General features: G+C 70.7%; 47 protein-coding genes and 2 tRNA genes (1 of these 49 cut by a window edge). 17 read left to right on the top strand and 32 right to left on the bottom strand.

The genetic code is table 11. The features are described from left to right. The 12 genes from M5362_RS06050 to M5362_RS05995 all read right to left on the bottom strand — a co-directional run. Positions 1–1,731 carry the 5' portion of a TIGR03960 family B12-binding radical SAM protein gene (locus tag M5362_RS06050; protein ID WP_260226288.1) on the bottom strand. It extends 198 nt beyond the left edge of the window, so only the first 1,731 of its 1,929 coding nucleotides appear in the window; the start codon lies at positions 1,729–1,731; the stop codon falls past the left edge of the window. Positions 1,732–1,781: 50 nt separating this feature from the next. Next, positions 1,782–3,302, bottom strand: coding sequence for a CYTH and CHAD domain-containing protein (locus M5362_RS06045; protein WP_260226287.1), 1,521 nt, complete (start codon positions 3,300–3,302; stop codon positions 1,782–1,784). Between the two features lie 96 nt (positions 3,303–3,398). Beyond that, positions 3,399–4,598, bottom strand: a complete 1,200-nt coding sequence (rodA, locus tag M5362_RS06040) for a rod shape-determining protein RodA (protein ID WP_260226286.1) — start codon at positions 4,596–4,598, stop codon at positions 3,399–3,401. 3 nt (positions 4,599–4,601) lie between these two features. Then, a complete protein-coding gene (gene mrdA / locus M5362_RS06035) occupies positions 4,602–6,791 on the bottom strand; it encodes a penicillin-binding protein 2 (RefSeq protein ID WP_260226285.1) in 2,190 nt (729 codons plus the stop codon). Positions 6,792–6,810: 19 nt separating this feature from the next. Then, positions 6,811–7,473: a rod shape-determining protein MreD gene (mreD, locus tag M5362_RS06030; RefSeq protein WP_260226284.1), complete on the bottom strand. Its 663-nt coding sequence runs from the start codon at positions 7,471–7,473 to the stop codon at positions 6,811–6,813. Beyond that, complete coding sequence (gene mreC, locus M5362_RS06025; RefSeq protein ID WP_260226283.1) at positions 7,470–8,483, bottom strand: rod shape-determining protein MreC; 1,014 nt, start codon at positions 8,481–8,483, stop codon at positions 7,470–7,472. The genes mreD and mreC overlap by 4 nt, the downstream gene beginning before the upstream one ends. 153 nt (positions 8,484–8,636) lie before the next feature. Continuing rightward, complete coding sequence (locus M5362_RS06020) at positions 8,637–9,656, bottom strand: rod shape-determining protein (RefSeq protein ID WP_260226282.1); 1,020 nt, start codon at positions 9,654–9,656, stop codon at positions 8,637–8,639. A gap of 303 nt (positions 9,657–9,959) precedes the next feature. Continuing rightward, the gene (ndk, locus tag M5362_RS06015) at positions 9,960–10,373 is read right to left on the bottom strand and encodes a nucleoside-diphosphate kinase (protein ID WP_215065772.1); all 414 of its coding nucleotides are present in this window, start codon (positions 10,371–10,373) and stop codon (positions 9,960–9,962) included. Positions 10,374–10,593: 220 nt separating this feature from the next. Beyond that, positions 10,594–10,953 carry a DUF4233 domain-containing protein gene (locus M5362_RS06010; RefSeq protein ID WP_260226281.1) on the bottom strand — a complete coding sequence of 120 codons (360 nt, stop codon included), beginning with the start codon at positions 10,951–10,953 and terminating at the stop codon, positions 10,594–10,596. Between the two features lie 6 nt (positions 10,954–10,959). Beyond that, positions 10,960–12,468 (bottom strand): folylpolyglutamate synthase/dihydrofolate synthase family protein, encoded by a 1,509-nt coding sequence (locus tag M5362_RS06005; RefSeq protein WP_260226280.1) that lies wholly within the window; start codon positions 12,466–12,468, stop codon positions 10,960–10,962. 125 nt (positions 12,469–12,593) lie between these two features. After that, positions 12,594–13,736 carry a sensor histidine kinase gene (locus M5362_RS06000; RefSeq protein ID WP_260226279.1) on the bottom strand — a complete coding sequence of 381 codons (1,143 nt, stop codon included), beginning with the start codon at positions 13,734–13,736 and terminating at the stop codon, positions 12,594–12,596. A gap of 166 nt (positions 13,737–13,902) precedes the next feature. Then, positions 13,903–16,524: a valine--tRNA ligase gene (locus M5362_RS05995; protein WP_260226278.1), complete on the bottom strand. Its 2,622-nt coding sequence runs from the start codon at positions 16,522–16,524 to the stop codon at positions 13,903–13,905. Positions 16,525–16,662: 138 nt separating this feature from the next. On the opposite strand from M5362_RS05995, the gene M5362_RS05990 reads away from it, so the two are divergent. Then, entirely contained in the window at positions 16,663–17,619 is a 957-nt protein-coding gene (locus M5362_RS05990; protein ID WP_260226277.1) for a hypothetical protein, read from the top strand. A gap of 72 nt (positions 17,620–17,691) precedes the next feature. Here M5362_RS05990 and clpX read toward each other — a convergent pair whose 3' ends face one another. The 5 genes from clpX to M5362_RS05965 form a co-directional block, all read right to left on the bottom strand. Further along, positions 17,692–18,975 (bottom strand): ATP-dependent Clp protease ATP-binding subunit ClpX, encoded by a 1,284-nt coding sequence (gene clpX, locus M5362_RS05985; protein WP_260226276.1) that lies wholly within the window; start codon positions 18,973–18,975, stop codon positions 17,692–17,694. Between the two features lie 156 nt (positions 18,976–19,131). Then, a complete protein-coding gene (locus tag M5362_RS05980) occupies positions 19,132–19,794 on the bottom strand; it encodes an ATP-dependent Clp protease proteolytic subunit (RefSeq protein WP_137994695.1) in 663 nt (220 codons plus the stop codon). A 63-nt stretch (positions 19,795–19,857) separates the two neighbouring features. Next, on the bottom strand, positions 19,858–20,475 hold the full coding sequence (locus tag M5362_RS05975; protein WP_260226275.1) for an ATP-dependent Clp protease proteolytic subunit: 618 nt from the start codon (positions 20,473–20,475) through the stop codon (positions 19,858–19,860). A 243-nt stretch (positions 20,476–20,718) separates the two neighbouring features. After that, positions 20,719–22,107, bottom strand: a complete 1,389-nt coding sequence (tig, locus tag M5362_RS05970; protein WP_260226274.1) for a trigger factor — start codon at positions 22,105–22,107, stop codon at positions 20,719–20,721. Positions 22,108–22,268: 161 nt separating this feature from the next. Further along, positions 22,269–22,345: transfer RNA gene (locus M5362_RS05965), tRNA-Pro, on the bottom strand. A 131-nt stretch (positions 22,346–22,476) separates the two neighbouring features. Between M5362_RS05965 and M5362_RS05960 the strand changes: the two genes are divergently transcribed. Both M5362_RS05960 and M5362_RS05955 read left to right on the top strand, forming a co-directional pair. Continuing rightward, positions 22,477–22,547: transfer RNA gene (locus M5362_RS05960), tRNA-Gly, on the top strand. A 137-nt stretch (positions 22,548–22,684) separates the two neighbouring features. Beyond that, positions 22,685–23,062: an amphi-Trp domain-containing protein gene (locus M5362_RS05955; protein ID WP_260226273.1), complete on the top strand. Its 378-nt coding sequence runs from the start codon at positions 22,685–22,687 to the stop codon at positions 23,060–23,062. A 49-nt stretch (positions 23,063–23,111) separates the two neighbouring features. Here M5362_RS05955 and M5362_RS05950 read toward each other — a convergent pair whose 3' ends face one another. The 3 genes from M5362_RS05950 to M5362_RS05940 form a co-directional block, all read right to left on the bottom strand. Further along, positions 23,112–23,306, bottom strand: a complete 195-nt coding sequence (locus M5362_RS05950; RefSeq protein ID WP_046905580.1) for a hypothetical protein — start codon at positions 23,304–23,306, stop codon at positions 23,112–23,114. Positions 23,307–23,482: 176 nt separating this feature from the next. Further along, the gene (locus M5362_RS05945) at positions 23,483–23,932 is read right to left on the bottom strand and encodes an HD domain-containing protein (protein ID WP_260226272.1); all 450 of its coding nucleotides are present in this window, start codon (positions 23,930–23,932) and stop codon (positions 23,483–23,485) included. A gap of 39 nt (positions 23,933–23,971) precedes the next feature. Then, entirely contained in the window at positions 23,972–25,117 is a 1,146-nt protein-coding gene (locus M5362_RS05940) for a PP2C family protein-serine/threonine phosphatase (RefSeq protein ID WP_260226271.1), read from the bottom strand. Between the two features lie 107 nt (positions 25,118–25,224). Between M5362_RS05940 and M5362_RS05935 the strand changes: the two genes are divergently transcribed. Then, positions 25,225–26,454 (top strand): GNAT family N-acetyltransferase, encoded by a 1,230-nt coding sequence (locus tag M5362_RS05935; protein ID WP_260226270.1) that lies wholly within the window; start codon positions 25,225–25,227, stop codon positions 26,452–26,454. A 15-nt stretch (positions 26,455–26,469) separates the two neighbouring features. Here M5362_RS05935 and M5362_RS05930 read toward each other — a convergent pair whose 3' ends face one another. Both M5362_RS05930 and M5362_RS05925 read right to left on the bottom strand, forming a co-directional pair. Continuing rightward, complete coding sequence (locus tag M5362_RS05930; RefSeq protein WP_260226269.1) at positions 26,470–27,288, bottom strand: Fpg/Nei family DNA glycosylase; 819 nt, start codon at positions 27,286–27,288, stop codon at positions 26,470–26,472. Further along, a complete protein-coding gene (locus M5362_RS05925) occupies positions 27,288–27,782 on the bottom strand; it encodes a ribose-5-phosphate isomerase (RefSeq protein ID WP_260226268.1) in 495 nt (164 codons plus the stop codon). The genes M5362_RS05930 and M5362_RS05925 overlap by 1 nt, the downstream gene beginning before the upstream one ends. Before the next feature lie 184 nt (positions 27,783–27,966). Here M5362_RS05925 and M5362_RS05920 point away from each other — a divergent pair, with 184 nt between their 5' ends. Next, a complete protein-coding gene (locus M5362_RS05920; protein WP_260226267.1) occupies positions 27,967–29,424 on the top strand; it encodes an amino acid permease in 1,458 nt (485 codons plus the stop codon). A gap of 83 nt (positions 29,425–29,507) precedes the next feature. Continuing rightward, positions 29,508–30,821, top strand: a complete 1,314-nt coding sequence (locus tag M5362_RS05915; protein WP_260226266.1) for an FAD-binding oxidoreductase — start codon at positions 29,508–29,510, stop codon at positions 30,819–30,821. A 20-nt stretch (positions 30,822–30,841) separates the two neighbouring features. Here the strand turns inward: M5362_RS05915 and M5362_RS05910 are convergent, their stop codons facing one another. Further along, the gene (locus M5362_RS05910; protein WP_260226265.1) at positions 30,842–31,435 is read right to left on the bottom strand and encodes a biotin transporter BioY; all 594 of its coding nucleotides are present in this window, start codon (positions 31,433–31,435) and stop codon (positions 30,842–30,844) included. Between the two features lie 255 nt (positions 31,436–31,690). Between M5362_RS05910 and M5362_RS05905 the strand changes: the two genes are divergently transcribed. The 3 genes from M5362_RS05905 (at position 31,691) to M5362_RS05895 (ending at position 35,448) form a co-directional block, all read left to right on the top strand. Next, positions 31,691–33,094, top strand: a complete 1,404-nt coding sequence (locus M5362_RS05905) for an amino acid permease (protein WP_260226264.1) — start codon at positions 31,691–31,693, stop codon at positions 33,092–33,094. A gap of 115 nt (positions 33,095–33,209) precedes the next feature. Beyond that, on the top strand, positions 33,210–34,628 hold the full coding sequence (locus M5362_RS05900; RefSeq protein WP_260226263.1) for an amino acid permease: 1,419 nt from the start codon (positions 33,210–33,212) through the stop codon (positions 34,626–34,628). Between the two features lie 175 nt (positions 34,629–34,803). After that, on the top strand, positions 34,804–35,448 hold the full coding sequence (locus M5362_RS05895; protein ID WP_260226262.1) for a superoxide dismutase: 645 nt from the start codon (positions 34,804–34,806) through the stop codon (positions 35,446–35,448). A 124-nt stretch (positions 35,449–35,572) separates the two neighbouring features. Here M5362_RS05895 and M5362_RS05890 read toward each other — a convergent pair whose 3' ends face one another. Then, positions 35,573–36,208 carry a DsbA family protein gene (locus tag M5362_RS05890; RefSeq protein WP_260226261.1) on the bottom strand — a complete coding sequence of 212 codons (636 nt, stop codon included), beginning with the start codon at positions 36,206–36,208 and terminating at the stop codon, positions 35,573–35,575. 135 nt (positions 36,209–36,343) lie between these two features. On the opposite strand from M5362_RS05890, the gene pepN (M5362_RS05885) reads away from it, so the two are divergent. Both pepN (M5362_RS05885) and M5362_RS05880 read left to right on the top strand, forming a co-directional pair. Further along, on the top strand, positions 36,344–38,929 hold the full coding sequence (gene pepN, locus M5362_RS05885) for an aminopeptidase N (RefSeq protein WP_260226260.1): 2,586 nt from the start codon (positions 36,344–36,346) through the stop codon (positions 38,927–38,929). 181 nt (positions 38,930–39,110) lie between these two features. Next, positions 39,111–40,118, top strand: a complete 1,008-nt coding sequence (locus tag M5362_RS05880) for a hypothetical protein (protein WP_260226259.1) — start codon at positions 39,111–39,113, stop codon at positions 40,116–40,118. A 4-nt stretch (positions 40,119–40,122) separates the two neighbouring features. Here the strand turns inward: M5362_RS05880 and M5362_RS05875 are convergent, their stop codons facing one another. The 4 genes from M5362_RS05875 to M5362_RS05860 form a co-directional block, all read right to left on the bottom strand. Further along, positions 40,123–41,256, bottom strand: a complete 1,134-nt coding sequence (locus M5362_RS05875) for a serine hydrolase (protein WP_260226258.1) — start codon at positions 41,254–41,256, stop codon at positions 40,123–40,125. A 95-nt stretch (positions 41,257–41,351) separates the two neighbouring features. After that, on the bottom strand, positions 41,352–41,819 hold the full coding sequence (locus M5362_RS05870; RefSeq protein WP_260226257.1) for an NUDIX hydrolase: 468 nt from the start codon (positions 41,817–41,819) through the stop codon (positions 41,352–41,354). Beyond that, on the bottom strand, positions 41,816–42,715 hold the full coding sequence (locus M5362_RS05865) for a pyridoxamine 5'-phosphate oxidase family protein (RefSeq protein WP_260226256.1): 900 nt from the start codon (positions 42,713–42,715) through the stop codon (positions 41,816–41,818). The genes M5362_RS05870 and M5362_RS05865 overlap by 4 nt, the downstream gene beginning before the upstream one ends. Positions 42,716–42,846: 131 nt before the next feature. Next, a complete protein-coding gene (locus tag M5362_RS05860) occupies positions 42,847–43,302 on the bottom strand; it encodes a VOC family protein (protein WP_260226255.1) in 456 nt (151 codons plus the stop codon). Positions 43,303–43,423: 121 nt separating this feature from the next. On the opposite strand from M5362_RS05860, the gene M5362_RS05855 reads away from it, so the two are divergent. From M5362_RS05855 to pepN (M5362_RS05835), 5 genes are all read left to right on the top strand, one after another. Continuing rightward, a complete protein-coding gene (locus tag M5362_RS05855) occupies positions 43,424–43,966 on the top strand; it encodes a CGNR zinc finger domain-containing protein (protein ID WP_260226254.1) in 543 nt (180 codons plus the stop codon). 198 nt (positions 43,967–44,164) lie between these two features. Next, positions 44,165–47,482: a S8 family serine peptidase gene (locus tag M5362_RS05850; protein ID WP_260226253.1), complete on the top strand. Its 3,318-nt coding sequence runs from the start codon at positions 44,165–44,167 to the stop codon at positions 47,480–47,482. Positions 47,483–47,640: 158 nt separating this feature from the next. Then, positions 47,641–48,657 carry an aspartate-semialdehyde dehydrogenase gene (locus tag M5362_RS05845; RefSeq protein ID WP_260226252.1) on the top strand — a complete coding sequence of 339 codons (1,017 nt, stop codon included), beginning with the start codon at positions 47,641–47,643 and terminating at the stop codon, positions 48,655–48,657. A 203-nt stretch (positions 48,658–48,860) separates the two neighbouring features. Further along, complete coding sequence (locus M5362_RS05840) at positions 48,861–50,135, top strand: TerD family protein (RefSeq protein WP_260226251.1); 1,275 nt, start codon at positions 48,861–48,863, stop codon at positions 50,133–50,135. A gap of 52 nt (positions 50,136–50,187) precedes the next feature. Beyond that, a complete protein-coding gene (gene pepN / locus M5362_RS05835) occupies positions 50,188–52,761 on the top strand; it encodes an aminopeptidase N (RefSeq protein ID WP_260226250.1) in 2,574 nt (857 codons plus the stop codon). Positions 52,762–52,879: 118 nt separating this feature from the next. On the opposite strand, the gene alc is transcribed toward pepN (M5362_RS05835), so the two are convergent. The 4 genes from alc to M5362_RS05815 form a co-directional block, all read right to left on the bottom strand. Continuing rightward, on the bottom strand, positions 52,880–54,007 hold the full coding sequence (gene alc / locus M5362_RS05830) for an allantoicase (RefSeq protein WP_260226249.1): 1,128 nt from the start codon (positions 54,005–54,007) through the stop codon (positions 52,880–52,882). 90 nt (positions 54,008–54,097) lie between these two features. Beyond that, entirely contained in the window at positions 54,098–55,018 is a 921-nt protein-coding gene (locus M5362_RS05825) for a LysR family transcriptional regulator (RefSeq protein ID WP_260226248.1), read from the bottom strand. 41 nt (positions 55,019–55,059) lie between these two features. Next, the gene (locus M5362_RS05820; protein ID WP_260226247.1) at positions 55,060–55,992 is read right to left on the bottom strand and encodes a DMT family transporter; all 933 of its coding nucleotides are present in this window, start codon (positions 55,990–55,992) and stop codon (positions 55,060–55,062) included. Positions 55,993–56,015: 23 nt separating this feature from the next. Further along, positions 56,016–56,963 carry an EamA family transporter gene (locus M5362_RS05815; protein WP_260226246.1) on the bottom strand — a complete coding sequence of 316 codons (948 nt, stop codon included), beginning with the start codon at positions 56,961–56,963 and terminating at the stop codon, positions 56,016–56,018. Positions 56,964–57,116: 153 nt separating this feature from the next. Between M5362_RS05815 and M5362_RS05810 the strand changes: the two genes are divergently transcribed. After that, positions 57,117–57,632 (top strand): MarR family winged helix-turn-helix transcriptional regulator, encoded by a 516-nt coding sequence (locus M5362_RS05810; protein ID WP_260226245.1) that lies wholly within the window; start codon positions 57,117–57,119, stop codon positions 57,630–57,632. Positions 57,633–57,671: the final 39 nt, after the last annotated feature.

The following is a 57,671-nucleotide window of genomic DNA, read 5'->3' as shown; positions in this document are numbered from 1 at the left end:
GACCTCCTCGTAGGTGCGCTCGCGGGTGGTGTACCAGTCGACGTCGACACCCATCTCGGGGAGCGTCTTCTCCGCGCACTGCATCCAGCGGTCGTACGAGAAGTGCTCGCGCCAGCCGTCGAAGCGGCCGCCGTCCTCGTAGACGGCGCGGATGACGGCGCCGATCCTCCGGTCGCCGCGCGAGAGGAGGCCCTCGACGATGCCGGGCTTGCCGTCGTGGTAGCGGAAGCCGATCGAGCGGCCGTACTTCTTGTCGCCGCGGATCTTGTCCCTGAGCTTCGTCAGGCGCGCGTCCGTCTCCTCCGCCGACAGCTGCGGGGCCCACTGGAAGGGGGTGTGGGGCTTCGGGACGAAGCCGCCGATGGAGACCGTGCAGCGGATGTCGTTCTGGCCGGAGACCTTGCGGCCCTCGGCGATGACGTTGACCGCCATGTCACCGATCTGGAGGACGTCCTCGTCCGTCTCGGTCGGCAGGCCGCACATGAAGTACAGCTTCACCTGGCGCCAGCCGTTGCCGTACGCCGTCGAGACGGTCCGGATCAGGTCCTCCTCCGAGACCATCTTGTTGATGACCTTGCGCATGCGCTCGGAGCCGCCCTCGGGGGCGAAGGTGAGACCCGAGCGACGGCCGTTGCGGGTCAGCTCGTTGGCGAGGTCCACGTTGAAGGCGTCGACGCGGGTCGAGGGGAGGGACAGACCGACCTTGTCCTCCGTGTACCGGTCGGCCAGGCCCTTCGCGATCTCACCGATCTCGGTGTGATCGGCGGAGGAGAGGGAGAGGAGGCCGACCTCCTCGAAGCCCGTCGCCTTGAGACCCTTCTCCACCATCTCGCCGATGCCGGTGATGCTTCGCTCCCGCACGGGGCGCGTGATCATGCCGGCCTGGCAGAAACGGCAGCCGCGGGTGCAGCCGCGGAAGATCTCGACGGACATCCGCTCGTGGACCGTCTCGGCGAGCGGGACCAGCGGCTGCTTGGGGTACGGCCACTCGTCGAGGTCCATGACGGTGTGCTTGGACACGCGCCACGGCACGCCGGAGCGGTTCGGGACGACGCGGGCGATCCGGCCGTCGGGCAGGTACTCGACGTCGTAGAAGCCCGGGATGTAGACCGAGCCGGTCTTGGCGAGTCGGAGGAGGACCTCCTCGCGGCCGCCGGGGCGGCCCTCGGCCTTCCAGCCGCGGATGATCTCGGTCATGTCGAGGACGGCCTGCTCGCCGTCGCCGATGATCGCCGCGTCGATGAACTCCGCGATCGGCTCGGGGTTGAAGGCGGCGTGGCCGCCGGCGAGCACGATCGGGTGGTCGACGGTGCGGTCCTTCGACTCCAGCGGGATGCCCGCCAGGTCGAGGGCGGTGAGCATGTTGGTGTAGCCGAGCTCGGTGGAGAAGCTCAGGCCGAAGACGTCGAACGCGCCGACGGGCCGGTGGCTGTCGACGGTGAACTGCGGCACGTGGTGCTCGCGCATCAGCTCTTCGAGGTCCGGCCAGACGCTGTACGTGCGCTCGGCCAGGACGCCCTCGCGCTCGTTCAGGACCTCGTAGAGGATCATGACGCCCTGGTTGGGCAGACCCACCTCGTACGCGTCCGGGTACATGAGCGCCCAGCGGACGTCGGCGGACTCCCACGGCTTGACCGTGGAGTTCAGCTCTCCACCGACGTACTGAATCGGCTTCTGCACGTGCGGGAGCAGAGCTTCGAGCTGCGGGAAGACAGACTCGGCAGCAGACATCTCGAACCTTCGTGAGCTGGCATGGGGCGACTCTCAAGCGTACCCGGTGCTCAGTGGCTCAGTGCCGCCCTCGTTTTCGGGGCCGAGGCCTTCTCCCAGACCTGCGGGAACTCGCGTTCACGGGCCGCTCCGGCCGCCTCCTCCTGGCCGTGGAGGAGTCCCCAGGTGAAGGCGGTCTCACCGGCCGCGTGGGCCTGGATCGCGAGGTCGCGCAGGGCTTCGCGGGCGACGACGCTGTCCTGGTGGTCGCCGAGGAGGCTCTGGACGGCCTTGATCCGCTTGGCGAAGCGCTTGGCCGGCTTGCCGAGGGTGGGGCGGGCGGCGTCGGCGGCGTAGCGGGTGCGTTTGGCGGCCTTGCGGGCCTCGTGCATCGCGAGGTCGCGTTCCCGGCCGGGGGGCAGGGCGAGGGCACGGTCGACGCGGCCGGCGAGGCGGTCGTAGTCCTTGAGGACGGCGCGGGTGAGGACGGGCGCCGCGTCCTTGGTGGCGGCCTTCCGTAGGGGCGGGTCGGCGAGGAGCGCGTCGAGGGTGTCGAGGAGGGCGAGGTGGCGGGCGGAGTCGAGCGCGGCGAGGGCCTTGCGGCGGGCGTCGCCGCTCTGGGCGGCGTCCCAGATCCGCAGGCGGCCGCGGACGGGCCCGAGGAGGAGGGTGCGGGGGATCGCGTCGACGCGGGTACGGAGGCGCTCGGCGAGGACCTCGTGGTCGCGGGCGAGTCCGAGCTCCCCGGCGAGCCACTTGAGCTCGTCGCCGACGGGGTCGGTGACGGTGCGGTCGAGGACCTTGCGGTACGTCTTGAAGGCGCTGCGCAGTCGGCGGCAGGCGACCCGCATCTGGTGGACGGCGTCGGGAAGGTCGCGGCGCACGGCGGGGTCGAGTGCGACGATCGCCTCGATCTGCTCCCGTACGTAGGCGAGGACGCGGCCGCCGGCGGTGTCCTCGTCCGGCAGGTCGTCGGCGGGGAGGGCCTCGCTCTGTTCCGTCGTCTCCTCCAAGGCCCTCGCCACCTTCGACGGGGACGACGAGGGGCGGATGCCCGCCTTCTCCAGGCGCTTCTCGACCGCGTCGAGGACCGCGGGGTCCGCGTCGTCCGCGAGTTCGACCTCGATCTCGGTCCAGGAGGTGTCGGGGCCCTCGGGGAGGCGCTCGGCGTGGACCGTGTCCACCGACACCTCCGCGAGCAGGGCGCCCGACGCGTCCAGCAGGTGCTGGACGTTACGGGAGGAGCGCAGGCGGACGACGGGGACGACGTCCTCGTGCCGGAGGCGGGAGCGCAGGAGGACGGCCAGGGACTCCGGGAGGGTGTCGGCGAGCGGGGCCCTGATCTCGTCGCGGATCCCGGAGGAGACGGGGAACTTGAGGTGCCAGCCCTCGTCCTGGCCGCCGGTGCGGCGGCGCAGGGTGAGGGAGTCGGCGGCGAGGCGCAGGTCGGCCGTGTCGTAGTAGACCGCGTCGAGTTCGGCGACGCCCCGGTCGTGGGCGGCCGAGACTCCTCGGGCTCTGGTGAGGTCCGGGAGCCCCGTCCGCTCGGTGGCTTCGTACTTCCGCTCGATCTCGCGCTTCGTGTCCGCCATGAATCGAATCTAGACGCGAAGTGGACGGAAGGGCAGACCGCCTTGGGCCCAAGAGGTGAAGGAGGGGCACCGGAACCGTGGATCCCCGGCGGTCTGCTATGCCGTTATCGGCCGCTGCACCCTGATCGACTGGAGCAGTCCGATCGCCACCCAGACCGCGAACATCGACGAGCCTCCGTACGACACGAACGGCAGTGGCAGGCCGGCGACCGGCATGATGCCGAGCGCCATGCCGATGTTCTCGAAGGACTGGAAGGCGAACCAGGCGATGATGCCGGCGGCGACGATCGTGCCGTAGAGCTCGGTGGTCTCCCGGGCGATCCGGCAGGCCCGCCACAGGATGACGCCGAGCAGCACGATGATCAGTCCGCCGCCGAGGAAGCCGAGCTCCTCGCCCGCGACGCTGAAGATGAAGTCGGTCTGCTGTTCGGGCACGAACTGGCCGCTGGTCTGGTGGCCGTTGAAGAGTCCCGCGCCGTACAGGCCGCCGGAGCCGATCGCGATGCGCGCCTGGTTGGTGTTGTAGCCGACGCCCGCCGGGTCGAGTTCGGGGTTGGCGAAGGCCGCGAAGCGGTTGAGCTGGTACTCGTCGAGCAGGCCGAGCGCGGTGACCAGGACCGCGCCGCCCACTCCGGCGCCGATGAGGCCGAGGACCCAGCGGTTGGAGGCGCCGGAGGCGAGGAGCACACCGAGCACGATCACCGCCATGACCATCACCGAGCCGAGGTCCGGCATCAGCATGACGATCGCCATGGGCAGCGCCGCGAGGGCGAGCGCCTTGGCGACGGTCCGGTGGTCGGGGTGGACCTGGTCGCCCGCGTCGACCTTGGCGGCCAGCAGCACCGCCATGATCAGGATGATTGTGATCTTCACGAACTCGCTGGGCTGGAGCGAGAAGCCGCCGCCGATCACGATCCACGCGTGGGCGCCGTTGATGGTGGCGCCGAGCGGGGTGAGGACGGCGAGGATCAGCAGGATGGAGATGCCGTAGAGGACCGGTACCGCGCCGCGCAGGGTGCGGTGGCCCAGCCAGACGGTGCCGATCATCAGGGCGAGCCCGATGCCGGTGTTCAGGGCGTGCCGGAAGAGGAAGTAGTACGGGTCGCCCTGGTTCAGCTCGGTACGGCCGCGGGTGGCGGACCAGACGAGCAGGGAGCCGAGGAACGACAGCGCGAGGCTGGAGAGGAGGATCGGCCAGTCCAGGCGCCGCACCACCGAGTCGCGCGCGGTGAGCTTGGCGAACGCACCGCGTTCGGGGGCGTAGCGGGAGACGGAGAAGCCGTGGGGTGCGGTCATCGGTCAGTCTCCCGTCCTGCTGGGCAGCGGCCCCGCGAGTGGCTCCTGCCCGCCGTCCTTCGCCGCGTCGACGAGCTGCGACTTCGGGTCGTACGGCTTGATCTCCGGCGCGTCGATCGAGCCGTCGGCCTGGACCTTCGGCAGCGCCGTCTGGGGCTTGGGCAGGAGGGCCCGCTTGAGGTCCTGGTTGCCCGCGTCGTCGAGGCCGTAGAGGGCGTCGTAGATGTTGCGCACGGCGGGGCCGGACGCTCCGGAGCCCGTACCGCCCTGGGAGATCGTCATGACGATGGTGAAGTCGTCGGTGTAGGTGGCGAACCAGGAGGTGGTCTGCTTGCCGTAGACCTGGGCGGTACCGGTCTTGGCCCGCATCGGGATCTTGTCCTGCGGCCAGCCGCCGAACCGCCAGGCGGCGGTGCCGCCGGGCTCGACGACGGAGCGCAGGCCCTTGTCGAGGTCGCTGATCGTCTTCGCGTCGACGGGCAGCTTGCCGTGCGAGGTGGGCTTGATCTCCCTGACCGACTTGCCGTCGGGGCTGATCACGGCCTTGCCGATGGTGGGGTTGAAGAGGGTGCCGCCGTTGCTGATGGCGGCGTAGGCGGTGGCCATCTGGATGGGGGTGACGAGGACGTCGCCCTGCCCGATGGCGTAGTTGATGCTGTCGTAGGCCTTCAGCTGATTGCCTTCGAGGCAGCTCTCGTAGGCGATCTGCTCGACGTACGTGCCGCCCTTCTTGCCCTGCTTGCACCAGGAGTCCTTGTTGGCCTCCCAGAACCTCTGCTTCCACTGGCGGTCGGGGATGCGGCCCGTGACCTCGTTCGGCAGGTCGACGCCGGTCTCGGAGCCGAGTCCGAAGTCGTGCGCCGTCCGGTAGAACCAGTCGTGGGCGTCCTTCTTCGGCTTGATGCCGCCGTCGCGCTGCCACTCCTTGTGGCCGAGGGCGTAGAAGACGGTGTTGCAGGAGAACTTGAGGGCGTCTCCGAGGGTGATGGGGCCGTGTCCCTGGGACTCGAAGTTCGCGAAGCTCCGGTTGCCGAGGCTGTAGGAGCTGCTGCACTGGTACTTGTCGTCGAAGTCGTAGCCGGCCCGCACGGCCGCGCTCGCCGACACCACCTTGAAGATGGAGCCGGCGGGTGCCTGCCCCTGGATGGCCCGGTTGAGCAGCGGGTAGTTGGAGTCCTTGCTGGTGAGCCGGCTGTAGTCCTTGCCGGAGATGCCGCCGACCCAGGCGTTGGGGTCGTAGTCGGGCTGGGAGGCCATCGCGACGACGCGGCCGGTCCTGGACTCCATGACGACGACGGCGCCCGAGTCGGCCTCGTACTTGCGGCCGGTGATCTTGTCGGTCTCGTCGCGGACCTTCTTCATCGCCTGGTGGAGCTCGAACTCGGCGACCGACTGGACCCGGGCGTCGATGCTGGTGACGAGGGTGGCGCCGGGCACGCCCGCCTCGGACTCGGTCTGCCCCATGACGCGGCCGACCTTGTCGACCTCGTAGGAGGTGACGCCGGCCTTGCCGCGCAGCTCCTTGTCGTAGGTGCGTTCGATGCCGGAGCGGCCGACCTGGTCGGAGCGCAGGTGCGGCGAGTCGGTGTCCTTGGCCTTCTGGATCTCCTCGTCGGTGACCGGCGAGAGGTAGCCGAGGACCTGCGCGGTACGGGCGTTGCCGGGTGCGGCGTAGCGGCGTACGGCGGTGAGTTCGGCGGTGATGCCGGGGAAGTCCTCGGTGCTCTCCCTGATCCGCAGCGCCTGCTGCGTGGTCGCCTCGTCGGTGATCGGGATCGGCTGGTAGGGGGAACCGTTCCAGCAGGGCTGCGGGGTCTCGGAGTCGCAGAGCCGGACCTTGTCCATGACGTCCTTGGGCTTCATGCCCAGGACTCCGGCGAGGCGGGTGAGGACGCCTTCGCCGTCGTCCTTCATCTTCATCAGGTCGGTGCGGGAGGCGGAGACCACGAGCCGGGTCTCGTTGTCGGCCAGCGGGACGCCACGGGCGTCGAGGATGGAGCCGCGGACGGCGGGCTGGACGACCCGCTGGACGTGGTTGCTCTTCGCCTGGTCGGTGTACTCCTTGCCGTTGCGGATCTGGAGGTACCAGAGGCGTCCGCCGAGAGTGAGCAGAAGGGAGAAGACGAGGATCTGGATGATGACGAGCCGGACCTGGACCCTGGGAGTCCGTCCGGTCTCCGGGATGTTGCTCATGCTGCCGGTGCCCCCTCGGTCACAGTCGCTTGACTCCCTTGATGCGTCCCGCGCGTGCCGCTCTCGTACGGGCGGCCTTGACGCGCAGTCCGCCGCGCTGGTTGCCGATCTGGAGGCCGGTGCCGGAGCTGAGCCAGCCGGAGGCGACGTCGGTTCCCCCGGAGGTGTCGGCGAGCGGGTCGTTCTCCGCGCGCCGGGCCAGCGCCATGATCAGCGGCACGGTGAAGGGCGCGAGGAGGAGGTCGTAGATCGCCGCGGTCAGGAGCAGGTAGCCGAGGCCGACATGGCGGGCGGCGGTGTCGCCGACGAGGGCGCCGACACCCGCGTACAGCAGGGTGGAGCCGACCGCCGCGGCGACGACCACGGCCATCGGGCCGGTGGCGGACTTGAGCCGGCCGTTGTCGGGGCGGGCCAGTCCGGCGAGGTAGCCGATGACGCAGAGGACCAGGGCGTAGCGGCCGGCGGCGTGGTCGGCGGGCGGGGCGAGGTCGGAGAGGAGCCCGGCCCCGAAGCCGATGAGGGAGCCGCTGACCGGCCCGTACACGAGCGCGAGGCCGAGGACGGTCAGCAGGACGAGGTCGGGTACGGCGCCGGGGAGCTGGAGGCGCGCGAGGACGGAGACCTGGACGACCAGGGCGACGACGACGAGCGTGCTGGAGAGCAGGATCCGGTTGAACTTCATGTCTGGTCCCCCTGCTGCTCGTTCGCGGGCGTCTGGCCCGACTGCTCTTCTCGTCCCGGCTGCTGCTGCCCCGACTGCCGCTGACCGGGCTGCTGCTCGCCCTCCGGTGGCGGCGGGGTGACCGTGACGGTGACGGTCGGTGCCGGCTTGGGCTTGGGCGGCAGGACCGTGTCGCGGGGGTTGGTCCGCGGGGCCTGGACGACGACGCCGACGATGTCGAGCTTGGAGAAGCCGACGTACGGACGGACGTAGATGTTGCGGGTGAGGCCGCCGCCCAGCGGGTCGACGCGGACGACCTCGCCGACCGGCACGCCGGGGACGAAGGGCTTGTTCGCCTGCGAGCCGAAGGTGACGAGCCGGTCGCCGGCCTTCACCTTCGCCTTGCCGTTGAGCAGCTGGACGAGGAGCGGGCCGTCGCCCTGGCCGGTGGCGAAGCCGAGTTCGGCCGAGTTCTCCATCCGGGTGCCGACGGTGAAGTCGGGGTCGTTGGCGAGGAGCACGGTCGCCGTGGAGGGCCCGACGGTGGTCACGCGGCCGACGAGACCGGAGCCGTTCAGCACGGTCATGTCCCGCTCGATGCCGTCGTCGGCGCCGGCGTCGATGGTGACGGTCCAGGAGAAGCCCTGGGCCGCTCCTATGGCGATGACCTCGGCGCCCTTGATGCCGTACTGGCCGGCGCCGGCCGTCTTGAGCAGGGCGTCGAGCTCGCGGACGCGGGTGCGGTTGCGGTCGTCGCTGCCGAGCTTGGCCTTGAGGGCGGCGTTCTCGCGCTCCAGGGTGGCGATGCGGTCGTGCCGTTCGCCCGAGTCGCGTACCGCTCCTATGGCGTTGCCGATCGGATCGACGGCCGCCGCCACACCGTTCTCGACCGGCCCGAAGACCGCTGCGGCTGCATGCCGGGCGCCGTCGACCGGTGACTCCTCGCCGCCGCGGATGTCCACCGTGATCAGTGCGAACGCGATGGCGATCAGCAGCACCAGGAGCAGCCGGCTCTCTCGTGTGTCCCTCACGTGCGGCGGCCGTGCCTTTCCTCTTGGTTCGGTTGTTCCGTGCGGTTGTTCCGTGCGGGTGCCGTGGTGCCGACGGTCCTCCCCCAGGCCCCGGGGCCTGGGGGTGTGCCCGGTACGGGGGACCGTGTCACCCGGCCGGCGGACCGTCGGTCGTCATCGGCGGGGCTGGGAGTCCAGGACCTGCTGGAGGGCCTCGAACTCCTCCACGCACTTGCCCGATCCCAGCGCCACCGAGTCCAGCGGGTCCTCGGCGATGTGGATCGGCATCCCGGTCTCGCGGCGCAGCCGCTCGTCCAGGCCGCGCAGGAGGGCGCCGCCACCCGTGAGAACGATGCCGCGGTCCATCACGTCACCGGAGAGCTCGGGCGGGCACTTGTCGAGCGTCGTCTTCACGGCGTCGACGATCGCGTTGACCGGCTCCTCGATGGCCTTGCGGACCTCGGCGGCCGAGATGACCACGGTCTTGGGCAGACCGGAGACGAGGTCGCGGCCGCGGATCTCGGTGTGCTCGTCCTTGTCGAGGTCGTAGGCCGAGCCGATGGTGATCTTGATCTGTTCGGCGGTGCGCTCACCGAGGAGGAGCGAGTACTCCTTCTTGATGTGCTGGATGATCGCGTTGTCGAGCTCGTCGCCGGCCACCCGGATCGACTGTGCTGTGACGATTCCTCCGAGCGAGATCACGGCGACCTCGGTGGTGCCGCCGCCGATGTCGACGACCATGTTGCCGGTGGCCTCGTGCACCGGCAGGCCCGAGCCGATGGCCGCGGCCATGGGCTCCTCGATGATGTGCACCTGGCGGGCGCCGGCCTGGGTCGAGGCCTCGATGACGGCACGGCGCTCGACTCCGGTGATGCCGGAGGGCACGCAGACGACGACCCGGGGGCGGGCCAGGTAGCGGCGCTTGTGGATCTTGAGGATGAAGTAGCGGAGCATCCGCTCGGTGATCTCGAAGTCGGCGATCACGCCGTCCTTCAGGGGCCGGACGGCGACGATGTTGCCGGGCGTCCGGCCGATCATCTTCTTCGCCTCGGCGCCGACCGCCAGGATTCCGCCGGTGTTGGTGTTGATCGCGACGACGGACGGCTCGTTCAGAACGATGCCGCGACCCCTGACGTACACCAGCGTGTTGGCGGTCCCGAGGTCGACAGCCATGTCACGGCCGATGAACGACATTGAGTTCCCCTTGTTTCCCATGAGGATGCGTCGGGCCTTCCCAATCGGAGCGTTGACGGCTTCTCAGGCAGGCGAGGTGGTGGTGTTCCAGTGCTGCGGCGTGGAGTTTTCCATCGTAGTGCCGCCCACGCGGATACCGCGCGGTGGATCCACCTCTGTACAGGTGACGACAGGACGCTGCGATGCGTTCCCGATTGCTTCGTTCATATGCCCGGGGGCGACCGAAATTCCTTCGGTCGCCCCAGGTCGTTGCGGTGGATGGCTGACACCGGGTCAGAACGGGACGGACCGGTCAGCCCCGGATCACGCCAGGCCGGGGAAGAAAATCTTCAGTTCCCGAATGGCGGACTCCTCGGAGTCCGAGGCGTGGATCAGGTTCTCGCGGACGATGGTGCCGAAGTCTCCACGGATGGAGCCGGGGGCGGCGGCGATCGGGTCGGTCGGGCCGGCCAGGGTCCGCAGACCCTCGATGACGCGCTCGCCCTCGACGACCAGGGCGACGACGGGGCCGGACTGCATGAAGCCCATCAGCGGCTCGTAGAAGGGCTTGCCCTTGTGCTCGCCGTAGTGCTGCTCCAGCGTCTCCTGGCTCAGCTCGCGCAGTTCGAGCGCGGAGATGGTCCAGCCGGCCTTCCGCTCGATACGACCGATGATCTCGCCGATCAGGCCACGGCGGACGGCGTCGGGCTTGAGCAGGACGAGCGTGCGCTGGCTCACGGTGGAGACTCCTTCGAATGCGGTGTGCGGGACTCAGAGGCTACAGGGCCGGGACCGCCGTCGATTACGCAGCGTCAAGCCCTCCCCAACTGGCCTCCGGATCAGGCCGACCGGCCTCCGGTTCGGGCCGGCTCGCCCCGTTTCGGGCGGCCGGCACCGGGCTGGGGCTCGGCTGGCTCGCTTCCGGATCGGGCTGCCCGGCACCGGGCTCGGGCAGACCCTAGCTCGCTTCCGGTTCCGGCTGTGCCTCGGCCTGGGCGGCCCAGCGCGCCTTCACCGCGTCGATCTTGGCGCCGTAGTGGCAGGACGCCCACCACAGGGCGGCGAAGGTCGCCCCCAGGAAGAACATCACCGGCACGACGAAGCCGCTCGCGATCAGGGCGACCTGCAGCGCCCAGCCGAGCTGGACACCCCCGGGGCGGGTGATCATCCCGCACAGCAGGACCGACAGCAGCATGGCGGCGCCGCAGACCCACCAGACCGTGGACGTCGACAGGCTGTCGTCCTTCATGGCGACGAGCCCGGCGAAGCCGATCACGAAGAACTCGCCGATCAGCGTCGAGGCACAGAGCGTACGCATCGGAATTCAGCGCCTTCCCAGCAGCAGCCGGGCGTCGCCGACCGTGAAGATCGAACCGGTCACGAGGACACCCGCGCCCGCGTACTCGCCCTCTTCCTCCGCGAGGGTGATGGCGGTCTCGATGGCGTCGTCCAGGCGCGGCTCGACGACCACCCGGTCCTCGCCGAAGACCTCCACGGCGATCGCCGCGAGCGCGTCCACGTCCGTGGCGCGGGGGCTGGAGTTCGCCGTGACCACGACCTCGGCGAAGATCGGCTCGAAGGCTTCGAGCAGCCCCTTGGCGTCCTTGTCGGAGCTGGTGGAGACCACGCCGATGAGCCGGGAGAAGCCGAACGACTCGCTGATGCCCTCGGCCGAGGCCCGCGCGCCGTGCGGGTTGTGCGCCGCGTCCAGGACGACCGTCGGCGACTTGCGGACGACCTCGAGGCGGCCCGGGGTGGAGACGGAGGCGAAGGCGCGCCGGATGGTGTCGATGTCCAGCGTGCGGGCGTGCTCCGCGCCGATCCCGAAGAACGCCTCGACTGCCGCGAGGGCGACCGCCGCGTTGTGCGCCTGGTGCGCGCCGTGCACCGGCAGGAAGACCTCTTCGTACTCGCCGCCGAGTCCGCGCAGGGTGAGCAGCTGCCCGCCGACCGCGACCTCCCGGGAGACGACGCCGAACTCCATGCCCTCGCGGGCCACCGTGGCGTCGACCTCGACGGCCTTCTTCAGCATCACCTGGGCCGCGTCCACCGGCTGCTGGGCCAGGATGACCGTCGCGCCCTGCTTGACGATCCCGGACTTCTCGACCGCGATCGCACCGGGCGTGTCGCCGAGTCGGTCGGTGTGGTCCAGGTCGATCGGGGTGACGACGGCGACCTGGGCGTCGATCACGTTCGTGGCGTCCCAGGTGCCGCCCATGCCGACCTCGACGACCGCCACGTCCACCGGGGCGTCGGCGAAGGCCGCGTACGCCATACCGGTGACGACCTCGAAGAAGGAGAGCCGGTACTCCTCGCGGGCGTCGACCAGCTCGACGTACGGCTTGATGTCCTCGTACGTCTCGATGAACCGCTCGGCGGAGATCGGGGCGCCGTCCAGGCTGATCCGCTCGGTGATCGTCTGCACGTGCGGCGAGGTGTACCGGCCGGTGCGGAGCTCGAAGGCGGCGAGGAGCGCCTCGATCATCCGCGCCGTCGACGTCTTGCCGTTCGTGCCGGTGATGTGGATGGAGGGGTACGCGCGCTGGGGTTCGCCGAGGACGTCCATCAGCGCCGCGATGCGCGTCACCGAGGGCTCCAGCTTGGTCTCGCCCCAGCGGGACGACAGCTCGGTCTCGACGTCGCGCAGCGCCTTGTCCACCTCCGGGTCGGCCGGCCGGGCGGGCACGGGGTCGCCCTCGGGCGGACCGGCCTGCGCGCGCAGGGTGCGGCTGCCGGCCTCGATCACCGCCAGGTCGGGGTCTCTGTCGGTCTCGGCGGCGACGATGTCGTCGAACTGGTCGGACTCGTCGAACTGGTCGCTGGGCTCACTCACGGACCCAGTCTACGGAGGGGTACCGACAGGAACGTGGACCCACCCCTTTCGGGACTTTCGCCCCACCGCCGCCGTCCGGCGCGCGCGTGGGGCGACGGGGGGCGGGAGGGTGTCCGGCGGAGGGCTTAGGCCGGGGGGAAGCCCGTCGGGAGCAGGGCCGTCACGGCGTAGGTGGTGCCGTGGGCGCCCGCGGTGAGCGTGCCGCCCATGCTCGTGACGCGCTCCTCCATGGAGAACAGGCCCGTGCCGGCGGAGACGGGCGCGCGGTCGGGCGGGGTCTCGGGGAGCGGATTGCGGACGTCGATGCGCAGGTCGCGGCCCGCCACGGCGATCGCCACCGTCACCGGCAGGCCCGGCGCGTGCTTGGCCGCGTTGGTGAGGCATTCCCGGACCACCCGGTGGACGGCCGCCTGCCGCAGCGGGGAGAGCGCCTTGGCCTCCTCCGCGACCGTCAGCTCGACCGGATTGCCCATCCGCTCGCTCTCCTCCGCGAGCTCGGCGAGCCCTTCGAGCCCCGGCGTCGCCGCGTCGTGGTCCGCCCGCCGCACGATCGTCTCGTTCAGCATGTGGTGGGCCCGCCGCGCGGTGTCCGCGAGTTCCTCGAAGTCCCGCACGTACGCCTCGCCCCGGGCCCGTACGGCGAGCACCTCGGCCCGCACGGCGAGCACGGTCAGCTCGCGGCCCACCAGGTCGTGGACGTCCCGGCCGACCGAGATCCGCTCCTCCTGCACCGCCTGCCGGGCCGCGGACTCGGCGCGCTGGGACTCCAGGGCGCGCACCAGGTCCTGCCGGTACGCGGCGATGCCGACACCGGCCGCGAGCACCCCGATCGGGACGACGAGGCTGAGGAAGTCGCTGAGCGTCTCGCCGTGCCGGGCGGGCCAGCCGGGTGTCTGGAAGAGCGCGTACGCCACGGTCACGTAGAGCACCGTGGCGACCACGGCGACCCTGCGGCCCCGGAAGCGGCCCAGCGAGTAGAGGGCGAACTGGATCATCGTCAGCTCGTGCAGCCACCCCATCAGGGCGAGCGCGACGAGGTACGGCACCCAGGGCAGCCGGCGCCGGACGGCGAGGGTCGAGGCGCCGGCGGCGAGGACCAGGGACGCGGTGATGCCCGTCAGCGAGTTGTCCGCGCGCGCGAGGCCCGGCACGTCGAGGGACATCAGCGCGAAGGCGCTCAGCGCGGTGACGACGTCGAGGGCGCGCGGCGATCCCGCCCACCGGTCCACGCGGCGGCGCAGCGCGGGGAAGGCGGGAAGGCGGGACATGCCCTCCATCATCCAAGGTCTTCGGACCCGGGCGGACTGACTTCGGTCATGAAGGGTGTGAGGTCACCCACCTCGGACAAATGGGATGCCCATGCCACCCGGACAGCGGAGGGGCCCGGAACCGTGTACCGGTTCCGGGCCCCTCCCCCGAGCTCCGCGCGTGCGGTTACGCCTGCGGCAGGCGGTCCAGCTGGGCCTGGATGCGGGCGATGTCCTCGTCGGCCTTGGCGAGCCGCGTACGGATCTTCTCGACCACGTTGTCCGGGGCCTTCGCGAGGAACGCCTCGTTGCCGAGCTTGCCGTTGGCCTGCGCCTTCTCCTTCTCGGCCGCCGCGAGGTCCTTGGCGAGGCGCTTGCGCTCCGCCGCGACGTCGATGGTGCCGGACAGGTCGAGCGCCACCGTGGCGCCGACGACCGGCAGGGAGGCGGTGGCGGAGAAGCCCTCGCCCTCCGGCTGGAGGCGCAGCAGCTGACGGATGGCCGCCTCGTGCGGGGCGAGAGCGGTGCCGGCCATCTCCAAACGGGCCGGGACCTTCTGGCCGGGCTGCAGACCCTGGTCCGAGCGGAACCGGCGGACCTCGGTGACGACCCGCTGGACCAGCTCGATCTCCTTCTCGGCGGCGTCGTCGCGGAAGCCGGAGTCCTCCGGCCAGTCGGCGATGACGACCGACTCCTTGCCGGTGAGCGTGGTCCAGAGCGTCTCGGTGACGAACGGGACGATCGGGTGGAGCAGCCGCAGCATCACGTCCAGGACCTCGCCGAGGACCCGGCCGGAGACCTTGGCGCCCTCGCCGCCCGCGAAGAACGTGGTCTTCGACAGCTCGACGTACCAGTCGAAGACCTCGTCCCACGCGAAGTGGTAGAGCGCGTCGGCGAGCTTCGCGAACTGGTAGTCGTCGTAGAACGCGTCGACCTCGGCGACCGTCTTGTTGAGCCGCGAGAGGATCCAGCGGTCCGTCGCGGACATCGCGGACGGGTCCGGCAGCGGGCCCTCGACCGTCGCGCCGTTCATCAGGGCGAAGCGGGTGGCGTTCCAGATCTTGTTGGCGAAGTTCCGGGAGGCCTTGACCCAGTCCTCGCCGATCGGGACGTCGACGCCCGGGTTGGCGCCGTTGGCCAGGGTGAAGCGGACGGCGTCGGAGCCGTACTCGTCCATCCAGTCCAGCGGGTTGACCGCGTTGCCGAAGGACTTCGACATCTTCTTGCCGAACTGGTCGCGGACCATGCCGTGCAGGGCGATGGTGTGGAACGGCGGGGTGCCGTCCATCGCGTACAGGCCGAACATCATCATCCGGGCGACCCAGAAGAAGAGGATGTCGTAGCCGGTGACCAGGACGGAGTTCGGGTAGAACTTCGCGAGGTCGTCGGTCCGCTCCGGCCAGCCGAGCGTGGAGAACGGCCACAGGCCGGAGGAGAACCAGGTGTCCAGGACGTCCGTGTCCTGGTGCCAGCCCTCGCCCGTCGGCGGCTGCTCGTCCGGTCCGACGCAGACGATCTCGCCGTTCGGGCCGTACCAGACCGGGATGCGGTGACCCCACCACAGCTGGCGCGAGATGCACCAGTCGTGCAGGTTGTCGACCCAGTCGAAGTACCGCTTCTCCATCTCCTGCGGGTGGATCTTGACCTTGCCGTCGCGGACCGCGTCACCGGCGGCCTTGGCGAGCGGGCCGACCTTGACCCACCACTGCATCGAGAGGCGCGGCTCGATGGTGGTCTTGCAGCGCGAGCAGTGGCCGACGGAGTGGACGTACGGACGCTTCTCGGCGACGATCCGGCCCTCGGCGCGCAGCGCGGCGACGATGGCGGAGCGGGCCTCCAGCCGGTCCAGGCCCTGGAAGGGGCCGTGGGCGGTGATGACCGCGCGCTCGTCCATGACGGCGAGGTTCGGCAGGCCGTGGCGCTGGCCGATCTCGAAGTCGTTCGGGTCGTGCGCGGGGGTCACCTTGACGGCGCCGGTGCCGAACTCGGGGTCGACGTGCTCGTCGGCGACGACCGGGATCCGGCGGCCGGTCAGCGGCAGCTCGATCTCGGTGCCGACCAGGTGCCTGTACCGCTCGTCGTCCGGGTGGACGGCGACGGCCGTGTCACCGAGCATCGTCTCGGCGCGGGTGGTGGCGACGACGATGGACGCGTCACCCTCGCCGTAACGGATGGAGACGAGCTCGCCGTCGTCGTCCTGGTACTCGACCTCGATGTCCGAGATGGCCGTCAGACAGCGGGGGCACCAGTTGATGATGCGCTCGGCGCGGTAGATCAGCTCGTCGTCGTAGAGCTTCTTGAAGATGGTCTGGACGGACTGGGAGAGGCCCTCGTCCATGGTGAACCGCTCGCGGGACCATGCGACGCCGTCGCCCAGGCGCTTCATCTGGCCCGAGATCTGACCGCCGGACTCGGCCTTCCACTGCCAGACGCGCTCGACGAACGCCTCGCGGCCCAGGTCGTGGCGGGACTTGCCCTCCTTGGCGAGCTCGCGCTCGACGACGTTCTGGGTGGCGATGCCGGCGTGGTCCATGCCCGGCTGCCACAGCGTCTCGTACCCCTGCATCCGCTTGCGGCGGGTGAGGGCGTCGATCAGCGTGTGCTCGAAGGCGTGGCCCAGGTGGAGCGAACCGGTGACGTTCGGCGGCGGGATGACGATGGTGTACGGCGGCTTGTCGCTGTTCGCGTCGGCCTCGAAGTAACCGCGCTCTACCCAGCGCTCGTACAGCTTCCCCTCTACTTCGGCCGGCGCGTACTGGGTCGGCAGTTCGGGGTTGGCTGCTGGCTGCTGCTGAGTGTTCTCGGTCACGGGGTCAGTTTAGGGGTGCCGCGGGGTTGTCCTGAAACTCGTTTGTTCCGTAACGGTGTGCCCCCCGCCGCCCCTGCGGGGCATGGCTTCCGAGAGGATGTTGGCCACGCATAAACATCCTGTGAGGGGAACCTGTCCATGAGCCACAACCAGCCGGGTCCGTACGGCGGTCAGCCTCAGCAGCCCGGACCGTACGGCCAGCCCGGACCGTACGGCCAGCAGCCGGGCCCGTACGGCCAGCAGCCGCAGGCCCCGCAGCCCGGCTACGGCTACCCGCAGCAGGCGCCCCAGGGTGTGCCGCCGCAGCAGCCGTACGGGTACCCGCAGCAGCAGCCGGGACCTTACGGCCAGCCGCCCCAGCAGCCGCCGTACGGCGCCCCGCAGGGCCCCGGCGGCTACATGCCGCCCCCGCCGCCGGCCCCGAAGAAGAAGACGGGCCTGATCGTGGGCGCCTCGGTCCTGGCCCTCGCGCTGGTCGCGGGCGGGGCGTGGTACTTCACGGCGGGCGGCGGCGGTTCCTCGGTCGCGAACGACGGCCCGCACAAGCTGATCACGCCGGAGACGGTCCTCACGGAGTACAAGAAGACGCCGGACAGCAGCGGCGGGAGCGACAAGGACTCGCTCAAGGAGGCCCAGCAGAACGGCGTGAAGAACGCCAAGGACGTCAGCGCCGCGTACCAGGTGAAGGACCCGAACAACCCGCTCGGCACGAAGATGATCTCGTTCAGCGGTCTCTACGGCGAGATCGACGACCCCGAGCAGGTGGTCGACACCGTCTTCGCCAGCATCAAGCAGGAGGCCGAGAAGGACAAGGCCAAGGCGGACGAGCCGCAGCTGGTCGGCAGCCCCCAGAGCTACGAGCCCGCGGAGCTCGACGGAGCGGTCCTCAAGTGCCAGCAGGCCAAGACCGAGGCCAACGCGGCCGAGTCCACGCCGGCGTTCACCATGACGATCTGCGTGTGGGCCGACCACAGCACGGCGGGCTTCGTGGTTCCGATGGACATGGGCTCGATGATGACCGGCAAGGCGGGCTCCGCCGAGGACGCGGCAAGCATCACCGCCAAGCTCCGCAAGGAGGTCCGCGTCAAGGCGTGATGCCTGGCGGCGGAGAGCGAAGGGGCGCCTCCCGGTCGGGAGGCGCCCCTTTCTCGTTCAACTCCGCGGCGGCTACGCGCTCTTCTCGTGCCGGCCGTCGTTCTTCACGATCCGCGGCACCAGCGTCGGGTTCACGTTGTTGTGGACGACGTCCGCCGTGATGACCACGCGGGCCACGTCCTTGCGGGACGGGACCTCGTACATCACCGACATCAGGACCTCTTCCATGATGGCCCGCAGGCCACGCGCGCCCGTGCCGCGCAGGATCGCCTGGTCGGCGATGGCCTCCAGGGCCGGGCGGTCGAAGTCCAGCTCCACGCCGTCGAGTTCGAAGAGGCGCTGGTACTGCTTCACCAGCGCGTTGCGCGGCTCGACGAGGATCTTGAGCAGGGCCTCGCGGTCGAGGTTGTGGACCGAGGTGATGACCGGGAGACGGCCGATGAACTCCGGGATCATCCCGAACTTCACCAGGTCCTCCGGCATGACCTCCTGGAACTGGTCGCTCGCCTCGATCTCGCGCTTGGAGCGGATCGTCGCCCCGAAGCCGATGCCCTTGGCGCCCGCACGCGACTCGATGATCTTCTCCAGGCCGGAGAAGGCTCCGCCCACGATGAAGAGCACGTTCGTCGTGTCGATCTGGATGAACTCCTGGTGCGGGTGCTTCCGCCCGCCCTGCGGCGGCACGGAGGCGGTCGTGCCCTCCAGGATCTTGAGGAGCGCCTGCTGCACGCCCTCGCCCGAGACGTCGCGCGTGATCGACGGGTTTTCGCTCTTGCGGGCGACCTTGTCGATCTCGTCGATGTAGATGATCCCGGTCTCGGCCTTCTTGACGTCGTAGTCCGCCGCCTGGATCAGCTTGAGCAGGATGTTCTCGACGTCCTCGCCGACATAGCCGGCCTCCGTCAGCGCCGTCGCGTCGGCGATGGCGAACGGGACGTTGAGCATCCGGGCCAGGGTCTGCGCGAGCAGCGTCTTGCCGGACCCCGTGGGGCCCAGCAGCAGGATGTTGGACTTCGCCAGCTCGATGGCGTCGTCACGGCCCGCCCCGCCGCCGTTCTCGCCGGCCTGGACGCGCTTGTAGTGGTTGTACACCGCGACCGAGAGGGCCTTCTTCGCGGGCTCCTGCCCGACGACGTACCCCTCGAGGAACTCGTAGATCTCGCGCGGCTTGGGGAGCTCCTCCCACCGCACCTCGCTCGTCTCGGCGAGTTCTTCCTCGATGATCTCGTTGCAGAGGTCGATGCACTCATCGCAGATGTACACACCGGGTCCCGCGATGAGCTTCTTCACCTGCTTCTGGCTCTTTCCGCAGAACGAGCACTTGAGCAGGTCGCCGCCATCACCGATGCGTGCCACGAGGTGCTTCCCCTTCGCCTGGGAGTGCTTGGTTCAGCGACTCCTGGTGCCTCATATTCGACGGTACCTTGCCGGGCCCCCCGTTCGGGCCCCCCTTGGCACGGTTCGCATGGTCGTGATTCGGCCATGCGGACCGTGCCAGGGGAAGGTCGAGCGTCAGGCTGCCGCGGCGGCCGTGCTCTTGCGGGTCGAGACGATCTGGTCGACCAGGCCGTACGCCAGGGCGTCCTCGGCCGTGAGGATCTTGTCGCGCTCGATGTCGTCGCGGATCTTCTCGATCGGCGTGGAGGAGTGCTTGGCCAGCATCTCCTCCAGCTGCGTGCGCATGCGCAGGATCTCGTTGGCCGCGATCTCCAGGTCGGAGAGCTGCTCACGGCCGGTGCCGCCCGAGGGCTGGTGGATCAGCACACGGGCGTTCGGCAGGGCCATCCGCTTGCCGGGCGTACCGGCGGCGAGCAGCACGGCCGCGGCGGAGGCCGCCTGGCCCATGCAGACCGTCTGGATGTCCGGCTTCACGAACTGCATCGTGTCGTAGATGGCGGTCAGCGCGGTGAAGGAGCCACCGGGGCTGTTGATGTAGATCGAGATGTCGCGGTCCGGGTCCATCGACTCCAGGCACAGCAGCTGCGCCATGACGTCGTTGGCGGAGGCGTCGTCGATCTGCACGCCGAGGAAGATCACGCGCTCCTCGAAGAGCTTGGCGTACGGGTCGTACTCGCGGATGCCCTGCGAGGTGCGCTCGACGAAGCGCGGGACCACGTACCGGTTGTCCATCGGCGCGCCGGTGTAGAGGCCGCTCGGGGAGAGGTTGTTCTGCATCTGGATGTTCACCGTCCTGGTGGCGTTCGGCGGGGGCTGGGGCTCTTCAGCGGTCTGCCGGGCTCAGGCGCCCGTGCCGCCGCCGCCGGGAACGCCCGCGGCGTGGGTGATGATGTCGTCGATGAGGCCGTAGTTCTTGGCCTCCTCCGCGGTGAACCAGCGGTCGCGGTCGCCGTCGCGGATGATCGTCTCGACGGTCTGGCCGGAGTGGTGCGCGGTGATCTCGGCCATGCGCTTCTTCGTGCGGAGAAGGTACTCGGCCTGGATCTTGATGTCCGAGGCCGTGCCGCCGATGCCGGCGGAACCCTGGTGCATCAGGACGTCGGTGTTCGGCAGCGCGAAGCGCTTGCCGGTGCTGCCGCCGGTGAGCAGGAACTGGCCCATGGAGGCCGCCATGCCCATACCGATGGTGACGACGTCGTTCGGGATGTACTGCATGGTGTCGTAGATGGCCATGCCGGCCGTCACCGAGCCACCGGGGCTGTTGATGTACAGGAAGATGTCCTTCTCCGGGTCTGCGGCCAGGAGAAGCATCTGCGCGGTGATCTTGTTGGCGATCTCGTCGTCGACCTGCTGGCCGAGGAAGATGATGCGCTCGCCGAGCAGCCGGTTGTAGACATGGTCGCCGAGGCCACCACCGATGGACGGCTCACCCGCGGCGTAAGGCTTCAGATTCGTCACGTATCCACCTGCTCGTCTCCGACGGCTCCGGCCGTCTCAGCGTCTCGTTCGGAGGGCATTGCCCTCGTATTCATGGACCCTAACGCGCAGGTAGGACAACGCCATCCCGGTTCCCGAACTGTTCGCTGGGAGCGCAAGGTTACGGACCCTCCCAGGAGGCCTCGGACACGGCCCCGAACACGGGCACGGGCCCGGCGCACAGCTGTGCGTCCGGGCCCGTGTACCTGCGGTTCAGCGCGAGGCTCAGGCCTCGTTCTTCTCCTCGGCGACCTCGGTCTCGCCGGTGACGGCGTCGACCGTCTCGGTGGCGGTCTCGTCCTCGTCGTCCTCGAGGTCCACGACCTCACCGTTGGTGTCGACGACCTTGGCGGCCTCGACGACGACCGCGAGGGCCTTGCCGCGGGCGACCTCGCCGACGAGCATCGGCACCTGGCCGCCCTCGACGACGGCCTGGGCGAACTGGTCGGGGGACATGCCGGAGGAGGCGGCGCGGCGCATGAGGTGCTCGGTGAGCTCCTCCTGGCTGACGTTCAGCTTCTCCTTGTTGACGAGCTCATCGAGGATGAACTGCGTCTTGATGCCCTTCTCGGCCTGCTCCTTGGTCTCCGCCAGGAACTCTTCCTCGGTCTTGCCCTGGATCTCCAGGTACTTCGCGAGGTCGAGGCCCATCTGGCCGAGCTGGTGGTGCTCCAGGTTGTGCTTGCGGGTGTTGATCTCGTCCTCGAGCAGCTTCTCGGGCATCGGGACGTCCGCCAGCTTCAGCAGCTCGTCGAGGACGCGCTCCTGGGCCTGGGTGGCCTGGTCGAACTGCTTCATGTTCTCGAGGCGCTTGCGGCTGTCGGCCTTGAGCTCGTCGAGGGTGTCGAACTCCGACGCGAGCTGCGCGAAGTCGTCGTCGAGCTCGGGGAGCTCACGGGCGGCGACGGCGGTGACCTTGACGGTGACCTCGGCGTCCTTGCCCTCGGCGGAGCCGCCCTTCAGCTGCGAGGTGAAGGTGGCCTCGCCACCGGCCTCGAGGCCGGTGACGGCCTCGTCGATGCCGTCGAGGAGCTCGCCGGAACCGATGGTGTACGAGACGCCCTGGGCGACACCGTCGGGCAGGACCTCGCCGTCGACCTTGGCCTCGAGGTCGATGGTGACGACGTCACCGTCGGCCGCGGCGCGCTCGACCGGGTTGGTGGAGGCGAAGCGCTCGCGCAGCTGCTGCACGGACTTCTCGACGTCCTCGTCGGTGACCTCGACCGCGTCGACGGTGACCTCGATGCCGGAGTAGTCCGGGATCTCGATCGTCGGGCGGATGTCGACCTCGGCGGTGAAGGCCAGCAGCTCGCCGTCCTTCAGCTCGGTGATGTCGACCTCGGGCTGACCCAGCGGGTTGACCTCGGCCTCGTTGACGGCCTCGGTGTAGAACTTCGGGAGCGCGTCGTTGACGGCCTCTTCCAGCACCGCACCACGACCGAACCGCTGGTCGATCACACGAGCCGGGATCTTGCCCTTGCGGAAGCCCTTGACCGTGACCTGCTGGTTGATCTTCTTGTACGCCGCGTCGAGGCTGTCCTTGAGCTCCTCGAAGGGCACCTCGACAGTGAGCCGAACCCGGGTCGGGTTCAGGGTCTCCACGGCGCTCTTCACGGTTCGGTCTCCTTGGTGGCTGATTCTTGGATTCTGCCGGTGCCGCTTGGTGGCGGTTCCGGCCGATCGGCCCGGTCAGAGAGACACACGGGCACGCAGCTTGCATAGTAACCGCAAGCGGGATGAGGCCCACAACGCGATCTTGTGTTCCGTGATCTTGGTGGTCGGGGTGGCGGGATTTGAACCCACGGCCTTCCGCTCCCAAAGCGGACGCGCTACCAAGCTGCGCCACACCCCGTCGGTGCGACACGTAGGGTACATGCACGGAGACAGTGCGACGCCCCCTGTTTCAGGGGTGTGCGGGGACCGCCCGGAACCCGCTACGATGCTGTCCGTGCCGCGGCCCTCGTGACCTGCGGCGCGGTTTGTGCGGGCGTAGCTCAATGGTAGAGCCCTAGTCTTCCAAACTAGCTACGCGGGTTCGATTCCCGTCGCCCGCTCTTCTGGCTCAGGGCCAGGTCGGAGGTTCACCCTCAGGCCTGGCCCTGACGCGTTTCCCGATGCCGGAGACGGCATGCGGACGCAGAATGGGCAATGCCCCTGTTTGTCCCCTGTTTCTGCCGCATCGGAGGCAGCCGTGAAGGATCTCAAGTTCGAGCAGAAGCGCTCGCTGTCACGGATCGAGGCGGCCGATCAGCTGACGGCGCTCGCCGAGGCGCTGAGGAAGGGCGGCGAGGCGGAGCTGCAGTTCGGCTCCGGGACGCTGAGCCTGCGGATCCCGGACGACGTCCGCAGTGAGGTGGAGTTCGAGGTCAGCGACGGGGAGATCGAGCTGGAGATCGAGTTCACCTGGCCGACGAGGAGGCTGCGGAAGGCGTCGGCGTCGGTGTCGGCACCTGCGGCCGCGGACGCCGAGAAGCCGGCGCGGAGCCGGAAGGCCGTGCCCGCCAAGCGCTCGCGGAGCGGCGCGGCCGGAGGCACGCAGACGAAGCGGACCGCGGCGAAGAAGGCCTGACCTCGCCGGGTCCGCATGCCGCCGGCCGCCCGGGGCGGCGGGCGCCGGTTCAGAACTTGATGGAGCCCACGGTCTGCGTTATCGAGTCGAGGAAGCGCTGGATGTCGTCGGCCATGCCCGTGGAGGCAAGGAAGAAGCCGAAGAGCACCGCGACGACGGCCGGTCCGGCCTTCAGGTTCCCGCCGCGGATCAGCACCACCAGGATGATCGCCAACAGCAGCACCACGGATAGCGAAATGGCCACAACTGATCACACCCTCGGTCGGTCCCGCCTTGCCGCCCGGGAGCGCACGTCACAGAACACCCCCGCTGCATCCATCGTGCCACCAACTTCTTGCCCAGCGACGCGGGGTGACGAATCGTCGGCGTAGGAATCGAGCCAACACGCGCGATTTCGTCCCGATTGTCCCGGGGCGGACGTCAGCCGGCGGAGAGCCCGAGCAGCCCGCGCACGGTGGCGTACTTCGCGGTCAGCCGGGTCCGGGTCGGCTCGTCGAGCACGGCGAGGCGGGCCGGGTCGGCGTTGTGCGCGAGGTCGGACTCCTTGACGAGCAGGGCGCCCGGGACCGCGAGGATCCGGCGGGTGTACGACTCCAGCTCCTCGCCCGGACGCTTGGTGAGGGCGAGGACCATGTCCTTGACGGCGCGCGGGAGTTCGGTCGATTCCAGCCACTCGGCGGTGAGCGCGTCGTCCTCGACGGAGTCGTGCAGCCAGGCCGCCGCGATCTGCTCCTCGCTCCCGCCCCGCGCCCGTACCCCCTCGGCCACCGCCCGCAGATGCTCGGCGTACGGGCGGCCCGCCTTGTCGGTCTGGCTCTCATGGGCCTCGACGGCGAGGGCTTCGACCTGGGCGAGGGTGAGGTGCGGCATGCGCCGACTCTACGGCCCCCGGCCCCGTTCCCGGAGGCCTCAGGTCCGGCGGCTGATGAGCAGCAGGGCGCGGTCGTCGTTGACGTCCTTCGCGCAGGCCTCGATGAGGTGCCAGGCCGCGCCCTCGAAGCCCGAGGCGACGTAGCGGTCGGCCTCGCCGGTGAGCCGGTCGATACCTTCGGCGATGTCCCGGTCGGCGGCCTCGACGAGTCCGTCGGTGAAGAGCATCAGGACGTCGCCGGGCCGCAGCGAGCCCTTGACGGGATGGAACTCGGCGCCGTCGTAGACGCCGAGGAGCGGGCCGTCGCCGGACTTCTCCTCCCAGCGTCCGGTGCCGGCGTGGAGCTGGAGCGCGGGCAGGTGTCCGGCGGAGAGGAGTTCGTAGTCCCCCGACTCCAGGTCGAGGACCAGGTGGATGGAGGTGGCGAAGCCCTCGTCCCAGTCCTGGCGCAGCAGGTAGCCGTTGGCCGCCGGCAGGAAGCCGTGCGGCGGCAGGGAGCCGAGGAGGCCGCCGAAGGCCCCGGAGAGCAGCAGGGCGCGCGATCCGGCGTCCATGCCCTTGCCGGAGACGTCCGTCAGCAGGACCTCCAGGGTCCGGCCGCCGTGGGTGCGGGCCGCGACGACGAAGTCGCCGGAGAAGGACTGGCCGCCGGCCGGGCGGAGCGCCATCTCACGGTGCCAGCCCTTGGGGAGCCGGGGCAGGGCGCTCTGGGCCCGGATCCGTTCGCGCAGGTCGAAGAGCATGGTGCCGCCGCGCCGCCAGGGCACGCCGACGCGCGCCCTGAACTGGGCGATGAGCAGTCCGAAGAGGCCGCAGGCCGCGACGACCAGGACCGTTCCGGGGGTGACCCGGGCGGGGCCCTGGGTGTACGGGCCGAGCACGACGGACTCGACGATCAGGGCGCCGGCGGCCGCCGCGTACAGCCCCAGCAGGCTCGCGGGACGCAGCAGCAGTCCCCCGGCGACGATCGGCAGGACGAGCGCGGCGGGCGCGCACCAGACCGGATTGGCGAGGGTGCCGACGGTGATGGCGGGGATGGTCAGGAGCAGTCCGGCGAAGGCGACCCAGTCGGAGCCCTCGCCGCGGAAGTAGTCGACGCCGGATCTGCGCAGCGAGATGCGGACCCGGTGTGCGCTCCTGCGCATCCGGGCCGAGTACGAGGCGACACCCACGCGGCTTCCCATTGGCCTGGACCCTATCCACCCCGTCGGACCTCGCGCAGGGGGACCCCTCAGACATTGCGCGTGAAAACGGGTCGCCCCGGGCGGGTGGGCGCTGGTATCGATGGCATATGACGACTGAACTGCGCGTACTCAGGCCGGCCGAGTGGGACGAGTGGTACGGGATGCTGGAGCTCGCGTTCGGTGGCGTGCCGGAGTCGCCGGAGGAGCGCGGGCTCTGGCAGGAGCTGACCGAGTACGACCGGTCGATCGGTGTCTGGGACGGCGAGCGCTGCGTGGGGGCGGCGGGGGCGTTCTCGTTCCGGCTGTCCGTTCCGGGCGGGGCGGTCGTGCCGGCGGCGGGCGTCACGATGGTGGGGGTGGCGGCGACGGACCGGCGGCGCGGGATCCTCACCTCGATGATGCGGCGCCAGCTCGACGACGTACGGGGCTGGGGTGAACCGCTGGCCGTGTTGACGGCCTCGGAGCCGGAGATCTACGGCCGGTTCGGCTACGGCATCGCGGCCTACGCGACGCGGGCGACGATCGACACGAACCGGGTGCGGCTCGCCGTGCCCGAGGGCACGGACGACGTGGTGCTGCGCCAGGCCGACCCGGCGAAGGCGGCGGGGGCGTGCGAGGCGGTGTACGCGCGCCGGGTCACGGCCCGGCCCGGGATGCTGGCCCGGCAGCCCAAGTGGGAGCAGCTGCCGCTGCTCGACCCGGAGGGCGAGCGGGGTGGCGCCTCGCCGCGGCTGTGCGTGCTGGCGGAGCGGGACGGGGAGACCGTCGGGTACGCGCTGTACGCGATCAAGTCGGAGTGGTCGCACGCCGGGGCGGAGGGCGTCGTGCTGGTGAAGGACCTGGAGGCGCTGGATCCGGCGGCGGAGGCGGCGCTGTGGCGCTTCCTCTGCTCGATCGACCTGACGTCGTCGGTCCGGATCCACAGCCGGCCGGTGGACGACGGCTGGCAGCACCTGGTGTCGGATCTGCGGCGGTGCTCGCCGACGCAGCGGGACGCGCTGCATCTGCGGCTGGTGGACGTGGGGGCGGCGCTGGAGGCGCGGACGTATCAGGCGCCGGTGGATGTGGTGTTCGAGGTGTCGGACGCGTTCTGCCCGTGGAACGAGGGACGGTGGCGGGTCACGGGGGACGCCACGGGGGCGCGCTGTACGCGTACGGAGGACCCGGCCGACGTGGCCTTGTCCGTACGGGAGTTGGGGGCGGCGTACCTGGGGGGCGTGAGCCTGATGTCCCTGGCCGCCGCGGGCCGCGTGCGGGAGCTTCGCGACGGGACCCTCGTTCAGGCGTCGGTGGCCTTCGGGTCGCCCGTGGCCCCGTGGTTGCCGCACGGGTTCTAGCTGGTGCCCGGGCTGTCAGCGGTTCTGGCAGCCAGGGCACCAGAAGAGGTTGCGGGCCGAGAGGTCTGCCGAGCGGATCTCCGTGGCGCAGATGTGGCAGGGCATGAGCGCCCGGCGGTAGACGTATACCTCGCCGCCGTGGTCGTCGACGCGCGGCGGGCGGCCCATCGCCTCCGGGGTGTGCTCGGGGCGGACCGTGTCGATGCGGTTCAGGCGGACGCCCTCGCGCATGAGGTCCCGCAGGTCGGCCCAGATCGCGTCCCATTCGCGGCGCGTCAGGTCCTTGCCGGCGCGGTACGGGTCGATGCCGTGGCGGAAGAGCACCTCCGCGCGGTACACGTTCCCGACGCCCGCGATGACCTTCTGGTCCATGAGCAGGGCCGCGATCGTGGTGCGGGACTTCGAGATCCGGCGCCAGGCCTTGTCGGCTCCGTCGGCGTCCTCGTCCCGGCGGAGCGGGTCCGGGCCCAGGCGGTCGTGTATCGCGCGCTTCTCGGCGTCCGTGATCAGCGCGCACGTGGTGGGGCCGCGCAGGTCGACGTACGACTCGGTGTTCGCGAGGCGCAGCCGCACGGTGTCCGTGGGCGGGGGCGCCGGGGTGTCGCCGAAGTTCACCTTGCCGAAGAGGCCCAGGTGGATGTGGATCCACTCCTCCCCCGGGAAGCCGAGGAAGAGGTGTTTGCCGTGGGCCTCGGTGGATTCGAGGACCGCGCCGTCGAGCAGGGCGGCGGAGTCGGCGAACTTGCCCTGCGGGCTGGTCACCCGCACGGACCGGCCGCCGAACCGTTCCCGGTGGTCGGCGGCCAGTCGGTGGATGGTGTGCCCCTCGGGCATCAGGCCGTGGGCTCCTGCGGGTGGTGGGCCGGGACCGGGGGGAGCTCGCCGGTGGTCTCGTACGCGGAGAGCATGTCGATCCGGCGGGTGTGACGCTCGTCACCGGAGTACGGGGTGGAGAGGAAGATCTCGACGAACTTGGTCGCCTCTTCCTGGGTGTGCATCCGGCCGCCGATGGAGACGACGTTGGCGTTGTTGTGCTCGCGGCCGAGGGCGGCGGTCTGCTCGCTCCAGGCGAGGGCGGCGCGGACCCCCTTCACCTTGTTCGCGGCGATCTGCTCGCCGTTGCCGGAGCCGCCGATGACGATGCCCAGGCTGTCCGGGTCCGCGGCCGTCTTCTCGGCGGCACGGAGGCAGAACGGCGGGTAGTCGTCCAGGGCGTCGTAGATGTGAGGACCGCAGTCGACGGGCTCGTGGCCATGGGCCTTCAGCCACTCGACGAGGTGGTTCTTGAGTTCGAAGCCGGCATGGTCGGAGCCGAGGTACACGCGCATGGGACCGAGTGTGGCACGGCGGGCCCTGGGTAGCGGTCAGCGGGGTCGGGGCCTTCGTCCGCGTTGGTGTGGACCTTCGGCCCTTACACAACGAATCGGAATCGCCTCTTCCGATCACCCCACCCCCCGGTGTTCAATGCTCGGGCTCGCGACCCGAGCGACCCCCTCACGAAGGAAAGCGTTCATGAACACGCAGCCGACCCTCACGAAGGAAGGCGGGACCACCGGAAACACCGGTGATTCGCAGCAGTCCGACGGGCTCAAGGCCGGTCTCAAGAACCGCCACCTCTCGATGATCGCCATCGGCGGCGTCATCGGCGCCGGCCTCTTCGGCGGCTCCGCGGCCGGCATCAAGGCCGCGGGCCCCGGAATCCTGCTGTCCTACGCTCTCGTGGGCACGATGGTCGTCTTCGTCATGCGGATGCTCGGCGAGATGTCCGTGGCCAACCCGACCTCCGGCTCCTTCTCGGCCCACGCCGACCGGGCGCTCGGACGCTGGGCGGGCTTCTCCATCGGCTGGCTGTACTGGTTCTTCTGGGTCGTCGTGCTCGCCGTCGAGGCGACCATGGGCGCGGACATCCTGAACGGCTGGATCCCGGCCGTTCCGCAGTGGGCCTGGGCGCTGATCGTGATGGTCGTCCTGACCGTCACCAACCTCGGCTCGGTCGCCTCCTACGGTGAGTTCGAGTTCTGGTTCGCCGGCATCAAGGTCGTCGCCATCGCCGCCTTCATCGTGGTCGGCGGGCTCGCGGTCTTCGGCGTCCTGCCGGGTGCGGACACCTCGGCCGCCGGACTGAGCAACCTCACCGAGCACGGCGGCTTCCTGCCCAACGGCTACGGCGCGATCCTCACGGGCATCCTGATGGTCGTCTTCTCCTTCATGGGCAGCGAGATCGTCACCCTCGCCGCGGGCGAGTCGTCGGACCCGCGCCGCGCGGTCGCCAAGGCCACCAACAGCGTCATCTGGCGGGTCGGCATCTTCTACCTCGGCTCGATCCTGGTGGTCGTCTCGCTGCTGCCGTGGAACGACCCGTCGCTCCAGAAGGACGGCTCGTACGTCGCGGCGCTCAACTCGATCGGCATCCCGCACGCCGGCCAGATCATGAACGTCATCATCCTGACCGCGGTGCTGTCCTGCCTGAACTCGGGCCTCTACACCGCCTCCCGCATGGCCTACTCCCTCGGCCGGCGCGGTGACGCCCCGAAGGCCTTCGCCAGGACGAACGCGAAGGGCGTGCCGCAGGTCGCCATCATCGGTTCGGTGATCTTCGGCTTCGTGGCCGTCTTCTTCAACTACAAGTGGCCCGACACGGTCTTCGCCTTCCTGCTGAACGCGTCCGGCGCGATCGCGCTCTTCGTCTGGCTGGTCATCTGCTTCTCGCAGCTGCGCATGCGCAAGATCATTCTGCGGGAGGCCCCGGAGAAGCTGCTCGTGAAGATGTGGCTCTTCCCGTACCTGACCTGGGCGACGATCGCGATGATCGTCTTCGTCCTCGGCTTCATGCTCTACGACGGCGGCTCGGCCCGTGAGCAGGTCCTGCTCTCGCTGCTGGTGGCGGGCCTCGTGGTCGCCATCGCCGTGGTCCGCGACCGCTTCGGAGCGAAGGCCGTGGCGCCCGCGGAGCCCGTCACGAAGGACTGAATCCATACCTGACGAGTTCTGTCAGGTATGACCGGGAAGCTCTCCGTATCCAGGGAAACCCCCACGGAACGGAGAGCTTTCTCATGTCCATCTCCGCGCGGTACGTCTTCCGTCCCGGCGACGCCGGATACGAGGAGGAACTCGCCGGCTTCCAGACCGGCTTCGCCCTCCGGCCCGAGCTGGTCGTCGGCGCCACCGGCGCCGAGGAGGTCCGGGCGGCCGTCGCGTACGCCGCCGGGCGCGGGCTGCCGGTCGGCGTCCAGGCCACCGGGCACGGGCTGCCGGGCGCGGCCGAAGGCGGCCTGCTGATCACCACCCGGCGGATGGACGAGGTCAGGATCGACCCCGGGGCGCGCGTCGCGCGGGTGGCGGCCGGGGTGCGCTGGGGGCAGGTCGTCGAGGCGGCCGCCCCGCACGGCCTCGCCCCACTGAACGGCTCGGCGCCGAGCGTCGGGGCGGTCTCGTACACGCTCGGCGGCGGTCTGGGCATCCTCGCGCGGGAGTTCGGCTGGGCCGCCGACCACGTACGTTCGCTGGACGTGGTCACCGCCGACGGCGCCCTGCGCCACGTGACGGCCGCGAGCGACCCGGAGCTGTTCGGGGGGCTGCTCGGCGGCGGGTACGGCCTGGGTGTCGTCACGGCCCTGGAGGCCGGCCTGGTCCCGGTCGCCCGGCTCTACGGCGGGTCGATCGCCTTCGACGGCGCCGAGACCGAGCCGGCCGCGGTCCTGCGGGCCTACACGGAGTGGACCGCGGCCCTGCCGGACTCCGTGACCTCGTCCCTGGCCGCCCTGGTCTACCCGGACATGCCGGCGCTCCCGCCGCATCTGCGCGGCCGGTACGTGCTGTCGGTACGGGTCGCCTTCACCGGGGACGCGGCCGCGGGCGAGCGGATCGTGGCCCCGCTGCGCGCGATCGGCCCGGCGCTCTCGGACTCGCTGCGGGAGATGCCGTACACGGAGAGCCCCACGATCCACAGCGACCCGGACTTCCCGCACGCCTACTGGGGCGACGGGATCCTGGTGAGCGCGCTCGACCAGGAGGCGGCCGCCTCGGTGCTCGAACTGACCGGGCCGAAGGCGGGCCGGACGGCGGTCGTGCAGATCAACCACCTGGGCGGCGCGCTCGCGAAGGAGCGGCCGAACGCGGTGCCGTACCGCGGGGCGGGCTTCCTGGTGCGGGCGCTGTACCCGCTGGACGCCGAGGGAACGGGACCGGTGCGCGCCCTCCACGCGCGCGTGGAGGCGGCGTTGGCGCCCCGGACGCTCGGCCGGGCGGTCAACTTCGTCTTCGGCGACGGAGCGCGTACGGAAGGGCTGTACGACCCGGAGACGCGGAAGAGGCTCGCCCGGCTGAAGTCGAACCTCGACCCGGCGAACCTCTTCGGGCGGAACTGAGCGCGTCAGCCCCGGCGGCGTCAGCCCTTGCGGCCGATGGCCTTCCACGCGGCCGGCAGCACGCCCATCGCGAGCGCGGCCTTGAGGGCGTCACCGATCAGGAACGGGGTCAGACCGGCGGCGACCGCCTGCGAGAACGTCATCCCGGTGGCGAGGGCCAGGTAGGGCACGCCGACCGCGTAGATGACGGCGGAGCCGAGCACCATCGCGCCGGCGGTGCGGAGCACGGAGCGGTCGGCGCCGCGGCGCGCGAGGGCGCCGACGACGGTCGCGGCGAGCAGCATGCCGAGGATGTAGCCGAAGGAGGGCATCCCGTACCCGGAGGCGGCCTGCGCGAACCACGGCACGCCCGCCATGCCGGCGACCGCGTACAGGGCCAGGGCGAGGAAGCCGCGGCGGGCGCCGAGCGCCGTGCCGACGAGGAGGGCCGCGAAGGTCTGGCCGGAGACCGGGACGGGCGAGCCGGGGACCGGGACGGCGATCTGCGCGGCGATGCCGGTGAGGGCGGCGCCGCCGACGACGAGCGCGATGTCACGGGCGCGACTGGACGGCAGCAGGTCGGCGAGGACCGTCCCGGAGCGGAGGGAACGGGCAGGGGCGACGGCGGTGCTCATCGGTACTCCGCGGGGGTGAGGGTCTACAGGACGGATCGACCGTAGTCGAGGAGTGAACGCCCGATCACCGTCAGCCGCCCACAAAGGCGAGGTCGAGCACTTCGTGGGGATCGGACAAAGAACGGGATCCATGCCTCGCGCCACGTGACGCTTGTCACGGCGGAGAGCTGGAAAGAGGGCCATTTTGCGCCAGAGGGCGCTCAGCGGGGAGACTGTGGGTTCTCCATAAACGCTCCCGAAGGCACGAGCCCCCTCATGCACGACGCACCGCCTGCCGCCCCGGCTCCCCCGGCCCCCTTGGCCTCCGAACCGGAGCCGCTCTCCCACGGACTGAAGCAGCGTCATCTGACGATGCTCGGGCTCGGCGGCGTGATCGGCGCCGGGCTCTTCGTCGGCTCGGGGGCGGGCATCGCCGTCGCGGGGCCGGGCATCGTCCTCTCGTATCTGATCGCGGGCACGCTCGCGATGCTGGTCATGCGGATGCTCGGCGAGATGGCGGCGGCGATGCCCGCCTCGGGCGCCTTCTCCGTCCACGCCGAACGGGCGCTGGGCCGCTGGGCGGGCTTCTCGGTGGGCTGGCTGTACTGGTTCCTGCTGGTCGTCGTCCTCGCGGTGGAGGCGACGGGCGCGGCGCAGATCGCGCACGGCTGGATGCCGGGGGTCCCGCAGTGGGGCTGGGTGCTGATCTTCATGATCGTGTTCACCGTGGCCAACCTGGCGGCGGTGAAGAACTTCGGCGAGTTCGAGTTCTGGTTCGCCGCGCTGAAGGTCGGCGCGATCGTGCTCTTCCTGGTCCTGGGGACGCTGGCGGTCGTCGGCCTGCTGCCCGACAGCGACCCGGTGGGCATGGCGAACCTGACCGGCCAGGGCGGCTTCCTGCCGAACGGCTGGGCGGGCGTGGTCTCCGGCGTCCTCGCCGTCGTCTTCGCCTTCGGCGGCCTGGAGGTCGTCACCATCGCCGCCGCCGAGTCGGACGACCCGGCGCGCAACGTCGCGCGGGCGGTGCGCAGCGCCGTGTGGCGGATCCTGCTCTTCTACGTCGGTTCGATGCTGGTCATCGTGACCCTGCTGCCCTGGACCTCGATGGAGCCGGGCCGGTCGCCGTACGTCGCCGTGCTGGACTCGATCGGGGTGCCGGCGGCCGGTCAGATCATGAACGTCGTGGTCTTCGTGGCGCTGCTCTCGGCGCTCAACGCCAACCTGTACGGCTCCTCGCGGATGGTCTTCTCGCTCGCCGAGCGCGGTGAGGCGCCGAAGGGGCTGCTGAGGGTCTCGACGGGAGGCGTGCCGCGCCGGGCGGTGCTGGCGTCGGTGGCCTTCGGCTTCGTCTCCGTCCTGCTCAATCTGAAGTGGCCGGATTCCGTCTTCCTCTACATGCTCAACGCGGTCGGCGCGGTGCTCCTCTTCGTCTGGGGTCTGATCGCGGTCTCGCAGCTGCGGCTGCGCCGCCGGATCGAGCGCGAGGCGCCGGAGACGCTGACGCTGCGGATGTGGGGCTTCCCCTGGCTGACCTGGACGGCGCTGGCCGCGATGGCGGCGGTCCTGGTGCTCATGCTGACCGACGACGGGGCGCGGCCGCAGGTGCTGTGGTCGGGCGCTGCGACCGGGGCCGTACTCCTGGTGGCGTGGGTGCGCGAAGTGCGCACGAAGCGGAGGTAGATCTTCACCTTGTGTGAAGCTGGTGCCCGTATAGCGGACATCTGTTCCCTGTAAGCGGTGCGCCCACCCAGACTGTGGGCCGTTCCCCCGTCTCAGCCAATGAACAGGGCGGCCCATGTCACGGACCACCGCGCCCGAGCCCGTCGACCGCAAGGACGACCAGGCGCTCCCCTCACAGGGACTCACCCACGGCCTCAAGCAGCGTCATCTCTCGATGATCGCCCTCGGTGGCGTCATCGGCGCCGGCCTCTTCGTCGGCTCCGGCGCCGGTATCGCCGCCGCCGGTCCCTCGATCGTGGTCGCCTACGCCATCTCCGGGCTGCTCGTCATGCTCGTGATGCGCATGCTCGGAGAGATGTCGGCGGCCAACCCGGCCTCCGGCTCCTTCTCCGTCCACGCCGAGCGGGCCATCGGCCCGTGGGCCGGGTTCACGGCGGGGTGGGCCTTCTGGTTCCTGCTCTGCGTGGCCGTCGGCCTGGAGGGCATCGGCGCCGCGAAGATCATGACCGGCTGGTTCCCCGGCACCCCGGAGTGGGCCTGGGTGGCCCTCTTCATGCTGGTGTTCTGCGGCACCAACCTCGCGGCGGTGAAGAACTTCGGCGAGTTCGAGTTCTGGTTCGCCGCGCTGAAGGTCGGCGCGATCGTCCTCTTCCTGGGCATCGGCGTGCTCGCCATCGTCGGCATACTGCCCGGCACGGACGCCCCCGGCACGACGAACCTCACCGGTGACGGCGGCTTCTTCCCGAACGGCTCCGAGGGGCTGATCGTCGGCCTGCTCGCCTCGGTCTTCGCGTACGGCGGTCTGGAGACCGTCACCATCGCCGCGGCCGAGTCCGAGCACCCCGTCCAGGGCGTCGCCAAGGCGGTCCGTACGGCGATGTGGCGCATCGCGCTCTTCTACATCGGCTCGATGGCCGTCATCGTGACCCTGGTCCCGTGGGGCGACAAGGCGGTCGTCGAGAAGGGCCCGTACGTCGCCACGCTGGACCACCTGGGCATCCCGGCCGCCGGCCAGATCATGAACGTGGTCGTGCTGGTCGCCCTGCTGTCGGCGATGAACGCCAACATCTACGGCGCCTCCCGGATGGCCACCTCGCTGGTCGCCCGCGGCCAGGGCCCGAAGGCGCTGGGCCGTACGTTCGGCGGCGTGCCGCGGCCCGCCGTCCTCGTCTCCTCGGTCTTCGGCTTCCTCTGCGTGCTGCTCAGCTACTGGCGGCCCGACGACATCTTCATCTGGCTGCTGAACACCATCGGCGCGATCATCCTCGTCGTCTGGTTCTTCATCGCCGTCTCGCAGCTGCTGCTGCGCCGCCGCACCGAGCGCGAGGCGCCCGAGAAGCTGGTGGTCAAGATGTGGGCGTTCCCGGTGCTGACCTGGGTGGCGCTGGCGGGCATGGCGGCGATCTTCTTCCTGATGGCGCGGGAGGAGGGCACCCGGGTGCAGCTGTACTGGACGGGCGGCCTCACGGCGCTGCTCGCGGCAATCGGCTTCGTGCTGCAGAAGAGGCGCGGGCCGGTCTCCCAGGACGCCTGACCGACACCCGTACGTACGAACCCCCGGACCGTTCACCGGTCCGGGGGTTCGTCGTTCCCCACAAGCTCCGCCACGAGACCTAGGGCCAAGGGCTGATCAACTCCGGAGCGTCCTGCTGTTAGCCTGCACCTGCATATAGGTTGCAATAACGCAGTAGCAGGGAGAGGCTCGGCATATGGCGATCTACACACTTCCGGAACTGCCGTACGACTACGCGGCGCTGGAGCCGGTGATCAACCCGCAGATCATCGAGCTGCACCACGACAAGCACCACGCCGCGTACGTCAAGGGCGCGAACGACACGCTCGAGCAGCTGGAAGAGGCCCGCGACAAGGACCAGTGGGGCTCGATCAACGGGCTGGAGAAGAACCTGGCGTTCCACCTCTCCGGCCACATCCTGCACTCCATCTACTGGAACAACATGAACAGCCCGAAGGACGGCGGCGGTGGCGAGCCGCTCGCGGCGGACGGCGTGGGCGACCTCGCGGACGCCATCACCGAGTCCTTCGGCTCCTTCGCGAAGTTCAAGGCCCAGCTGACCAAGGCCTCCGCGACCACCCAGGGCTCCGGCTGGGGTGTGCTCGCGTACGAGCCGATCAGCGGCCGGCTGATCGTCGAGCAGGTCTACGACCACCAGGGCAACGTCGGCCAGGGCTCCGTCCCGGTCCTCGTCTTCGACGCCTGGGAGCACGCCTTCTACCTGCAGTACAAGAACCAGAAGGTCGACTTCATCGAGGCCATGTGGCAGGTCGTCAACTGGCAGGACGTGAACAAGCGCTACCACGCCGCCAAGGCCTCCGTCCCGCTGATCTCCTTCTGATCGGCCCCCGCTCGTCCTGCTCGTGATCGTCTTCTCAACCTTCACTTGCAGGCGGATGAGAGAAGAACCCCCGTGATGACGTGAATCACGGGGGTTCTTCCATGCGGGCCGACGGGCCCTCGGGTCACTCGAAGCTGGGCGCCGCCGTCCGCGTCCGCTTGATCTCGTAGAAGCCGGGCGTCGCCGCCACGAGCAGCGTGCCGTCCCACAGCCGGGCCGCCGCCTCGCCGCGCGGGGTCGGGGTGACGACCGGGCCGAAGAACGCGACCTCGTCGCCGTCCACGCCCGGGACGGAGATGACCGGCGTGCCGACGTCCTGGCCGACCTTCTCGATGCCCTCCGTGTGGGAGGCGCGCAGGTGGGTGTCGTACGTGTCCTTCTCGGCGTAGTCCGCGAGCTCGGCCGGGAGGCCGACGTCCGCGAGGGCGCCCGTGATCGCCTCGCGCGTCGGGCCCTCGCCGTTGTTGTGGAAGCGGGTGCCCAGCGCGGTGTAGAGCTTGCCGACGACCTCGTCGCCGTGCAGCTGCTGGGCCGCCACGACCACCCGGACCGGGCCCCAGGCCTTGGTCTCCAGCATGTCGCGGTACTCGGCGGGAAGCTCGTCCAGCTTGTCCTCGTTGAGGACGGCCAGGCTCATCACCTTCCACCGGACGTCGACCGGGCGGACCTTCTCCACCTCCAGCATCCAGCGGGAGGTCATCCAGGCCCAGGGGCACAGCGGGTCGAACCAGAAGTCGGCGGTGGTCCTGCTCTCGGACATGTCACTCCTCAGGGACGGATGTCTATGCGCCAGAAGAGGAACGTCCTCGGTCGGCGGGGGCATTCCCCGCGTGCCGGGTGTCAGCTCCACATGGGAGGATCGGTGCTGTTTCGAACGAGCCACGAAGGAGTGACCGTGCCCGGTGAGAATCTGTCCCGCGACGAGGCCCGCGAGCGGGCCGCGCTGCTGTCCGTCGACGGGTACGAGGTCGCCCTGGACCTGCGGTCGGCGGTCGGCGAGTCGGGCGAGGAGGTCCGCACCTTCCGGTCCGTGACGACCGTCCGCTTCCGTCGTACGGGCACGGGCTCGGCCACCTTCGTCGACCTGATCGCCCCCGCCGTGACCTCGGTGGAGCTGAACGGCCGCGCGCTCGACCCGGCCGCCGTCTTCGACGGTGCCCGGATCGCCCTGGACGGCCTGGCGGACGAGAACGTCCTGGTCGTGGACGCCCAGTGCGCCTACAGCCGGACCGGCGAGGGCATGCACCGCTTCGTCGACCCGGAGGACGGCGAGGTCTACCTCTACACCCAGTACGAGCCGGCCGACGCCCGCCGGGTGTACGCCACCTTCGAGCAGCCCGACCTGAAGGCCCCGCACGTCTTCTCGGTGACCGCGCCCGAGGGCTGGACGGTCTGGAGCAACGGCGCCGGGGAGCAGGACGCCGACGGGGTGTGGCGGTTCAAGGAGACGGCGCCGATCTCGACGTACATCACCTGTGTCGTCGCCGGGCCGTACCACTACGTCACGGACACCTACACGCGCACGCTGACCGACGGGACCGAGCTGGAGATCCCGCTCGGCGCGATGTGCCGCAAGGGGCTCGCGAAGCACTTCGACGCGGACGACGTCTTCCTGATCACCAAGCAGGGCTTCGACTTCTTCCACGACAACTTCGACTACCCGTACCCCTTCGGGAAGTACGACCAGGCCTTCGTCCCCGAGTACAACCTCGGCGCGATGGAGAACCCGGGCATGGTGACCTTCCGCGAGGAGTACATCTACCGGGGCAAGGTCACCCAGGCCGCGTACGAGCGCCGGGCGAACGTCATCCTGCACGAGATGGCGCACATGTGGTTCGGCGACCTGGTCACCATGGTGTGGTGGGACGACCTGTGGCTGAAGGAGTCCTTCGCCGACTTCATGGGCTCCTTCTCGCTGGCCGAGGCGACCCGCTTCACCAACAGCTGGGTGACCTTCGCCAACAACCGCAAGTCCTGGGCGTACCGCGCCGACCAGCTGCCGTCCACCCATCCGATCACGGCCGACATCCGTGACCTGGAGGACGCCAAGCTGAACTTCGACGGGATCACGTACGCCAAGGGCGCCTCGGTCCTGAAGCAGCTGGTGGCGTACGCGGGCCGGGACGCGTTCCTGGAAGGCGCGCGGCGCTACTTCAAGCGGCACGCGTACGGGAACACGCGCCTGACCGATCTGCTGTCGGTGCTGGAGGAGACCTCCGGGCGCGACATGAAGGCGTGGTCGCGGTCCTGGCTCCAGACCTCGGGCGTCAACACGCTGACGCCGGAGGTGACGTACGACGCCGAGGGCCGGATCACCGAGCTGGCCGTCGTCCAGGGCGGCGACGCCGCGCTCGATCAGCCGACTCCGTCGGCGGGCCGCCCGCACCGGGTGGCCGTCGGCCTGTACAGGCTCTCGGTGGACGGCGAACTCGTGCGGTTCGCGCGGGCCGAGGCCGATGTCGTCGGCGCGCGGACGGTCGTGGCCGAGCTGGCCGGGTCGGCCCGGCCCGACCTGGTCCTCGTCAACGACGACGACCTGACGTACTGCAAGGTCCGCTTCGACGAGGGCTCGCTCGCGACGCTGCGGGCGCACCTGGGCGACATCACGGACCCCCTGGCGCGGGCGCTGTGCTGGTCGGCGCTGTGGAACCTGACGCGGGACGGCCTGATGCCGGCCCGGGACTTCGTGGCGGTCGTGCTGGGCTTCGCGGGCCGTGAGACGGACATCGGCGTGCTCCAGATGGTGCACGCCTGGGCCCGGTCGGCGGTCACGCACTTCGCGGCGCCCGAGTGGCGCGCCGAGGGCGGCCGGCTCCTCGCCGAGGGCGGGCTGCGCGAGCTGCGCCTGGCGGCGCCGGGCAGCGAGCACCAGCTGACCTGGGCGCGGTTCTTCGCGTCCGCCGCCGCCTCGGACGCGGACTTCCAGCTGCTCGAAGGCCTGCTCGACGGCACGGCCCGGATCGACGGTCTCGACGTCGACCAGGAGCTGCGCTGGTCGTTCCTGGAGCCGCTGGCCGCGCACGGCCGGGCGGACGAGGCCCGGATCGGCGAGGAGCTGGCGCTGGACGACACGGCGACCGGCAAGCGCCACCAGGTCCGCTGCCTGGCGGCCCGGCCGTCGGCGGCGGTCAAGGCGCAGGCCTGGGCGCAGGTCGTCGAGTCGGACGCGCTGTCGAACGCGCTGGTGGAGGCCACCATCGCGGGCTTCGTCCAGCCCTCGCAGCGGGAGCTGATCGCGCCGTACGCGGAGAAGTACTTCGCGGCGATCGAGGGGGTGTGGGCGGACCGTTCGATCCAGATCGGCATGGACGTCGTACGCGGGCTGTTCCCGGCGCTCCACGGCGAGTCGGCCCTGGCCTCGACGGACACGTGGCTCGCCGCCCACGAGTCGGCCGCGCCGGCGCTGCGGCGGCTGGTCCTGGAGGGCCGGGACGACCTGGCGCGGGCGCTGCGCGCGCAGGCGTGCGACGGGGCGGCCTGACGCATCCGGTGGGGCGGCCCCGGTGACGAGCGCTGCTCGTCACCGGGGCCGTTCTCTGTCCAGGCTGTGGGCGCCCCTCATCGGCAGTCGAACGTGCGTACTTTAGGACGAGGATGTCCTGGTTTGGCGACGCACTTGTAACAGCGGTTAGCGGGGGCCCGGGGAGCGGAAGACCCCCGGCATGAACCACAACACCCCCATCACCCCCCGCCCCCTCCCCCTCCCCTCCCTCGCCGAAGACCGGCAACGCGTCGCGTCCGCCGCGCAGTTGCGCGAGCAGGGGCTGTCCAACGCCGATGTCGCCGCGCGCTGCCGGCCGGGCGGCGGGTGGCAGCAGATCCTCCCCGGCGTCTTCCTGCTCCGCCTCGGGCAGCCGACGAGCGAGGACCGGCTGCGGGCCGCGCTGCTCTACGCCTCCCGCCCGGGCGCGGTGCCCGGGGAGGGACCCGAGTCGATGATCACCGGACTCGCCGCGCTCGCCCTGCACCGCTTCTCCGCCGCTCCCCCGCTGCCCACCGTGGACCGGATCGATGTGCTGGTCCCCCGCACCCGCAGACTGCGCTCGACCGGCTGGGTGCGGGTGGTCCGCGCCCAGGAGACGCCCGAGCCGCTGGACGTCGCCGGGGTGCCCGTCGCGCCCGTCGCCCGCGCCCTCGCCGACGCGGTGTCCGGTCTGACCGACGCGGGCCTGGTGCGCCGGCTGCTCACCGAGGCCGTGCGCGGCGGCCACTGCGAACCCGGCGCGGTGGTACGGGAGTTGAACCACGCCCGGCTGCTCAGCCGGCCGCATGTGGTGGACGCGGTGGACTCGCTGCTCGCGGAGGGCCGGAGCATCGCGGAGGAGCGGCTGTACGAGATGGTGCGGGAGTTCGGACTGCCCGACCCGCTGTGGAACGTGGATCTGCGGCTGCCGGGCGGCCCGCATCTGGGGGGCCTGGACGCCTACTGGCCGGACCAGGCGGTGGCGGTGGAGCTGGACACCCGGGCGCCCCGGCAGGACGACGACGCGCTGTGGTCGGAGTACACCCGTAAGCGCGAGCATCTGGAGCGGCTCGGCATCACGGTCGTCCACATCACCCCGCGCAAGCTGCGCGAGGCGATGGAGCAGCAGGCCACCGTGGTCCGCACGGCTCTGATGGCCGCGTCGGACCGGCAGCCCGCCGCCTATGTCGTCGTCCTGCCCAGGTGAGGCGTCAGCCGCAGAACTCGGCCTCGACGACGGTCCGGCCGTCCCCCGCCCAGTCGGCGTTGAAGTTCATGGCGAGCGAGTGCTCGCCGTCCCGGGTGACGACGGCCTCCGAGGAGGAGCCGTGGATGCCGCCGCCGTGGCCCCAGACCTCCTTGCCGCAGCTCAGCTTCTGCCGCATCAGTCCGAGGCCGTAGTGGAACTCCGGGTTCTCGGCTCCGACGGGCACGGCCCGCGTCATCTCGCGCAGCTCCGCCCTCGGCAGCAACCTCCCCTTGAGCAGGGCCCGGTAGAAGGTCTGCAGATCGTTGGAGTCGGAGATCATCTCGCCCGCCGCGTGGGCGAGGCTGGGGTTCAGTTCGGTGACGTCGTGGACCGTGGTCGCGTCCGGGTCGACGGAGAGCTTCGAGTACGCCCGTGAACTCGGCTTCGGCATCGTCACGGTGGTGCCGGGCACGCTGGTGGCGCGCAGCTTCAGCGGCTTGATGATCCGCCGCTCGACCTCCTTGCCGTACGGGCGGCCGGTCACCTTCTCTATGACCATGCCCGCCAGGACGTAGTTGGTGTTGGAGTAGTTCCAGGCGGTGCCGGGAGCGAAGTCCGGCTCGTGGGTCATCGCGATCGCGACGAGCTGCTCGGGGGTCCAGGTGGCGTAGCGGTTCTGGAGGAATTCCGGACCGAAGACCTTCTGCTGGAAGCCGGGGTCGGAGGTGACGCTGTAGACGCCGCTGGTGTGGTTGAGGAGCTGGCGGACGGTGATCTTCCGGCCGTCGTGGCCGTTGCCACGGACCACGCCCGGCAGCCACTTCTCGACGTGGTCGTCGAGGTCGAGGCGGTCCTCGGCCTGGAGCTGGAGGAGGACGGTGGCCACGAAGGTCTTGGTGATCGAGCCGACCCGGTAGCGGTCCTTGCCTCCGCGCTCACCGGCCGTCCCGGTCCAGCTCGTGCGACCGGACCGGGCCTGGGCGACGGCGCCCGGCACACCCTCCCCGACCGCCGCGTCGAGAGCCCGCTGGGTGGCGGTGTGGTCCGGCTTCCCCGGCGCGGTGGCCGCGACGGCGGGCGTGGCGAGCGCTCCGGCGGTGAGGGCGACCACGGCGGTGGCGGCGAGGACGGTGCGGGCGGTGCGTACGGATGTCATGCGGGTTCCCCCGTCGGTGTCGTGAACTGCGGTCACGGGAGGGGACTCGACGGCGGGCGGGGCGGTTGAGCGCGGCCGCTCCGGTTGAGCGGATTTCAGCCGTTCGCGGGGTGGGAGAGGTGGGAGCGGCCGACGGGCGGACGTTCGCGCCACAACTGCAGTCCGATGTCGACGAGTTCGACACGGGTGAGGTCCGGTACGGAGGCGAGCGGATGCCAGGCGGCGAGGTCGGTGGAGCCGCCGGTCTCGTTGCGCAGGGAGCCGCCGGTGATCCGGGACTCGTAGATGATCCGCAGGCCCTGGAAGTCCCCGGGCTGCCCGAGGCGGTTGAGCCAGCCGCGCCGGATGGAGTCGATGCCGAGCAGCGCGACGGGCTCGGTCAGATGGCCCGTCTCCTCCTCGACCTCGCGGACGACGGTGTCGACCGGTTCCTCGCCGTGGTCCATCCCGCCGCCGGGCAGGGTCCACCGCCTGACCCCGGCGCCGTCCACCCAGCGGGCGAGGAGTATCTCGTCGTCACGGACACACACGGCGTAGGCCGCCACCCTCAACTCCTTCTTCATGTGCCGAGGTTAGAACCAGGGGGCTCGATGTCATGCGGGGTCCTGGAAAGGGGCGGGTTGGCGGGTGAGTACTCGGGGTCCGACCAGCGCAGGGGGCTCGCGGACGGGGTTTCGACGGCCCGCGAGAGGCGGAAGCGGTTGACGCGGGTGCCGTCGGGGCCGTAGTCGGTGCGGGCGGTGCCGGAGAGCTGGAGCGTGGTGCCGGTCCGCCAGTCGATGAAGAGCAGGCCCGCGCGACCGTCGGACTCCAGGTTGCCGAGGGTCAGGAACATCGCGTTGCCGGGGTAGTCGAGCCAGCTCAGCTCGGTGGGGGTGTCGACGAGGACGAAGCCGGGGTTGCCGCCGCGATGGCTCGCGTCCACGCCGTCGGGGGCGGTGGTCGCGATGAAGAAGGTGTCGGCGGCCCGGACGAAGCGCTCCTGGTCGGGGGTGAGCGCGGTGCCGTGGACCGGGTCGCCGGGTTCGGTGGTGAGGTCGGGCGGGTACAGCTCGCGCTTCTGGAGGTACTTGGGGCAGTTGGAGAAGACCTGCTCGGCCTCGACGGTGAAGCCGCGGGCGCTGGGGCGGGCGATGCCGTTGAGGCGCATGCGGCGGCGGGTGCGGGGGTCGAGGGCCATCGTTCCGACGGGCGCGGGCCCGGGGGCGGGGGGTGGGGCCGCCACCGAGATGGTGTGCGGCCCGGTCGCCCGGACGAAGCCGGGGGTGCCGGTCAGGAGGGTGCTCCAGACATGCCCGTCGCCGTCCGCCGCGGCGAGCACGAGCATGGGCTGGAGTTCGAGGAAGGCGGCGGCGACGGGGCGGATGCCGGTGGTGATGGAGCGGCCGATGTGGACGGCCGCGTCGCGGACCCCGAACCTTGCTTGGACGGCGAGGGAGCCGGGGTTGTACGGGTCCATGTCCTTGGGTCCCTTCGTGGTGCCGGTCCTGGGGGTCGGGGTGCGAGACCTCGGCGCGGTGAGCGCGTTCGTGGCGTTGTGCCCACCCGTTCCGCCCCGGCGGAACGAATGCCCACGACGAGGTCGGGCTGCTAGAAGAAGCCGCAGGTGGGGGCGGACTCGTGGGGGGCTGCCAGGCCCTCGCCGCCCGTCGGGGCGAAGATCTCCAGGCGGGTGCCGTCCGGGTCGTGGAAGAAGATGCCGCCCGAGGAACCGCCCTCGGAGTGGGGGACCACGCCCTCGTAGGCGAAGTCGGTGCCGCGCTCCTTCAGGGCCGCCTCCGCCGCCTTGACCCGGTCGATCGACTCGGCCTCGAACGCGAGGTGGTGCAGGCCGGCGCGGCCGGAGTCGTACCCGCCCTCCGCCTGCTGCCAGAGCGTGACGACGAGCTTGCCCCCCTGGCCCAGGAACGCGTAGCGCCGCCCGTCCTCCTTGCCCTCGCCGAGCACCTCGAAGCCGAGGACGTTCCCGTAGAAGTCGAGCGAGCGCTCCAGATCCGTGACGTTGAGCCCGATGTGGTTGGTGACCAGCGTGCCGATCGCCGACATGGCGGTTCCCCTCTCAGCAGGATGAGTACTAACCTCTGAGATCTACATTAGAGGTTAGAGAGCAAGGATGCAACCGGTCACGTAACCTTGAGGGGTTAGTTCCACGAGGAGGGCGTCCGACATGACCGTTTCCGACCCGCGACCCCTGGTCGGCGAGCCCGTCTCCCTCGACCTGCTCAACACCCGCTGGATGCTGGACGGCGCACGCCAGGACCTGCTCACGGACACCGAGGGGCTGGCCGTCTGGCTCCACGCCAACGGGCTCGACGAGCACTTCGCCGCCGACGCGGCCACCCTCCGCCACACGCTCGCCGCCCGCGACGCACTCGCCGGCCTCGTCGACCGGCCCGGCGACCCCGCCGCCACCGCCCGCGTCGACGCCGTCCTCGGGCACGGCCGCATCCGCGCCACCCTCACCCCCGAGGGGCCGGGCGAGCGGCCCGAGTTCGCGGACACCACCTGGGGGCCGGGCTGGACGGCCGCCCGCGACTACCTCGACCTGCTGCGCGCCGCGCCCGACCGCATCCGGTCCTGCGCCCACGACGCGTGCATCCTGCATTTCTTCGACACCTCACGGAACGGCACCCGGCGGTGGTGCTCGATGGCGGTCTGCGGCAACCGCGCCAAGGCCTCGCGCCACTACGCCCGTACAAAGGACAACTAACCGGCGGTACGAGGCAGTCGACTCGCCCCGCTTGGCGGGGATACGTCCCCCCATGGCGCAACCCGTCCCGTGGCGGATGTGCGCCACGTCAGAATCCCGCCTTCGACAACTCTCCACAAACCCCTGTCACTTGCGAAAGGCTGAGCGGTCATCCGGTACCGAAATCCGGACCCTCTTCTTTCACAAACAGGGATGTAAATGACCACCCCCGAATCTCAGAGCTCCATACCCGGGCGCTCGACCCCCGGACACAGACGTGCGGCCCGTATCGCGGCCGCCGCCGGACTCGTGACCGCGCTCATCGCGGCCGGTGCTGCTCCGGTCCTGGCCGCCGACGACCCGGCGACCACTCCTCCGGTGAAGTCGGCGGGCTCCGCCGACAAGCTGGGCCCGACGGACGCCCAGCGCCTCACCGAGGCCGAGGCGACCGGCGAGAAGAACGTCACGATCCTCGTCGCCACCGCTCCCGGCGCCACCGAGCAGGTCGCCGGCCAGCTCGACGCCGTCCAGGGCGCCTCGGTCGGCCGGCAGAACGACAAGCTCGGCTACGTCCGCGCCACCATCCCGACCGCCAAGGCGGAGGCCGCCATCACGGCGGCCACCAAGCTCTCCTCCGTCCAGTCGATCGACCTCCAGGCCGAGATCAAGCTGGACGACCCGACCCCGGACGCGGGCACCACCGGCGCCGTCGAGGGCACGACCGTCTCCCGGACGTACCCGGCGCCGGACAGGAAGACCCCGGCCAAGAACCCGTACAACCCGTCCCACGAGACGGGTGCGGTCGAGTTCGTCGAGGACAACCCCCGGGCCGACGGCCGCGGCGTGACCATCGGCATCCTCGACTCCGGTGTCGACCTGGGCCACCCGGCGCTCCAGAAGACCACCACCGGCGAGCGCAAGATCGCCGACTGGGTCACCGCCACCGACCCCCTGACCGAGGGCGACGGCACCTGGCGCGCCCAGATCACCCCGGTCGCGGGCCCGGTCTTCACCGCCTCGTCGCAGTCCTGGAAGGCGCCCGCGGGCTCCTACCAGTTCAGCCGCTTCAGCGAGGCGGTCACCGCGGGCGGCGACCCGGCCGGTGACATCAACCGCGACGGCGACACCACCGACGTCTTCGGCATGCTGTACGACCCGGCCGCCGGTACCGTCCGTGTGGACACCGACCAGAACAACGACTTCACGGACAACGCGTCGATGAAGCCGTACAAGGACGGGTACCAGATCGGCTACTTCGGTACCGACAACCCGGCCACCGAGGTCGTCGAGAAGACGCCGTTCGTCGTCGAGATCCGCAAGGACGTCGCGATGGACCCGCTGGGCGGGACCTGGGTCGGCCAGAAGCGCGACTTCGTCAACATCGGTGTCGTCGAGTCCTCCCACGGCACGCACGTCGCCGGCATCACCGCCGCCAAGGGCCTCTTCGGCGGCCGGATGAACGGCGCGGCGCCCGGCGCGAAGATCGTCTCCTCGCGCGCCTGCACCTGGACCGGCGGCTGCACCAACACCGCCCTCACCGAGGGCATGACGGACCTCGTCGTCAACCGCGGCGTCGACATCGTCAACATGTCGATCGGCGGCCTGCCCGCGCAGAACGACGGCGACAACGTCCGCGCCCGTCTCTACACCCGTCTGATCGACCAGTACGGTGTGCAGCTGGTGATCTCGGCCGGCAACTCCGGCCCGGGCATCAACACGATCGGCGACCCGGGCCTGGCCGACAAGGTCGTCTCGGTCGGCGCGGCGATCTCCCAGTCGACCTGGGCCGCCAACTACGGCTCGGCCGTCACCAAGTCGTACGCGATGTTCCCCTTCTCCTCGCGCGGCCCGCGTGAGGACGGCGGCTTCACCCCGACCATCACCGGTCCGGGCTCGGCCGTGAACACCATCCCGACCTGGCAGGCCGGCGCCGGCGTGCCCGAGTCCGGCTACGCGCTCCCCGCCGGTTACGGGATGCTCAACGGCACCTCGATGTCCTCCCCGCAGGTCGCGGGCGCGAGCGCGCTGCTGCTCTCCGCCGCGAAGCAGAAGCGCATCGAGCTCTCGCCGCTGACCCTGCGCACCGCGCTCACCTCGACCGCCCACCGGATCTCCGGCGTCGCGGCCCACGAGCAGGGCTCGGGTCTGATCGACATCAACGAGGCCTGGGACTCGATCAAGGACGGCGCCACGGCGCACGAGTACAAGGTCGAGGCCCCGGTCGACACGGCGATCTTCCCGGCCCCGCACACCGGCACCGGTGTGTACGACCGTGAGGGCGGCCTCAAGGTCGGCCAGAAGAAGGTCTACGACGTCACCATCACGCGCACGACCGGTCCGAACCGGACCATCGAGCACGAGCTGGACCTGAAGTACAACGACGGAACGTTCCGGATCCTCGGTGACGACGAGGTCGACCTGCCGCTGAACAAGCCGGTCACCGTCAAGATCCAGGCCCGGCCGACCTCCGCCGGTGTGCACAGCGTGATCCTGGAGGCGGACGACGACCGCACGGAGGGCGTGGACAAGCAGATCCTCGCCACCTCGGTCGTCGCGAGCGACCTGGCCGCGCCCGGCTACGCCGTCTCGGCGTCCGGCTCGGTCCAGCGCAACAGCCACAAGTCGTACTTCGTGACCGTGCCGGAGGGCGCCAAGACCCTTGAGGTCGCCCTCGGTGGCCTGAAGGAGAAGAGCCAGACCCGGTTCATCTCGATCCACCCCTACGGCGTGGCCTTCGAGTCCACCGCGTCCAACGTGTGCTACCCGCACTACAACCCGGGCAACGGCTGCCGCGCGGACCTGCGTTCGTACAGCAACCCGACTCCGGGCGTCTGGGAGATCGAGGTCGAGGCGCGCCGCACCTCGCCCGACCTGGACAACCCGTACAAGCTGGACGTCTCGGTGCTCGGTGCCGACTTCGACCCGGCCACGCAGACCGTCGCCGAGGCGAAGGTCGGCACCCCGGCCGCCGTCGAGTGGACCGTCACCAACAAGTTCGCCGCCATCGACGGCAAGCTGCAGGGCGGCCCGCTGGGCTCGGCCAAGGTCGAGACGCCGACGATCAAGCACCACGAGCAGCAGACGAAGACCGTCACCATCGGTGAGGGTGTCGAGCGGCTCGACGTCGCGATCGGCAACACCTCGGACAAGGCCGCCGACCTCGACCTGACGGTCCTGCGCGACGGCGTGCAGGTGGGCCAGGCCGCCGACGGCGACTCGGAGGAGGCCGTCTCGCTGGTCAAGCCGGCCGCCGGTACCTACACGATCGTGATCGACGGTTACTCGGTGCAGGCCGAGGGCGGTACGACCTTCGACTACAAGGACGTGTACTACTCGGCCGCGCTCGGCAGCGTCCAGGTCGACGCGTCCAAGAGCTACCCGCTGGCCAACGGCGGAACCGCCAAGGTCGCCGCGCAGGTGCTCGTCGCCGGTGCCGCGCCCGAGGGCCGGCAGTTCTTCGGCGAGGTCCAGCTGCTGAACGCGCGCGGCACCGCCGCGGGCGCCGGCAGCGTCGTGATCGGCAAGGTCACTCCGTAACACCGCTGTACGAGTGAGGGGCGGGCGCCGGAACCGGTGCCCGCCCCTTCCCCCTCTCCGCTTCCGTCCCGGTCCTCGGACAATGGATTGGACAAGCCGGGCCAGGACATACGCATCATGGACGGCAGCAGCCTGCACAAACGTACGGAGGAGTCCCCGTGAAGGTCGGAATCGTCGGAGCCACCGGTCAGGTCGGCACAGTCATGCGCAGCATCCTGGCCGAGCGGAAGTTCCCTGTCGACGAGCTGCGGCTCTTCGCCTCCGCCCGCTCCGCCGGCACCGTCGTCGACGGGGTCACCGTCGAGGACGCCTCCACCGCCGACTACACGGGTCTGGACATCGTCCTGTTCTCCGCCGGCGGCGCGACCTCCAAGGCCCTCGCCGAGAAGGTCGCCTCCCAGGGCGCGGTCGTGATCGACAACTCCTCCGCCTGGCGCCGCGACCCCGAGGTCCCGCTGGTGGTCTCCGAGGTCAACCCGCACGCGATCAAGGACCGCCCCAAGGGCATCATCGCCAACCCGAACTGCACCACGATGGCCGCGATGCCGGTCCTCAAGCCGCTCCACCAGGAGGCCGGCCTGACCGCGCTGATCGCCACCACCTACCAGGCCGTCTCCGGCTCGGGCGTGGCCGGCGTGGCCGAGCTGCGCACCCAGGCGTGCGCCGTCGCCGAGAACGCCGACCAGCTGGCGTTCGACGGTGAGGCCGTGGAGTTCCCCGAGCCCGCCGTCTACAAGCGTCCGATCGCCTTCAACGTCGTCCCGCTGGCCGGCTCCATCGTCGACGACGGCACCTTCGAGACCGACGAGGAGCAGAAGCTCCGCAACGAGTCCCGCAAGATCCTGGAGATCCCCGGGCTGAAGGTCTCCGGCACCTGCGTCCGCGTCCCGGTCTTCTCCGGCCACTCGCTCCAGGTCAACGTGCGCTTCGAGCGTCCGATCAGCGTCGAGCGCGCCTACGAGCTGCTCAAGGACGCCGAGGGCGTCGAGCTCTCCGAGATCCCGACCCCTCTCCAGGCGGCCGGCAAGGACGTGTCGTACGTGGGCCGCATCCGGGTGGACGAGACGGTGGACAACGGACTGGCGCTCTTCCTCTCCAACGACAACCTGCGCAAGGGCGCCGCGCTCAACGCGGTGCAGATCGCGGAGCTGGTCGCGGCGGAGCTGAAGGGCTGACCTCGCTCCACGGGAGGGGCGGCCGTCCGGGAGGACGGCCGCCCCTCCGGCGTACCGCCCGGGGGGCGGCGGCGTGGCGGGTCGGACCGGCGGACCGGTGGCGTGGCGGGTCGGCGGCCGGCGGACCGGTGGCGTGGCGGGTCGGACCGGCGGAATTCGGACAACGCGTTCGAAGCCGGGCCTCCGGGTGACAGGATCCGCCCATGACCCAGTTGCCCAAGGGCGCCAACCTGCCGGTGCCCACCCAGGCCCTCCAGACCGCCGTCACCTGGCAGACCGTCCCCGGCGCCCCCGAGGTGGACCTCTCCGCGCTGCTGCTCGACGGCGGCGGACGGGTACGGGGCGACGCGGATCTCGTCTTCTACAACCACACCGAGCATCCCTCCGGCGCGGTGCGGCACCTGGGGAAGTCGGCGCCGGGCGCGCCGGGCACCGCGGCGGCGGACTGGCTGTGGCTGGATCTGGCGCGGATGGAGGCCGGGATCGAGCGCGTGGTGGTCGCCGCGTCGGCGGACGGCGGGACCTTCGGGCAGCTGCCGGGTCTGGACGTCCGGGTCACGGATCTCTCGGGCGCACCGGTCGCGTACTTCGCCATCGGGGACGCGACGACGGAGACGGCGTTCGTCTTCGGCGAGTTCTACCGGCGGGCGGGCGGCTGGAGGTTCCGTGCGGTGGGGCAGGGGTACGCCTCGGGTCTCGCCGGTCTCGCGACGGACTTCGGCATCGTGGTCGAGCCCCCGCCCGCCCCGATCCCGGGCCCGGGGTACGTCCCGCCGCCCGCTTCCCCGATCCCCGGCCCGGGGTACGGCCCCGCGCCCGCCCCGATCCCCGGCCCGGGGCACGTCCTCCCGCCCCAGCCGGTCGGAAGGCAGGGACACGGGCCCCTCGCCGCTCCCCAGGCCCCGGCCGTCGATCCCTTCTCCTCCTCCTTCCGGCCCTCCGTCCACCAGGGCCGCGGCAAGGAGACCGTGCGGTGCGACCCGGCCATCCCGCCGGGCTGGGCGCTCCTGGAGATCGAGTCGCGCCACTCGATCTCGACCACCATCGAGTCCTGCGACGCCTACGGCCGCGCCGAGGACTTCCTGCTCATGGCCTACGAGGACGACGTCCTCGCCCGCACCGTCGCCCTCGTCCCGCCGGACCGGCCGCTGACCCTGCGGGTCGAGGCGGACACCCCCTGGACCCTGCGGGTCCTCCCCCTCACCCACGCCCGTCGCTTCGACAGCCACATCGAGGGCCACGCCCACGACCTCGTCGTCTACGACGGGCCGCCCGGCGTCCTCGACTTCCTCCACCACGGCGCGTCCAACTTCACCGTCCACCAGCACACACCGCCGAGCGAGCCCGAGTACGACGCGGAGGACCAGGACCTGCTCGTCAACGAGATCGGCGAGGTCCGTGTCAGCGCCCCCGTGCCGGGTCCCGGACTGCTGCGGATCGGCGGAGACGGGCCGTGGAAATGTGCGGTGCGGCGCTGAGGTACGGCGTGGAAGGATGAGCCAAACGTCACGAAACCGAGGAGTTGACCGGGTGCCTGGCACAAACCTGACCCGTGAAGAGGCGCAGCAGCGGGCGAAGCTGCTCACCGTGGACGCGTACGAGGTCGACCTCGACCTCTCCGGTGCGCAGGAGGGCGGCACCTACCGGTCCGTCACCACCGTCCGCTTCGATTCCGCCGAGGCCGGTGCGGAGACCTTCATCGACCTCGTCGCCCCCGCCGTCCACGAGGTCGTGCTCAACGGCCACGCGCTCGACGTCGCCGCCGTGTTCCGGGACTCGCGGATCGCGCTGGCCCATCTGCGGCAGGGCCCGAACGAGCTGAAGGTCGTCGCGGACTGCGCGTACACGAACACGGGCGAGGGCCTGCACCGGTTCGTCGACCCGGTCGACGACCAGGCGTACCTCTACACCCAGTTCGAGGTGCCGGACGCCCGCCGCGTCTTCGCCTCCTTCGAGCAGCCGGACCTGAAGGCGACCTTCCAGTTCACCGTGAAGGCGCCGAGCGGCTGGACGGTGATCTCCAACTCGCCGACGCCGGAGCCCAAGGACGACCTGTGGGTCTTCGAGCCGACCCCGCGGATCTCGACGTACATCACCGCGCTGATCGTCGGCCCGTACCACTCGGTCCACTCCTCGTACGAGAAGGACGGGCAGACCGTTCCGCTCGGCATCTACTGCCGTCCGTCGCTGGCCGAGTTCCTCGACGCGGACCACATCTTCGACGTCACGCGCCAGGGCTTCGACTGGTTCCAGGAGAAGTTCGCGTACGACTACCCGTTCGCCAAGTACGACCAGCTCTTCGTGCCGGAGTTCAACGCGGGCGCGATGGAGAACGCGGGCGCGGTGACCATCCGCGACCAGTACGTCTTCCGCTCGAAGGTGACGGACGCGGCGTACGAGCGCCGGGCCGAGACGATCCTGCACGAGCTCGCGCACATGTGGTTCGGCGACCTGGTCACCATGGAGTGGTGGAACGACCTGTGGCTGAACGAGTCGTTCGCGACCTTCACCTCGGTCGCCTGCCAGGCGTCCGTGGAGGGCACCCGCTGGCCGAACGCCTGGACCACCTTCGCCAACGCGGAGAAGACCTGGGCGTACCGCCAGGACCAGCTGCCGTCCACGCACCCGATCATGGCCGAGATCAACGATCTCGAGGACGTGCTGGTCAACTTCGACGGCATCACCTACGCCAAGGGCGCCTCGGTCCTCAAGCAGCTGGTCGCGTACGTCGGCCAGGACGAGTTCTTCACGGGCGTGCAGGCGTACTTCAAGCGTCACGCCTTCGGGAACACGCGTCTGTCCGACCTGCTCGGCGCGCTGGAGGAGACCTCCGGGCGTGACCTCAAGGCCTGGTCGAAGGCGTGGCTGGAGACGGCCGGCATCAACATCCTGCGCCCGGAGATCGAGACCGACGCGAACGGTGTCATCACCTCCTTCGCCGTCAAGCAGGAGGCCCCGGCGCTGCCGGCCGGCGCCAAGGGCGAGTCGACGCTGCGGCCGCACCGGATCGCGATCGGCTTCTACGACCTGGACGCGGCCGGCAAGCTGGTCCGTACGGACCGGGTCGAGCTGGACGTCACCGCCACCGAGCTGACGAACGTGCCGCAGCTGGAGGGCAAGGCGCGTCCGGCGGTCGTGCTGCTCAACGACGACGACCTGTCGTACGCCAAGGTCCGCCTGGACGAGGTGTCGCTGAAGAACGTCACCGAGCACCTCGGCGACTTCACCGAGTCGCTGCCGCGCGCGCTGTGCTGGGCCTCCGCCTGGGACATGACCCGCGACGGCGAGCTGGCCACCCGCGACTACCTGGAGCTGGTGCTCTCGGGGATCGCCAAGGAGACCGACATCGGCGTGGTCCAGTCGCTCCAGGGGCAGGTCAAGGCCGCCCTCGACCTGTACGCGGCGCCGGAGTGGCGCGAGGCCGGGCTGACCCGCTGGACCGACGCGACGCTGGCGCACCTGCGCGCCGCCGACGCGGGCAGCGACCACCAGCTCGCCTGGGCGCGGGCCTTCGCGGCCACCGCCAGGACCCCGCAGCAGCTGGACCTGCTGGCGGCCCTCCTGGAGGGCCGCGAGTCGATCGAGGGCCTGGCCGTGGACACCGAGCTGCGCTGGGTGTTCGTGCAGCGGCTGGCGGCGACCGGCGTCTACGACGAGCCGGAGATCGCGGGCGAGCTCCAGCGCGACCCGACGGCCGCGGGCGAGCGGCACGCCGCGACCGCGCGGGCGGCGCGTCCGTCGGAGGCCGCCAAGGCCGAGGCGTGGGCGTCGGTGGTGGAGTCGGACAAGCTGGCCAACGCCGTGCAGGAGGCCGTCATCGGCGGCTTCGTGCAGACCGACCAGCGTGAGCTGCTCGCTCCGTACACGGCGAAGTACTTCGCCTCGATCAAGGGTGTCTCGGAGACCCGCAGCCACGAGATGATCCAGCAGATCGTGGTGGGCCTCTACCCGACGATCCAGGTCTCGCAGGAGACCCTGGACGCGACGGACGCCTGGATCGCGGAGAACGACCCGGCTCCGGCGCTGAGGCGTCTGGTGACGGAGTGCCGGGCGGGCGTCGAGCGCGCCCTCAGGGCACGTGCGGCGGACGCCGCCGCCGCGTGACGGCAGGCAGGTGAACGGCGAAGGGGCACCCTCCCCCACGGAGGTGCCCCTTCGCCGTGTCTGAGGTCCGCCCGGCGGGCGGGCGTCGGCGCGCGGCCGCCCGCCGGGCGGAAGCGTGTCAGCCGCCGAGCGCCCCGTAGCGGGTGCGCAGGTCGGCCGCGCCCTGCTCCGTGAGCGTGCCGTGGAGGCGCATCCGGGCGACGCCGCCGTCGGGGAAGGCGTCGAGGCGGACGTGGGTGACGACGGCCTGCGCGGGGAGCTTGAAGCGGTGCAGGGTGTCCGGCTGCAGCCTGGTCCTGGGGATGATCTCGAACCACTCGCCCGTCTCCCCGTTGCGGCCGTGGAGGGCGATCCAGCCGGCGGAGTTGCCCTTGAGGTACGCGGTGTCGATCTCGACGGCGCGTACGGCTCCCTGGGCGGCGAGGCGGAAGCGGACCCAGTCGTTGGTGCCGCGGACCCGGCGGCGGCGGTTCTCCCAGCCGTCGTCCATCTTGCGGGAGGTGCCGGGCAGGATGATCTGCGTCGGCGAGGAGTAGAACCTGTCCGAAGCGTCCTCGTACACCCCGCCGTTGAGTACGGAGATCAGGTCGAGGGTGCCGAGCAGCTCCAGCCACTCGGGGTCCGGGACGACCTCGCCGTGGACGCGCAGGCGCGCGATGCCGCCGTCGGGGTGCTGGCAGACCCGTACGTGGGTGAAGCGGCGCTCGACGTCGATCTCGAAGCCGTTGGCGGCGTGGCCGCGGACGGGGGTGGGCGGGACGAGCTCCTCCCACTTCACGTCGTCGGCGAGCAGCTGCTCGGGGCTGGGCGAGCCTTCGACGGCGGCGGCCTGGACCGACACCCGCTGCGGGTAGTTGCCGCGGAAGTGGGCGGTGTCGACGATGATGCCGCGGATCACGCCGGGAGCGCCGAGGCGGACGATCGCCCAGTCGTGGTCCTCGGGGGCGGGGAAGACGTTCTGGGCGTCGGCGCCGCGTCGGCGGCGGGTCTCCCAGCCGTCCATGATCTTGCCCTTGTGGCCGAAGTGCTCCGGGTCGAAGACGGCGCGCTCGCGGACGAGGAGGTTCTCGCGCTCGGCGAAGAACTCGTCGTTGGCGGCGACGACACCGGCGCCGAGGCGGCGGTCGGCCAGGTCGACCAGCTCGGTGAAGGGGAAGTCACCGGCGCGGTAGTCGGCGTACGGGTCGCCACCGGCGTAGGGGGCGGCGTCGTTGGCGTGCGGGTCCTGGTTCTCGTCGAAGCTCATGCCCCGACTCTGCCGGGACCGGAGCCCGCCGGTCCATCGAATGTTTTCGACAGATACTTTCAGTTCTGCTGAACGATGTGCTCGCGCCGCCTACTGGACGGTCTCCCGCTGGACGGCCGCCTGGCGGAGGGCGGCGAGCACCCGGGCCACGGCAGGGCCCTCCTCGGCCCCGCGCCGTACGGCCGCGACGACATGGCGGCGCGGCTGGTCGGCGGAGAGGACCCGCATGACGATCCCGCGCTCTCCGCGCCGCTCGGCGGAGGCCATCCGGGGCACCAGGGCGACACCCATCCCCGCCTCGACCATGGCGAGGATCGCCGTCCAGCCGGCGGCGCTGTGGGCCTGCTCGGGCACGAACCCGGCGGCCTCACAGGCGGCGGTGGTGATCTCCGACCAGGGGCCGGAGCCGCCGAAGATCCAGGGCTCGGCGGAGAGGTCGGCGAGCCGCAGGCCGGGCGCGTCGGCGAGCGGATGACCGGCGGGCAGGGCGACGTCCAGCGGGTCGGCGAGCAGGGGGACGCGGCTGAACTTGGGGTCGCGCGCGGAGGGCGCGTGGGCGGCGAGCGAGAGCGCCAGGTCCACGTCGCCGGCGCCGAGCAGTTCGTACGCCTCCGACGCCTCTGCCTCGCGGATCCGGAGGTCGAGTCCGGGGTGGGCGGTACGCAGGTGCTGCACGGCGGGGACGACGAGGGCGGGCACGGCCGTGGAGAACGCGGCCACCCGTACCTGCCCCGCCTCGCCGCGCAGATAGCCGTCCAGTTCGGCGTCGGCGCGCTCCAGCTGGGCGAAGACCGCCTCGGCGTGGCGGAGCACGAGGTGCGCGGCGTCGGTGAGCCGCACCCGGCGCCCGTGCGCCTCCAGAAGCTGGACGCCGAGCTGCCTGGCGAGGTTGGTGAGCTGCTGGGAGACGGCCGAGGGGGTCATGAGCAGGGCCTCCGCCGTGGCGGTGACGGTGCCGCGGTCGCGGAGCGTGCGGAGGATCTGGAGCTTCTTGATGTCCCACTCGGTCATGGGGCGCAACCTACCGGGCGCCCGCGTCGGCAGACGGTTCCTCATCCGCGGGCCCGGGAGCCGGCCAGCGCCACCCCGCCCAGGATCAGGGCCATGCAGGCGCCGCCCAGGAGCCCGAGCTCCTCGCCGAGAAGGGCGTACGAGAGCAGGGCCACGCAGACCGGCTGGAGGTAGTAGACGACTCCGGCGCGGGCGGCGCCGACCAGGGCGATGGCCTTGTTCCAGGCGAGGAAGGCCACGGCGGAGGAGAGGACACCGACGTAGACCAGGGGCCCGACGGTGCCGGGCGTGGGCTCGAAGCCGCCCTGGGCGGCGAGGCTGACGCCGTACGCGGGGAGCAGCATCAGCGCGCCGAGCACGAAGGTGGTGAAGAGGAAGGCCAGGCCGCCGAGTTCGGCGGGGCGGCGCTTGAGCACGGCGCTGTACGAGGCGAAGCTGACCGCCGCCGCCAGCATCCACAGGTCGCCGGTGGTGAGCCGGGTGGGGAGCGCGCCGTCGCCGACGAGAAGGAGGACACCGCCACAGGCGATCAGCATGCCGGTCACCCTGCGGGCGCCGAGCCGGGCGCCGCCGAGCCCCTCGTAGACCGCCATGAGGACCGGGGAGGCGGCCATGATCATGCCCATGTTGCCGGCGGAGGTGGTGAGTCCGGCCTGGTTGACCAGGGTGTTGTAGACGGTGACGCCGAGCAGCGCGGCGAGGGTGACGAAGCCGAGGTGACGCCGGATCAGCCGGCGCTGCCGCCAGGTCTCGCGGGCCGCGAAGGGGGCGACGGCGAGGATCGCGACGATCCAGCGCCAGAAGGCGGCCTGGACGGGCGGGACGGAGTCGTGCAGGGCGCGGGAGACGACGAAGCTGCCGGACCAGACAACCGTGGCGACGAGCGCGAGGAGCATCCCCACGCCCGCACCCCGCGCGAGGACGCGCGGGGCGGAGGCGGGCTCTGTGGTGCGGACGCGGTCCAGGAGTGCCACGGTGATCCCTTCGGTCGGTGGCTCTACCGTCGCACCGTGGAAACCTCCAGGTCCATCGAAACTTTCTCACCCTTCTGTTCAGCTGAGCTGAACGGTCGCGCCTTCTTCGCGGCGGACGTACGGGGGTTCAGCTGGCCGAACAGGGTGGCACCGAAGGCGATCGCCATGCCCGCGAGCTGCACCGGGCCGAGCGCCTGACCGAGCGCCACCCAGCCGACGACGGCGGCCGTGATCGGCGAGAGCGGGCCGAGGAGGGTCACCGAGGAGGCGCTCAGCCGCTCGATACCGCGGAACCAGAGGAAGTAGGAGATCGCGGTGTTGCCGAGGGCGAGGTAGGCGTAGCCGGCGAGGCTGGCGGAGTCCAGGGCGGGCGGAGCGCCCTCGACCAGGGCGGCGACGGGCAGGATGACCAGGCCGCCGGCGGTGAGCTGCCAGCCGGTGAGCGCCAGGGCGCCCACCCCCTCGGGCCTGCCCCAGCGCTTGGTGAGGACGACGCCGGCCGACATCGAGAGCGCCGACAGCAGGCCCGCGAGCACACCGACCAGATCGAGGGCGGCTCCCGCCTTCAGGACGACCAGGCTGACGCCGAACGCTGCGGCGACGGCGGTGAGCAGGGACCGCGGGGTGGGCCGGTCGCCGAGGAGGAGCGCGGCCAGACCGACCACGAAGAGCGGGCCGACCGAGCCGACGACCGCCGCCACACCCCCGGGCAGCCGGTAGGCGGCGAGGAAGAGCAGGGGGAAGAAGGCGCCGATGTTGAGGGCCCCCAGGACCGCGGCCTTCCACCACCAGGCGCCCTGCGGCAGCTTCCGCGTGACGGCGAGCAGCAGCAGTCCGGCGGGCAGCGCGCGCATCAGACCGGTGAAGAGCGGCCGGTCGGGCGGCAGGAACTCGGTGGTGACGAAGTAGGTGGAGCCCCAGGAGATCGGGGCGAGCGCGGTCAGGGCGACGACGGCGGCCTTGCGGGACATGGCAGGTTCCCCCCTGTTTCGGAACGGGTCCGGCTGGCTTGCTGATAAGTAGCTTACAGCTAAGCTACTTATTGGCAAGTGGCTTTCTCGTGAGCATCTTGCTCTTCAGTCACTTACTTGCCGTCGAGTCGACGGGAAAGGAGACTGGCCGTCATGGAGAGCACCGAATCCCCCGCGCACGACGCGGTCGACGCCATCGCCGACCAGTGGGCCGCCGTCCGTCCCGATCTGGACACGCTCCCGATGGCCGTCTACGGGCGGATCTACCGGCTGGCCGCGGCGATGCGCGGGCGGGTCGACAAGGCGTACGCCCCCTACGGAGGCATGTCACTCGGGGAGTTCGACGTCCTGGCCACCCTGCGCCGCTCGGGTGAGCCCTACACCCTCTCGCCGCGCGAACTCACCGCGACGCTGATGATCACCACCGGCGGGATGACGGGCCGGCTGGACAAGCTGGAGAAGGCGGGGCTGCTCAGCCGCAGCCCCGACCCGAACGACCGTCGCGGGCTGCGGGTGACGCTCAGCGAACACGGGCGCGAGCTGGTGGACCAGGCGGTGGGCGCGGGCCTGGCGCAGCAGCGGGAGGCCCTGGAGGGCGCGCTCACGCCCGAGGAGGCGGAGCAGCTGGCGGGCCTGTTGCGCAAGCTCCTGGCGACCACGGTCGTGTGAGGCCGTGTGAACGCACACGAGGGCGCCGCGGGGGGGCCG

The sequence above is a fragment of the Streptomyces sp. Je 1-79 genome (assembly GCF_025195125.1).
Lineage (GTDB): Bacteria > Actinomycetota > Actinomycetes > Streptomycetales > Streptomycetaceae > Streptomyces.
The sequence above is the reverse complement of the archived record's forward strand: the minus strand, read 5'-3'. Positions and strand labels throughout refer to the sequence as shown.

Bases quoted from the DNA above. Each gene is read 5' to 3' on its own strand.
- mreD (WP_260226284.1), bottom strand. From the start codon at position 7,473: ATGAAGTTCAACCGGATCCTGCTCTCCAGCACGCTCGTCGTCGTCGCC.
- alc (WP_260226249.1), bottom strand. From the start codon at position 54,007: ATGAGCTTCGACGAGAACCAGGACCCGCACGCCAACGACGCCGCCCCC.
- M5362_RS05990 (WP_260226277.1), top strand. From the start codon at position 16,663: ATGAGCCACAACCAGCCGGGTCCGTACGGCGGTCAGCCTCAGCAGCCC.
- M5362_RS05930 (WP_260226269.1), bottom strand. From the start codon at position 27,288: ATGCCCGAGGGGCACACCATCCACCGACTGGCCGCCGACCACCGGGAA.
- M5362_RS05865 (WP_260226256.1), bottom strand. From the start codon at position 42,715: ATGGACCCGTACAACCCCGGCTCCCTCGCCGTCCAAGCAAGGTTCGGG.
- M5362_RS05905 (WP_260226264.1), top strand. From the start codon at position 31,691: ATGCACGACGCACCGCCTGCCGCCCCGGCTCCCCCGGCCCCCTTGGCC.
- M5362_RS06020 (WP_260226282.1), bottom strand. From the start codon at position 9,656: ATGTCGTTCATCGGCCGTGACATGGCTGTCGACCTCGGGACCGCCAAC.
- M5362_RS05915 (WP_260226266.1), top strand. From the start codon at position 29,508: ATGTCCATCTCCGCGCGGTACGTCTTCCGTCCCGGCGACGCCGGATAC.
- M5362_RS05810 (WP_260226245.1), top strand. From the start codon at position 57,117: ATGGAGAGCACCGAATCCCCCGCGCACGACGCGGTCGACGCCATCGCC.
- M5362_RS05850 (WP_260226253.1), top strand. From the start codon at position 44,165: ATGACCACCCCCGAATCTCAGAGCTCCATACCCGGGCGCTCGACCCCC.
- M5362_RS05875 (WP_260226258.1), bottom strand. From the start codon at position 41,256: ATGACATCCGTACGCACCGCCCGCACCGTCCTCGCCGCCACCGCCGTG.
- M5362_RS05925 (WP_260226268.1), bottom strand. From the start codon at position 27,782: ATGCGCGTGTACCTCGGCTCCGACCATGCCGGCTTCGAACTCAAGAAC.
- M5362_RS05870 (WP_260226257.1), bottom strand. From the start codon at position 41,819: ATGAAGAAGGAGTTGAGGGTGGCGGCCTACGCCGTGTGTGTCCGTGAC.
- M5362_RS06010 (WP_260226281.1), bottom strand. From the start codon at position 10,953: ATGCGTACGCTCTGTGCCTCGACGCTGATCGGCGAGTTCTTCGTGATC.
- M5362_RS06000 (WP_260226279.1), bottom strand. From the start codon at position 13,736: ATGTCCCGCCTTCCCGCCTTCCCCGCGCTGCGCCGCCGCGTGGACCGG.
- M5362_RS05910 (WP_260226265.1), bottom strand. From the start codon at position 31,435: ATGAGCACCGCCGTCGCCCCTGCCCGTTCCCTCCGCTCCGGGACGGTC.
- M5362_RS05825 (WP_260226248.1), bottom strand. From the start codon at position 55,018: ATGACCGAGTGGGACATCAAGAAGCTCCAGATCCTCCGCACGCTCCGC.
- M5362_RS05840 (WP_260226251.1), top strand. From the start codon at position 48,861: ATGACCCAGTTGCCCAAGGGCGCCAACCTGCCGGTGCCCACCCAGGCC.
- M5362_RS05895 (WP_260226262.1), top strand. From the start codon at position 34,804: ATGGCGATCTACACACTTCCGGAACTGCCGTACGACTACGCGGCGCTG.
- M5362_RS05935 (WP_260226270.1), top strand. From the start codon at position 25,225: ATGACGACTGAACTGCGCGTACTCAGGCCGGCCGAGTGGGACGAGTGG.
- M5362_RS05815 (WP_260226246.1), bottom strand. From the start codon at position 56,963: ATGTCCCGCAAGGCCGCCGTCGTCGCCCTGACCGCGCTCGCCCCGATC.
- mrdA (WP_260226285.1), bottom strand. From the start codon at position 6,791: ATGAGCAACATCCCGGAGACCGGACGGACTCCCAGGGTCCAGGTCCGG.
- M5362_RS05940 (WP_260226271.1), bottom strand. From the start codon at position 25,117: ATGGGAAGCCGCGTGGGTGTCGCCTCGTACTCGGCCCGGATGCGCAGG.
- M5362_RS05920 (WP_260226267.1), top strand. From the start codon at position 27,967: ATGAACACGCAGCCGACCCTCACGAAGGAAGGCGGGACCACCGGAAAC.
- M5362_RS05860 (WP_260226255.1), bottom strand. From the start codon at position 43,302: ATGTCGGCGATCGGCACGCTGGTCACCAACCACATCGGGCTCAACGTC.
- M5362_RS05890 (WP_260226261.1), bottom strand. From the start codon at position 36,208: ATGTCCGAGAGCAGGACCACCGCCGACTTCTGGTTCGACCCGCTGTGC.
- M5362_RS05945 (WP_260226272.1), bottom strand. From the start codon at position 23,932: ATGCCGCACCTCACCCTCGCCCAGGTCGAAGCCCTCGCCGTCGAGGCC.
- rodA (WP_260226286.1), bottom strand. From the start codon at position 4,598: ATGACCGCACCCCACGGCTTCTCCGTCTCCCGCTACGCCCCCGAACGC.
- M5362_RS05880 (WP_260226259.1), top strand. From the start codon at position 39,111: ATGAACCACAACACCCCCATCACCCCCCGCCCCCTCCCCCTCCCCTCC.
- M5362_RS05855 (WP_260226254.1), top strand. From the start codon at position 43,424: ATGACCGTTTCCGACCCGCGACCCCTGGTCGGCGAGCCCGTCTCCCTC.
- M5362_RS06045 (WP_260226287.1), bottom strand. From the start codon at position 3,302: ATGGCGGACACGAAGCGCGAGATCGAGCGGAAGTACGAAGCCACCGAG.
- M5362_RS05900 (WP_260226263.1), top strand. From the start codon at position 33,210: ATGTCACGGACCACCGCGCCCGAGCCCGTCGACCGCAAGGACGACCAG.
- M5362_RS05980 (WP_137994695.1), bottom strand. From the start codon at position 19,794: ATGCAGAACAACCTCTCCCCGAGCGGCCTCTACACCGGCGCGCCGATG.